A 56499-nucleotide genomic window follows, 5' to 3' on the forward strand; every position below is an offset into this window, starting at 1 on the left:
CATCAAGTGGTTTCGGGGCATTGGCGAATACGTCATCGACTGGGGGCCGGGCTACCGCCTGTATCTGGCCCAGGACGGTGAGGCGCTGATCATCCTGTTTGGCGGCAGCACCAAGCGCGATCAGCAACAAGCGATCGAGCAGGCCGTGGCGCTGCACGACGAGTACAAGGCGAGAAAAAAGGCGCTCGCCCCTACCAGGAAAGGCAAGAAGACATGACGCTGACCCGTGATTTCAAGGACACCGTGGTGGCCCGCGTGGCGCATGACCCGGAATTTGCCAAGGCGCTGCTGGACGAAGCGGCCACGCTGTTCCTGAGTGGCGAGCCGGACACGGCCCGGCTGATCCTGCGCGATCTGGTGAACGCGACGGTCGGGTTCGAGCAACTGGCCGAACTGACGCGCAAGCCGAGCAAGAGCCTGCACCGCATGTTGTCGCCCAAGGGCAACCCCAGCATGGACAACCTCGCCGCCATCTTTGACGCGGTGCGCGTCTGGCTGAAGGTCGGGTTTGACGTGCGTGTGGTGGAGGTGGCATGACGCCGTTGATCCCGCAATTCGACCTGCTGGCCACCGCGCCCGGTGGCGTGGCGCGGCTGCGCGAGCTGATCCTGACGCTGGCGGTGCAGGGCAAGCTGGTGCCGCAGGAGGCGGCGGATGAGCCGGCCACTTCGGTTCTTGCGCGAGTCAGCAATACTGCGGGGGAAAAGCTGCCGATAACAAAATCACGGGTTCTTCCCGACAAGAACGAAAAGCCACCAGCACCGTATGAGCTTCCCGAAAATTGGTCATGGGCGCGCCTCGGTAATTTGGTCGAAAACATGGGATCTGGCTGGAGCCCCGCCTGCGACGAAGGTGAGCGCAGCGATTTGACCCGGTGGGCTGTTCTGAGGACTACTGCGATCCAAGTAATGGAGTACCGGCCACGAGAACACAAGGCAATTCCATTCAAGCTCAGTCCACGCCCTGAAATTGAGGTCAAGAACGGAGACATTTTGATTACGCGAGCCGGGCCGATGAATCGCGTCGGCATTTCTTGCTGCGTCGATCGAACTCCCGCCCGTTTGATGCTGTCGGATAAAATCGTTCGCTTTCACGCGATTGCTGATGAACTATTCCCTCCATTCGTTGTTCTTTCTCTGAATGCCGGGTGGACGAAAAATCAGATCGAGCAGGCCAAAACCGGCATGGCCGCGAGCCAAGTCAATATCTCTCAGTCTGACATCAGAAATCTCTGGATTCCTGTCTGCAGCAAAGCCGAACAAACCCGCATCGTCGCCCGCGTCGAAGAACTGATGCGCCTGTGCGACGCCCTCGAACACCAGCGACAGCTCGAAACCGCGCAGCACGCCCAACTGCTGAACACCCTGCTCGGCACGCTGACCGACTGCACCTCGCCCGACGAACTCGCCGCGAACTGGCAGCGCGTCAGCGACCACTTCGACCTGCTGCTCGACCGCCCCGAAGCCGTGGACGCGCTGGAGCAAACCATCCTGCAACTCGCCGTGCGCGGGCGGCTGGTGCCGCAAGATCCGGCGGACGAGCCGGCGAGTGTGTTGTTGCAGAGAATCAAACGGGATAAGCCTCTGCCAGCTTTGACAGTTGGGGAAATCCCTTTTGATTTGCCTAGCGGCTGGCAATGGGCAAGATTTGACGAATTGATCGATCCACTGAAACCTGTCTCATACGGCGTTCTGGTCCCAGGACCAGAAGTACCGGGCGGCGTTCCATTCGTTAGAATTGCGGATCTTTCAATAACCAACCCTGCCGCACAGCCTGAGAAATCAATCTCACCGGAAATTTCTGCCCAATATCAGCGAACTCGGCTTGAAGGCGGCGAGATATTGATGGGCGTTGTCGGAAGCATCGGAAAACTTGGGGTTGCACCAAAATCATGGGCTGGCGCCAATATTGCACGCGCAGTCTGCAGGATTGTTCCGGTCAGTGAAGTCAGAACAGAATTTGTTCTTCTACTGCTGGAGTCGGAGTTCATGCAGAAGAATTTTTCCGGTGATACCAGAACGCTGGCCCAGCCAACTTTGAACGTCGGGCTTATTCGTAGCGCGCCTACACCGCTGCCGCCCCTCGCCGAGCAAACCCGCATCGTCGCCCGCGTCACCCAACTCCGCGACCTCTGCACCACCCTGCGCCAACGCCTCGCCGCAGGCCAGACCACACAGCGCCACCTGGCCGAAGCGCTGGTCGAGGTCTGAGCGCGCAAGGCTCAGCCGACGCCGCGCCCCGGCAAACTCAAGCGCATCACCACCGGCTCGCTGCGCGCCACCACCCGCCCCGCCCGCAGCACCAGCAGCCGGTGCGCCCTGAGCCGCAGCGCCTCCACCACGTCCCGCGCCTGCAGCAGCACCAGATCCGCCCGGCACCCCACGTCCAGCCCGTAGCCCTCCAGCCCGAGGATGCGCGCCGGCGTCGTCGTCACCGCGTCGAAGCACTGGCGCATCGCCGCCTGCGAGGTCATCTGCGCGACGTGCAGGCCCATGTGCGCGACATCGAGCATGTCGCCGCTGCCCAGCGCGTACCACGGGTCCATCACGCAGTCGTGCCCGAACGCAACCGGCACGCCCGCGGCCAGCAGCTCCGGCACCCGCGTCATGCCCCGGCGCTTCGGGTACGTGTCGTGGCGCCCTTGCAGCGTGATGTTGATGAGCGGGTTGGCGATCGCCGCCACGCCGGCCTCGGCGATCAGCGGCAGCAGCTTGGAGACGTAGTAGTTGTCCATCGAGTGCATGGACGTGAGGTGCGAGCCGGCCACGCGGCCCTGCAGCCCGAGCCGCTGCGCATGGAAGCTCAGCGTCTCGATGTGCCGGCTCAGCGGGTCGTCCGTCTCGTCGCAGTGCATGTCCACCCGCAGCCCGCGCTCGGCCGCCAGCTCGCACAGCAGGCGCACCGACTCGGCGCCGTCGGCCATCGTGCGCTCGAAATGCGGGATGCCGCCGACCACGTCCACGCCCAGGTCGAGCGCGCGGGTCAGCAGCGCCAGCGCGCCGGGCACGCGCAGCACGCCGTCCTGCGGGAACGCGACGAGCTGCAGATCCAGATACGGCTTCACCCGCTCGCGCACCTGGAGCAGCGCCTCCACCGCCAGCAGGCGCGGATCGCACACATCGACGTGGCTGCGGATCGCCAGCAGCCCCTGGCCCACCGCCTGGTCGCAGTAGGCCAGCGCGCGCTCGACGATCGCGTCCTGCGTCAGCGTCGGTTTCAGCTCGCCCCAGAGGGCGATGCCTTCGAGCAGCGTGCCGCTCTGGTTGATGCGCGGCAGGCCGTAGCTGAGCGCCGAGTCCAGGTGGAAATGGGCGTCCACGAACGGCGGTGTGACGAGTTGGCCGGCGGCGTCGAGTTCCTCGGCGGCGGTGGCGGGCAGCGCGGGTTGCACGGCGACGATGCGGCCGTCGCGGATGCCGATGTCGTGGTCGCGCCGGCCGTCCGGCAGGGTGCAGTGGCGCAGGATCAGGTCAAGCATCGCAGCGGGGCTCCTGGGGTGGATCCTCGCATTCGCGAGGATGACGGGCGGTGGGGGCGGTGGGATCGGTGATGCCGCAGCCGCGCAGCACGGTCCGCAGCACATGGTCGGTGGCGCGGCGCAGCTCGTCCGGGCCGAGCCGCGCCACACCGAGCACGGCGCAGACCTGCGCGTCGAAGTCGGCATACGTCTGCGTCGCGGCCCAGACGGTGAAGAACAGGTGCGTCGCGTCTACGTCCGGCGCCATCCAGCCACGCGCCTTCCAGCCGTCGATGACGCGCACCTTGTCCTCGACCAGCGCGCGCAGCTCGGTGCGCAGCAGGTCGCCGATCTCGGGCGCGCCGCGCAGCACCTCGCTGGCGAACAGCCGCGACGCCTCGGGCCGCTCGGCGGTGAGGCGCATCTTCTCGGTGATGTAGTGGCCGAGCGCGTCGTGTGGGTGGCGGTCGGCGGTGAGCGCGTCGGCCGGGGCCAGCCAGTCGTGCAGCAGGTCGGCCAGCACCGCGCGGTACAGCGCCTGCTTGTGGCGGAAGTAGTAGTGCAGGCTCGCCTTGGGCAGGCCGGCGGCGGTGGCGATGTCCTGCATCGTCGCCCCGGCGAACCCTTGCGCGGCAAAGACACCGGCCGCCGCGCGCAGGATGTCGGCCTCGCGCGCCTGCCGGATGCGCCCGCCGCGCGGGGCGGGCGGCCCCTCGGACGTCGCAGTCGTCGCGGTCGCCGCGGTCACTTCGTGCCGAAGATCCGGTCGCCCGCGTCGCCCAGGCCGGGCACGATGTAGCCGTGGTCGTTCAGGTGGTCGTCGATCGCGGCCAGCGTCAGCGGCACGTCCGGGTGCGCCTCGGTCAGCGCCTTCACACCCTCGGGCGAGCCGATCATGCAGACCATCTTCAGGCTGCTCGCACCCGCCTCCTTCAGCCGGTGCAGCGCCGCCACCGCCGAGTTGCCGGTGGCCAGCATCGGGTCGACGACGATGACGGTGCGCTCCTGGATGTCCTCGGGCAGTTTCAGGTAGTACTCGATCGGCTCCAGCGTGGTCGGGTCGCGGTACAGCCCGATGTGGCCGACGCGGGCGCCGGGCAGCAGGTCGATCATGCCGTCGAGCATGCCGTTGCCGGCGCGCAGGATCGACACGAGGCACAGCTTCTTGCCGCTGATGACCGGCGAGCGCGTGGGGGCCACGGGCGTCTGGATGTCGATCAGCTCGGTCGGCAAGTCCCGTGTGACTTCGTAGGCCAGCATCGCGGCAATCTCGCGCACGAGGCGGCGGAAGTTGTCGGTGGTGGTGTCCTGGCTGCGCACATAGGTCAGCTTGTGCTGCATCAGCGGGTGGTCCACGACATGGACCGAAGGCGTGGCGGACATGGTGCTTCTCCTTTAAAACACGGTGCCATCGCTGGCGATGTTGAGCGGCGGCGCGCCACCCGGACGGCGGGCGGCGGCCAGGCGGCGGCCGGTCGCCCAGGTGCCCCCTTCGAGCACGCAGGCCAGCGGGAAGGCCTCGGCCGACAAGCCGAGCGTGGCCCGCACGCCGTCGGCGATCAGGTCCAGCGCCGCCACCGTCACCGCCCGCCACTCGACAATGGCCGGATCATCCACCGACCGCAGCGCCGTCGGCAACGCCCCCGACGCCGGCACGAGCAGGCCCGTGTCCAGCAGCAGCCCGCCATTGCGGTACTCGGGCAGGCCGGTCAGCGCGTCCAGCCCGGTGACGGTCAGCCCCGCGTCGGCCAGCGGCTCCAGCAGCGAGTACGTCAGCCACTGCGTCAGCTTGTGGAACGGCATCCAGCCATCGGCGGTCGCCGGGTGGTGCCAGCAGTCGCCGAGGTTCACGCCCTCCAGCGCCAGCCGCCCCGGCCACACCGGGCCGAGCGCGCGCAGCAGCGTGCCCAGCACGACATCAGCGTCGATCCGGTCGCCTTCGGCTTGCTTCAGCAGGAAATCGAGCAGGTTGCCCAGGCGCGCCAGGGCACCGAACACGGCCGGTGTCGCGGCCATCACCTCGCCGAGCCGCCGCAGCAGCGCGGCGCGGCCGTCCAGTCCGACCAGCGGGTTGTCGGCGCGCACCTGGAAGGCCGCGGCCAGCGCGTCGGGCGTCACCGCGGCGAGCGCGGCGGCGTCGGTGCGCAGCGGCGCAACCGGGTCCGCCGACCAGCCCCCACGCGCAAACCAGTCGAAGCTCGCCACGCCCAGCCCTTCCGAACGCGACAGGCGCTGGCCGTGCGCCACGTCGTCGTAGTGCCAGGCCGCGCCCGCGCCCGCATCGAGCAGCACGCTCGGGATCACGAGGTCGATGCGCACGCGGGCGCGCTCCAGGCGCTGGGCCTCGCCGAGAAGTGTCAGTGGACTGCGCAGGCCCCCCTCCCGGCCTCCCCCCGCTGGGGGGAGGAGACCAGAAGCGGATGCAGGGAATGCTGGTCTTGCTCCCTCCCCCAGCGGGGGAGGGCTGGGGTGGGGGCCAGCGCCCGCCAGCGCCGCCCAGCGATCCACGCCCCCCGCCTCGAAATGGCGCCACCGGCTGTGGACCGGCACGCGCAGATCCGGGTACGCCGCCCGCGTCGTCTCGACCACCGCCGCCACCGTGTCCGCCAGCCGCTCCGGCGCCCAGCGCCAGTGCGTCGAGCGCCCCGCCGCGACATGGTCCAGCACCGCGTGGCTGCGTTCGCGCACCGCCCGCGCACTCAGCAGCGCGGTCGCCGGGTGCGCCGCCGGCACGGGCGTGTGCCAGCCGGGGCCGCCCCAGCGGTCAGCGTCAGATCCGGAAGTCGACGCCGCCATGCTCAGGCCTCCAGCCCGCGGCCCTTGGCCACGGTCAGCTCTTCGGCGTCGGGCGTGTAGGTCGAGAAATAGCCCGCCGCCTTCTTGGCGTCCATCTCGACCTGCGCATCGGCGGGGATCAGCGCGTCGGGGATCGGCACGCGCTCGACCACCTCGATGCCCTGCGCCGTCAGCGCGTCATGTTTCATGTTGCTCATCGACGCCCAGCGGTCGATGCGCGTGATGCCGAGCCAGTGGAAAACGTCGGGCATCAGCTCCTGGAAGCGCATGTCCTGCACGCCGGCCACGCACTCGGTGCGCTCGAAATAGGTCTCGGCGCGGTCACCGCCGACCTGGCGCTTGCGGGCGTTGTAGACGAGGAACTTGGTGACCTCGCCGAGCGCGCGGCCTTCCTTGCGGTTGTAGATCACCACGCCGACGCCGCCCTGCTGCGCCATCTCGATGCAGACCTCGATGCCGTGCGCCAGATACGGCCGGCAGGTGCAGATGTCCGAGCCGAACACGTCCGAGCCGTTGCACTCGTCGTGGACGCGGCAGGCCACCTTGGTTTCGGGCTGGCCGAGCTTGCTCACGTCGCCGAAGAAGTACAGCGTCATCCCGCCGATCGGCGGCAGGAACACCCTCAGGTCCGGCCGCGTCACCAGTTCCGGGAACATGCCGGCGGTCTGCTCGAAGAGGTTGCGGCGCAGCGTGCTTTCCTTGATGCCGAAGCGCTTGGCGATGCCCGGCAGGTACCAGACCGGGTCGATCGCCGCCTTGGTGACGCGCACGTCGCCATTGGCGCTCAGGATCTCGCCATCGGGCACCAGCCGGCCGGACTGGATCGCCGCCAGCAGCTCGGGCATGTTGATGTGCGCCTTGGTGACGGCGATCGTCGGGCGGACGTCGATGCCCTGCGCAATCTGCGCGCCGAAGGCTTGGGCGACGCGGTGGCCCCAGGGGTCGAAGGAGACGATCTTCTCGGGGTCGGCCCACTGCGGGTGCGGGCCGATCGGCTCGGCGGGCGCGGTGTCGGTCAGGTCGGGCTTGTGCAGGCGCTGCAGCTTGCCCGAGGCGATGGCCAGCGCGCGGTAGACGGCGTAGGCGCCCGAGTGCGAGCCGATGGCGTTGCGGTGCGCCGGGTTGGTGAGGCTCGCGATGATGGGGCCGCGGCGCTCGGGGGTGGCAGCGCCCCAATGCACCTCGGTGCTCGACAGGTCGCGCCGCTGGGGATGGGACGTCAGGACGATGTGCTCAGCCATGAAGGGACTCCGGAGACTTCGGAACGCTGAATTGCTGGAACTTGACCAGTTGGTCAACTTTCATCCCATTTGAGCGAGTTCCGTGCCAGTGCTTTCCCGCAGCCCAGGCACCGGATCGGGGCAGGTGTGCCCCGTTTCACGTCCGAACGTCGGGCGCGGTCAGTACGCGATGGTGCGCACGCCGCTGGCCGTGCCCAGCAGGCAGACACGCGCCTTGTGCCGCGCGAAGATGCCGACGGTGACAACGCCCGGCCACTGGTTGACCTCGGTCTCCATCGCCAGCGGGTCGGTGATCTGCAGGCCGCGCACGTCGAGGATGTGGTTGCCGTTGTCGGTGACGACGCCGGCGCGCAGCGTGGCCTCGCCGCCGTAGGCCGCGGCGAAGCGCCGGGCGACCTGCGCCGCGGCCATCGGGATGACCTCCACCGGCAGCGGGAAGCGGCCCATCACGTCCACCAGCTTGCTCTCGTCGGCGATGCAGATGAAGCGCTCGGCCAGGTCGGCGACGATCTTCTCGCGGGTCAGCGCGGCGCCGCCGCCCTTGACCATGTGGCCGGCGGCGTCGATCTCGTCGGCGCCGTCGATGTAAACGGGGATCGACGTGACCTCGGCGGCGTCGAACACGGGGATGCCGTGGGCCTGCAGCCGCGCCGTGCTGGCGACGGACGAGGAGACCGCGCCACGGATCGTGTCCTTGACCGTGGCGAGGGCGTCGATGAACTTGTTGACGGTGGAGCCGGTGCCGACACCGACGACAGTGCCGGGTTGCACATACTGGAGGGCGGCCTGGCCGACGAGGGCCTTGAGTTCGTCTTGGGTCATGGTGGAGTGCGCAGCGCGGTGAATGCAGGGCGTTGAATCGGGGACAATCACACGATTATGGCCCTCGTTCCCTACGCCCTCACCCGCCCCTTCCTGTTCGGACTCGACCCGGAAGCCGCCCACGAACTGACGCTCGACTCGATCGCCCGCTTCCAGAACTCGCCGCTGCAATGCCTCTGGGCGCACAGCCGCGTGAGCGATCCGGTGACGGTCGCCGGGCTGAAGTTCCCGAACCGCATCGGGCTGGCCGCGGGGCTGGACAAGAACGGCCGCTGCATCGACGGCCTCGGCGCGATGGGCTTCGGCTTCATCGAGGTCGGCACCGTGACCCCGAAGGGCCAGCCCGGCAACCCGAAGCCGCGCATGTTCCGCCTGCCGGAAGCCAACGCGCTCATCAACCGCCTCGGCTTCAACAACGAGGGGCTCGACAGCTTCCTCGCCAATGTCAAGCGCGCGACCAGCTTCCGCCGCGCGGGCGGCATCCTCGGGCTGAACATCGGCAAGAACGCCGTGACGCCGATCGAGCACGCGGTGGACGACTACCTGATCGGGCTGGCCGGGGTGTACCCGCACGCCGACTACGTGACGGTCAACATCTCCAGCCCGAACACCAAGAACCTGCGTGCGCTGCAGAGCGACGAGGCGCTGGACGCGCTGCTGTCAGCCTTGCAAGCGCGCAAGCTGCAGCTCGCGAAGGAGCACGGCCGCACGGTGCCGATGTTCGTGAAGATCGCGCCCGACCTCGACGAGGCGCAGGTCAAGGTGATCGCCGCGACGCTGAAGAACAACGGCATCGACGGCGTGATCGCCACCAACACCACCATCGGCCGCGACGCCGTGAAGGGGCTGAAGCACGCGGAGGAAGCGGGCGGCCTGTCCGGCGCGCCGGTGTTCGAGGCGAGCAACACGGTGATCCGGCAGTTGCGCGCCGAGCTGGGCAGCGCGTACCCGATCATCGGCGTCGGCGGCGTGCTCAGCGGCGCAGACGCGAAGGCCAAGCGCCAGGCGGGGGCGGATCTGGTGCAGGTCTACACCGGGCTGATCTACCGGGGGCCGGCGCTGGCCAGCGAGTGCGCGCGCGCGCTGCGGCGCTGAAGCCCCCAGCCCGGCCGGTCACTCCAGTCGCACCACCACCATCGTCTGGTTCAGCAACTGGTAGGCGATCTCGCCGAAGGTGACCGGGCCTTCGACGCCACCGATTGCCTTGCCTTCCAGCTCGCCGAACAGGAAGTTCAGGATGCAGTTGCAGGAGAAGGCGGCACCGCTGGCGTCGTACTCGGCCAGCCGCGCACGGAAGGCTGCTGCGTAGTCCGGCACCGGGCGCGCCAGCCGGTAGTCCACCCCGGGAAACACTGGCGCGTACAGCGACACCTTGCCGCCGGGGCCGTCCAGTGTCTGCACCGACACGTTCACATGCGCACCGGCGAAGTCGCCCACCAGCGGCAGCCGTCCGTCCGCAGCGCCGACCGACTCCAGGTAGTCGAGCAGTCGCATCCGGCGCCCGCCCACCGAGCACTCGCCGACCTCGAAACCCGTTTCGTCGAAATGCAGCACCTCGCCATCGCCCGGCTCGAAGATGTTGACGATCTCGACGCTGGCCAGCTTGTCGTCGGCGATGCGGACATGGGCGACCACAGCGCCGTCCTGGTGCGCCTGACCAGTCTGTCCATCGAACACCAGCGGCTGGACACGGCCCAGGTCACGCAGGTGGACACCGGACACCCAGCCGACGGTCGGCTTGACGAAGGCGTCGGTGTACTCGGCTGCGTCGTGGGCGAAGTGGCGCAGCGCCCGACCCCCAGCGGGGATGATGGTCAGCGAGAACCCGTTGTCGGGGGCTTCGGTGGTGATGCGGGCCAGTTCGTCGGGACCGTAGAACGCAAAGCGCACCTCGACACCCGCCTTGGACAGATCGGTGGCGAACAGGCGGTCGTCCTCGACGACCGTACCCCCTCCCGCGACCATGAAATACGGGATCGTCCCCCCGATCCAGCGACCCGGGGGCAACTGGCGCAAGGCGGTGGCGGGCCCGGCCAGGCTCAGCGGCACACCGCGGCGGATCAGCTCGGCGGCGGCGGCGACGGAAATCAGTTCGTTCATGGCAGTGGTCCTCGGGCTCAAAGGTTGGGGATCTGGGCCAGCTCTGCCACGAGGACACGCTCCCATTTGGCGAAGAACTGGTGGATCTCGGCAGCCTTGGCCGAGGCAGGGGCGGTGCTGCGCTCCATGCGCTTGGCCATCAACTGGGTACCCAGGTGCTGCGTCCGCAGGCGGTTGAGGCTGCCGTTGGCCAGCCGCAGCCAGCAGGGATGGTTCAGTGGGGGGGTGGGAGTCGCCATGAAGGGATCCTCGTCTCGTGGTTCAGGAACTTGGCTGGACGGGATGCCAGCTTCCATGGCTTCGACCGCCGGCCGGAGAACTTGAGCCGGAACCACAGCAAGACACCCAGACGCCCGCTCCCCGCGTTGGCGGACAGGCCGAGATCGGAGAACTCAGATCCGCCGCTCTTCCACCGCGTGACACGCCACGCGCACGCCGTCCACCTCGGCCAGCGCAGGCCGCTCCGCCCGACAGCGCGCATTGGCATGCGGACAGCGCGGGTTGAACGCACACCCCGCCGGCGGGTTCAGCGCATCGGGCACCTCGCCTTGCACCGGCGTGCGCGCCCGGCCGCTCATGCGGATGTCGGGAATCGCGTCCAGCAGCATCCGTGTGTACGGATGGCGCGGCCGGGCGAACAGCGTGCGCTTGTCCGCCACCTCGACCAGCCGCCCGAGGTACATCACGCCGACCATGTCACTCACATGGCGCACCACCGCGAGGTTGTGCGAGATGAAGAGGTAGGTCAGCCCGCGCTCGCGCTGCAGATCCTTCATCAGGTTGAGCACCTGCGCCTGCACCGACACGTCCAGCGCCGACGTCGGCTCGTCGCACACCAGGAACTCGGGGCTGGTCGCCAGTGCCCGCGCGATCGAGACGCGCTGGCGCTGGCCGCCCGAGAACTGGTGCGGAAAGCGGTCCAGGTCGGCCCCAGCCAATCCCACCTGCGTCAGCAGCTCGGCCGCCCGGTCGCGCAGCGCGGCCCGGTCGGTCAGCAGCCCGTGCTCCAGCAGCGGCTCGCCGACGATGTCCGCCACCGTCCAGCGCGGGTTCAGGCTCGCATACGGGTCTTGGAAAATCATCTGCAGCCGACGCCGCAGCGCCTGCCCCTGCGGCGTGGCCAGTGTCGCGTGCAGTGGCTGACCATCGATCCGTACCTCGCCACGGGTCGGCGCGTGCAGCCCGACCAGCAGCCGCGCCACCGTGCTCTTGCCGCAGCCCGACTCGCCCACCAGCGCCAGCGTCTGTCCCTTCGCGATCTCGAAGCCGATGCCATCGACCGCGTGGACCCACTGCCGCGGCCGGCGTTCGATCACCCGGTTCAGCCACGGCGCCGAGACATCGAAGGTCTTCGTCAGGTCACGGACCTGCACCAGCGGCGCCGTCATGCGTCCCCCTCGGCCGACGCCCCGGGCACGACACGCCAGCAGGCGGCGCGGGTCTCGCCGCCGGTCGACATCAGCTCGGGCCGTTCGGTGCGGCAGCGGTCGACTACACGTTCGCAGCGCGGATGGAAGGCACACCCCGTCGGCATCGCGTTCAGCCGCGGCATCGCGCCGTCGATCTGCAGCAAGCGCTCGCGGTCCTCGTCCATCGACGGGATCGCGCCCATCAGGCCGATGCTGTACGGATGCGCCGGCCGGTGGATCAGCGCGCCCACCGGCCCGATCTCGGCGATCCGCCCGGCGTACATCACCGCCACCCGGTCGCAAGTCTCGGCGATCACGCCCATGTCGTGCGTGATGAGCATCACCGCCGCGCCGCGCTCGCGGCAGACGCGCTGGAGCAGCGCAATGATCTGTGCCTGGATCGACACGTCGAGCGCCGTCGTCGGCTCGTCGGCGATGACCAGCCGCGGCTCGGCGGCCAGCGCCAGCGCGATCACGACCCGCTGGCGCATGCCGCCGGAGAACTGGTGCGGGTAGTGCTCCAGCCGCTGCTCGGGCGCCGGAATGCCGGTGTCGGCCAGCAGTTGCACCGCACGCTTTCGGGCCGCCTGGCGGTCAAGGCCGAGATGCGTCTGGATGGTTTCCATGAGCTGCTGGCCGACCGTGAACAGCGGGTTCAGCGAGGTCAGCGGGTCTTGAAAGACCATGCCGATCTGCCGACCGCGCACCTTGCGCATCTCGTCAGGCGGCAGATGGTCGATTCGGCGGCCGTCGAGCCGGATCTCGCCACCCGCGATGCGGCCGGGCGGGTCGAGCAGGCCGATGATGGCCGCGCCAGTCAGCGACTTGCCCGCGCCGGACTCGCCGACCACACCGAGGATCTCGCCCGCGGCGAGGCTGAAGGACACATCATCTAGTGCCCGCAGCGCGCCGTGGCGGTGCGCGAATTCCACCCGCAGGTGGTCCACTTCAAGCAAAGGAGTCGTCATCGCAGGCGGGGATTGAGAACATCGCGCAGCCAGTCGCCCAGCAGGTTCACGCTCAGTGCGATCAGCACCAGCATCGCCCCCGGAAACACCGTGATCCACCACTCGCCGGAGAACAGGAAGTCGTTGCCGGTGCGGATCAGCGTGCCCAGGCTCGGTGAGGTCGGCGGCACGCCGACGCCGAGGAAGGACAGCGTCGCCTCGGTGATGATGGCGGTGGCCACCTGCACCGTGGCCAGCACCAGCACCGGCCCGAGCACGTTCGGCAGCACATGCCGGCGCATGATCCGCAGCGGCGTGACGCCGATGACCCGCGCCGCCTGCACATAGTCCTTCTGCCGCTCGACCATCGTCGAGCCACGCACCGTGCGGGCGTACTGCACCCAGCCGGTCAGCGAGATCGCCAGCACCAGCACCGAGAACGCCAGCAGGTCGTGCGCGTTCGGCCACAGCGCCTTGCCGACACCGTCGATCAGCAACGCCACCAGGATCGACGGAAACGACAGCATCACGTCGCACACACGCATGATGAGCGCGTCCGTGCGCCCGCCGACAAACCCCGCCAGCAGCCCCAGCCCGACGCCGACCACCAGCGACAGCAGCACCGACGCCAACCCCACCAGCAGCGAGATGCGCGCGCCGTACATCACCGCGGAGAGGATGTCGCGGCCCTGGTCGTCGGTACCAAGTGGGTATTGCCGCTGGCCCTCCGGCGACCACGCAGGCGGCAGGCGGGACGACATCAGGTCGAGGCTGGCGAGGTCGAAGGGGTTGTGCGGCGCGATCCACGGCGCACCGAACGCGGCGATCAGGCACACCACGAACACGAGCGCAGCCCCCATCGCCGCCGGCGAACCCGTGAAGCTGTGCCAGACCTCGCTGTCGCGCCAGCCACCGCGCGCCGCCGTCGTCGCCACCGTCATGGCTTCACGGTCACCCATTTGAAGAACATCATGTTGTCGGCCAGCTGTGTCAGCGTCACCGTCTTCTTCATGCCCCAGGCCAGCGCCTGCTGGTGCAGCGGCAGATGGCCGACGTCATCGGCGTGGATCTTGAACGCCTCGGCGATCATCGCGTTGCGCTTGCCCTGGTCCGTCTCGCTCTGGATCTTCAAGGTCAGCTCGTCCACCTTCGGGTTGCTGTAGCTGCCGAGGTTGAACTGGCCCTGGCCCTTGTCGCTGGGCGTGGCCATCAGCGAGGTCAGCGGGTTGTGCGCGTCGTAGGTGCCTGGTGTCCAGCCCAGCAGGTAGAAGCTGGTGTTGCGGCTGAGGATCTTCTGGAAATAGGTGGCCTTGCTCTCGGCCTGCAGGTTGATCTTCACGCCCACCTTGGCCAGCCCCGACGCCACCGCCTGGCAGATCTCGCCGTCGTTGACATAGCGGTCGTTCGGGCAGTTCATCGTCACCTCGAAGCCGGACGGGTAGCCGGCGTCGGCGAGCAGCTTCTTCGACGCTTCGGGGTCGTAGGGCAGACGCTTGTTCATCTCCGGCACGAAGCCCCGGATGCCCGGGCCGACCATCAGCGCCGTCGGAGCCGCCGCACCGCGCATGACACGGCTGCGGATGGCCTCGATGTCGATGGCCTGGTAGAAGGCCTGGCGCACCCGCACATCCTTGAACGGATTCTTGCCCTTCACGCTAGAGAACAGCAGTTCGTCGCGCTTCTGGTCCATGCCGAGGAAGATGGTGCGCAGCTCGGGGCCCTGCATCACCCGGAGTGCCGGGTTGCTGTTCAACCGCGCCACATCCTGCAGCGGCACCGGCTCCACGACGTCGATCTCGCCCGACAGCAGCGCAGCGACCCGGGTGGCGTCGTTGCCGATGGGGGTGAAGACGACCTCGTCGACATTGCTCTCCACCTTGTCCCAGTACGCAAAATGCCGCGTCAGCACGGTGCGCGCGCCCGGCTGGCGCTCCTTCACACGAAACGGGCCCGTGCCGTTGGCCTTGAACGACGCCAGGTTCTCGATGCCCTTGCGGCGGTCGACCGGCGTCACGGCCTTGTTCGTCTCGCACCAGGCGCGGTTCATCATGTAGACCAGCGTCAGCACGTCGGGCAGGATCGGGAACGGGGTCAGCGTCTCGATCTCGACCACCAGGTCGCTGACCTTGCGCACCGCCTTGATGCTGGAGGTGTAGCTCTTCATGTCGGAGCCATCGCCCGCGACCCGCTGGAAGCTGAACACCACATCGTCGGCGGTGAACGGCGCACCGTCATGGAATTTCACCCCCGGGCGCAGGTCGAAGCGCCAGACCGTCGGCGAGGTCTGCTTCCACCCGGTGGCCAGACCGGGCACGAGGCCGAGCTTCTTGTCGCGGGCCACCAGCGGCTCGTAGACATTGCCGGTGAAGGCCAGCTGCAGCGATTCGTTGAGCGAATGAGGGTCCATCGACACCGCATCGCCCTGGTTGGCCACCCTGAGCGTCACGGCCTGGGCCAGCGGCGCCAGGGTGAACAACAGGGCGCAGGTCAGGGAGGCAAGTCTGGGCTTCGTCATGGAAGACTCCTTTGTCGTGCAAGCAGGGAACGCCAGGAACAGGAAACCGGTCACCGCAGCATCGACTCAACGCCCGGTCGGCGTCGTCGCCACCCGCAGCCGCGGATCGACCGTCACATACAAGAGATCCACCACCATGTTGATCAGCACGAAGATCAGCGCGATCAGGCAGAGATAGGCCGCCATCACCGGAATGTCCGCGAACTGCACGGCCTGGATGAACAGCAGGCCCATGCCGGGCCACTGGAACACGGTCTCGGTGATGATCGCGAACGCGATCAGCGAGCCGAGCTGGAGACCGGTGATGGTGATGACCGGCACGAGGGTGTTGCGCAGGGCGTGGCGGAAGTGCACCACCCGGTCGCTCAGGCCCCGGGCACGGGCGAAGCGGATGTAGTCGGTGCGCAACACTTCCAGCATCTCGGCCCGGACGAGCCGCAGGATCAGCGTGAGCTGGAAAATCGACAGCGTGAGCGCGGGCAGCAGCAGGTGGCGCCAGCCGTCCGCGGTCAGCAGGCCGGTCTGCCAGGCGCCGAGCGACACCACATCCCCCCGGCCGAAACTTGGCAGCCAGTTCAGCCAGACCGCGAACACGAGGATGAGCAGGATGCCGATCAGGAAAGTCGGCAGCGACACGCCCAGCAGCGACAGCAACATCAGTGCCTGCGCCGACCAGCGCCCACGGCGCAGCGCAGCAAACACCCCCATCGGAATCCCGATCAGCAAGGCCAGCACGGCAGCGGCCAGCGCCAGCTCCAGCGTGGCGGGCAAGCGCTCCAGGATCAGGGACGAGACCTTGCGGCCCTGGCGCAGGCTCAGGCCGAACTCGCCCTGCACCGCCTGGGCGACAAAACGGGCGAACTGGACGGGCACGGGGCTGTCCAGACCCAGGTCGGCACGGAGCTGGGCGCGCTGCTCGGGTGTCGCGTCCTGCCCCACCATCGAGACGACCGGATCGCCCACATAGCGGAACAGCATGAAGGCGATCAGGGCCACGGACAGCATCACCAGCACACCCTGGGCCAGTCGGCGGAGCAGGAAAACGGTCATCGGCGCAGGGTGCCAGCGCAGTCACCGAATTGCAAGCAATGGAATCCCGCGAAAAACGCGATGGACTTTTTTCAGCGCAAGGTGGCCGGACCGTAGCAGGCTTCGACCTGGGCCTGGGTGTTGTCGGCGTCGGTCATGTAGGCCAGTCCGATGAGGGCACCGGGCGCCTCCCCGAAGGCGGCGAGGAAGTCGGCCTGTGCATCGCGCTCGTAGTGCCGCCAGTGGCGCAGCCGCTCGGGACCGGATTCGACGACGATCTTGCGGATGCGGTCCGAGCGGCCGTTGGTGATGATGGTACCGACCGGGGCTGAAGCATCCCAGACGTACATCAGCGTGGCATAGGGCGGCACTTCGCCCGTGAGGGTGTGGGCCAGCTCGAACAGCATCTGGTTGCGCGGTGACAGGCGCGCGGTGTCGCCATCGAAGGCCAGTACCAGACGGGCGGAGGCGTCGTCGCGGTCGATCTCCGCCACGGTCGCCTCCGGGCTGAGCGAATCGACCCACCAGGAGAACTGCAGGCTGCGCCACGCGGCAGGCTCCAGCCGCATGCCGCGGCGCCACAGGCTGGCGGAGCGGTTGGCACGGGCCTGCGTGCAGCGGTGGCCGGCGCGCACGGCAGGCGTGTATTCGGTGATGCGCTTGCCGGGCAGGCGCTGCACGGACCAGGTTTCACCCGGTGCCGTCACGGGATCTGGCGCGGAGACGGTGGCACAGCCGCACAGCAATGCCACCGCGGCCACCGCAGCGATGGGAAAGATCCGGTTCATGCCGGCCTCCATGAAAAAAGCCACCCGAAGGTGGCTCTTTGACGCGAGATCAAGACACCTGCTTGCGCAGGTGCCGGGATCAGAACGTGTGCAGGACGCCGAAGTCGTAGGCGTTCTTTTCCGTGCCGGTGTTGACGCGGCTGATGTCGGTGTACAGCTGGGTACGCTTCGACAGGTTGTGGCGATAGCCGATCGACGACTTCTTGGTGGTCGCAGCGGTACCCAGCTTTTGCTGAGCGTAGCCGAGCAGCACTCGGCCGGCGCCGACGTTGACCGAAGCACCCAGCAGGGCTTGCTTGATCTTGGCGTTGGCGTTGGTGTCACCGGCGCCAATGGCAGCGGTCAGGCGCGCCGGGCCGAAGGTGTAGCCGACACCAGCGGTCAGCAGGTTGTCGTTGGCACCGGTCGGGTTGTCATAGCCAACCGCAGCCAGCAGCGGGCCGGCAGCGTACTGCACGGCGACCGAGTACGGACGGTCAACACCGCCGGCTTCGAGTTCGGCGATGTCGGCAGCGACCTTCAGACCACCGAAGGTGCCGTCGTAGCGCAGCGAGTTCTGGGTGCGGATGCGGGCAACCGTGCCGGTCAGCGAAGCACCGCGCAGGCCACCGACGGTGTCACCACCGAACGGGTCGAAGGCGTTCTGTGCCAGGATGAAGGCTGCCGTGTACTGGCGACCCAGGTTCACGGTGCCGAACGCGCCGCCCAGACCAACGGTCGAGTAGCCATTCCACATCACGGCGCCAGCTTGGGCGCCAGTGTCAGGGCTGAAGCGGTGTTCGAAACCGAACAGCGCACGCATGCCACCGCCCAGGTCTTCCACGCCACGCACGCCGACACGGCTGCCCGAACCGTCCATGACGGCCTTGTCAGTGGTGCCAGCGGCCTTGCCGACGCCCAGGTCAACCTTGCCGTACAGCGTGACCGACGATTGAGCCGAAGCGGCACCAGCGAATGCGCCCAGAACGGCGAGAGCGAGCAGAGACTTCTTCATGCAAATATCTCCTAGGTTGAACTAGAGGGTCCTGCAGCGCGGGGTGTCGTCTCACGACACTGCCCGGACAGGCCTACCTCCTCAGCGGAAGCTGGCACTATTGCACCAGACGGGTTCGACGCTTGCCAAGCGGGACTTCGTGAATAGGCACATTCGCGTTGTCAGGGTGCAACAAGGCGCGGAATCCGAGGTCCAATATGACACATCGACCGCAATCACCCGACAACAGCGACCACGCAAGGTTGATCTGACGCGGCCAGCGGCCCATGCGCAGAAGCCTAAACTCTCCCCCCATGAGAACGCTCACGCCGATTGACCGCCTGCTGTGCGTGGCAGACCAGAGTCTGCGCACCCTCTGGGGGCACCACCACGCCCAGCGACCCACACCGCGCCCATCTTCCGCTGCCGGGGATCCGCCGCCTGCGCTGGATGAGGCCGAGCAGCGCCTGTCAGGCGCCTTGATTCGCGTGGACCATGTCGGCGAGGTGTGCGCCCAGGCGCTCTACACCGCACAGGCCCTGTCCACCCGCGACCACCAGCTGCGCGCGCATCTGATCGCCGCCTCGGAAGAGGAAACCGACCATCTGGCGTGGACGGAACAACGGCTGCGCGAACTGGGCGCCCGGCCTTCGCTGCTCAATCCGCTCTGGTATGCAGGCGCTTTTGCCATCGGCACCGTGGCTGCGCGGATGGGGGACCGGACCAGCCTCGGTTTTGTCATCGAGACCGAGCGCCAGGTGGAAGAGCACCTCGACAGCCACCTCGCTCGCCTGCCAGCCAACGACACCACCTCCAGGGCCATCGTCACCCAGATGCGGGATGACGAGATCCGGCATGCCGAAGCAGCGCAGCAGGCCGGTGGCGTGCGTCCGCCGCTGCCGGTGCGCTGGCTGATGCGCTCGGCGGCCAAGGTCATGACGACCACGGCCCACCGGATCTGAAACTCGGTTCCCGGCCAGGGTGACCGGCCCGGACCAGGCTCAGACGGTCGTGTCGACCACCTCGACCTGCAGCTCGATCTCGGCCGTCTTGGCCAGCATCGCCGTGGCGGAGCAGTATTTGTCGTACGACATCTGCACCGCGCGGCGCACCGCCGGCTCGGGCAGCTTCGCACCGCTCACGACGAACTGCATCACGATGCGGGTGAACACCTTGGGCTCGGTCTCCGCCCGATCGGCATGGACCTTGACCTGGCAGCCCTGCACCTTGTGGCGGCCACGCTGCAGGATCAGCACCACGTCGTAGGCCGTGCAGGCCCCCGCTCCGGCGAGCAAGGTCTCCATCGGCCGGGGAGCCAGGTTGCGGCCACCACCTTCGGGTGCGCCATCCATCATCAGCAGGTGGCCGCTGCCGGTTTCGGCCGAAAACGCCATGCCGGAAGCCGGCATCCAGTTGATCGTGCAGTCCATGACGTGTCGAAATCAGAAGAACAAGCCGGGATTGTGACTTGCTGACACTGCATTGAGCCCTGCACCTTCGTTGCAACGCAGCAATCGCTTTGGTACACTTTCCAACAAGCAATTGGGAGTGCCCCCTAGAACTTTTCCAAGAAAAGGCACTCTCAAGCAACGGTTGTCTCCTCCACCCTCCTCCAAAGGTGGATTGAGCCCGAGGTGAAAACCTCGGGCTTTTTTTCGTCACCGAGTTCCGTGACTGCGAGTTCCATGATGCCCTCCGAGCGCCAGACCCTGCTGACCAGCTACCTCCAACGCATCCTCACGGCCAAGGTCTATGACGTGGCACGCGAGACCGAACTGGATCCCGCACGCAGTCTCTCGGCGCGCCTGGGCAATCAGATCCTGCTGAAGCGCGAGGACAACCAGCCCGTGTTCAGCTTCAAGCTGCGTGGCGCCTACAACAAGATGGCGCACCTGACGGCCGAGCAGCTCGCCCGCGGCGTGATCTGCGCCTCTGCCGGCAACCACGCACAGGGCGTCGCGCTGAGCAGCAAGCGCCTGGGCTGCCGCGCCGTCATCGTGATGCCCGAGACGACGCCGCAGGTGAAGGTCGACGCAGTGCGGGCACTCGGCGGCGAGGTGGCGCTGATCGGCGAGAGCTACAACGACGCCCATGACCACGCCATGCAGCTGGCGGAAATCGAAGGCCTCACCTTCGTCCACCCCTTCGACGACCCCCACGTCATCGCCGGCCAGGGCACCATCGGCATGGAGATCCTGCGCCAGCACCAGGGACCGATCGATGCCGTGTTCGTCGCCATCGGCGGCGGCGGGCTGATCTCGGGTGTGGCGGCCTACCTGAAAGCCGTGCGGCCGGAGATCAAGGTCATCGGGGTGCAGACGGTCGATTCCGACGCGATGCTGCAGTCGGTGCGCGCCGGCCACCGGGTTCGGCTCCACGATGTCGGCCTCTTCGCCGACGGCACTGCAGTGAAGTACGTCGGCGAGGAAACCTTCCGCGTCGCCCGCGAACTGGTGGACGAGTTCATCGTGGTGGACACCGACGCGGTCTGTGCAGCGATGAAGGACGTGTTCCAGGACACCCGCTCGGTGCTGGAGCCCTCGGGCGCGCTGTCGGTCGCGGCAGCCAAGCAGTACGTTGCCCGGGAAGGCTGCACCGGCAAGACCTTCGTCGCCATCACCTGCGGCGCCAACATCAACTTCGACCGCCTGCGCTTCGTCGCCGAGCGGGCCGATGTGGGCGAGGAGCGCGAGGCGCTGTTCGCGGTGACGATCCCCGAGGAGCGTGGCTCGTTCAAGCGTTTCTGCGAGCTGATCGGCCCGCGCAGCGTCACCGAGTTCAACTACCGCATCAGCGACGAGCGCAAGGCCCACATCTTTGTCGGACTGAGCACGACCACCCGCGGCGAGTCGGCGCAGATCGGCGCGCTGTTCGCCACGCAGGGCTTTGCCGCCCTGGACCTGACCCATGACGAACTGGCCAAGGCCCACCTGCGCCACCTCGTCGGCGGACGCTCGGATCTGGCGGTGAACGAGCGCCTGTTCCGCTTCGAATTCCCGGAGCGGCCGGGCGCACTGATGCGTTTCCTGTCGAGCATGCACCCGGACTGGAACATCAGCCTGTTCCACTACCGCAACCAGGGCGCCGACTACGGCCGCATCCTCGTCGGCATCCAGGTTCCGGGCGCAGACGAAGCAGCGTTCCAGCGCTTCCTCGACACGCTGGCCTACCCCTGTGTCGAGGAGACGGACAACCCGGTCTACCGGCTGTTCCTGCGCTGAAGGCCATCTCCACCGAACTGCGCCGGATTTCACTGAATCCGCGCGGGACGGCATCGGCCGCCGCCAGCCGCACGCGCACAATCTGCGGCCATGCGCCCTGACTCCACGCCCCTGATCCCGTCGACGGCCCACCCTGCCCTGCAGGAGGCGCTGCAATTCAAGCTGCGGCGCCGGGTCAGCGCGGCAGGCCACCTGGGCGAGCTGCTGCCGCTGGCGATGCGGATCGGGCTGCTGCAGCAGCAACTGCGTCCGCGCCTGCGACAGCCGCAGCTGCTGCTCTTCGTCGGGGACCACGGCATCGCCGTCGACCTGAACCCGCCCCAGCACACCAGCACCACCTCGCAGGTCCAGGCCGTGCTGGACAACCGCGTGCCGCTGCCACTCTTCGCACACCAGCAAGGCCTGAGTGTCAGCGTGGTCGATTGCGGCCTGGCCACGCCGCTGCCGATCGGGCCGGGCGTGCTGTCGCGCAAGATCGCCCACGGCACGCGCAACTGCAGGCTGACCGCGGCGATGTCGCTCGATCAGGTGAATTCCGCCATCCGCGCCGGCATGGAGATCGCGCAGGCACTGCCGGGCAATGTGCTGGGCTGCGCAGGGCTGGGCGTCGGGTCACGCGAGTCGGCGGCACTCGTCATCGCGCGGGTCACCGGGCGTCCACTGCTCGACCTGGTCCACGCTGGGCCGCAGATGGACCGCGAGGAGCTGGAGCACACGATGTCGGTGCTGCAGACCGCGCTGAACCGGCACGGCCCGATCGAGGATCCGGTCCAGGCGCTGGCCACCTTCGGCGGATTCGAGATGGCGATGATGGTCGGTGCGATGCTCAAGGCGGCCGAGCAGCGCAGCCTGATCCTGGTCGACGGCCTGCCCGCCTGCGCGGCGCTGCTCATCGCCACCCACATCGCGGGCCCGGTGATCGACTACTGCCTGTTCTGCCGCAGCACCGACCACCACGGCCTCGACACCGCACTGGCCGGCTTCGAGAGCACGGCGCTGCTGGCGCTCGGTCTGGAAAGCCTGGACGGCACTGGCATCGCCCTGAGCTGGCCCCTGGTGCGGGCCGCGGCCGCCTTGCTGACGGATGTCGTCGATCCGGTGGAGCCTCTGCCCCCCAGCACCGAGCCGGAGCAGACCACCCCGGGTGAGGACCTCGGCCACGAATACATCCGGATGCCGTGAGGCCTGGCGTGGTGCAGATGGGGAGGGCGAGGGCGGTGTTTCAGCGGGCCTGGTTCGGGTCGCCCATGCCGCCGGTGACGGTGCCAGCCTGGTCAGCGGACGGATCCTGCTGGAGCGGCGGCATCTGGGGCGGTTGCATCGGCGGTTGCATCGGGGACGGCATCTGCCCCTGCATGGGCGGCGAGACCCCCGGCATGGCAACCCCGGGCAAGATGCCCGTGGCCGGCGGCGGCAATTGGGGGAGGTCCAGCGTGAGCTGGCTCGCCGCGCCGGCCGGGCCGAGGCTGACGCCCTTGGCCGTCACACCCTGCAGCACCCACTGGCCATCGACCGGCGCCCCCAGCCGCACGACACGCGGCGGCTGGTCATCCACCGACAGCACCGCCCAGCTCGCGCCAGCCCCGGTCGAGGCCACGGCGCCGACCAGCTTGAAGCGTGCGGCGGCAGCCGGCGGCGGCGCCACCTCGCCGACCGGGGCCACGGCACCCAGCAGGCGCAGCACATCCCCCCGGACCGCCTGGTCGATCGCCACCGTCTGCACCTGGGGCGGTACTGCGCCGGGGCGCGCGAACAGGCGCAAGCCCCAGAACACGAGACTTCCCGCCAGAGCGGCCCACACCAACCATGCTGTCCATCGTGCTGCCATGGGGGCGGATTATGATCGACGGCCCCGCTGCTCTCAGTGCACTTCGGACCCCACATTCATGAAATCCTTGCGACACGCCGCACAGCGCGGCTTCACCCTGATCGAGCTGATGGTGGTGCTGGTGATCATCGGCGTGCTGGCGTCCCTGGTCGTGCCCAGTGTGCTCGACCGCGTCGACGAGGCCAAGGTCACCGCCGCGCGCACCGATGTCAACAGCCTGATGGAGGCCCTCAAGCGGTACCGCCTCGACAACCAGCGCTATCCGACCAGCGAGCAGGGCCTGCAGGCGCTGGTCGCCAAGCCGGCCACCGGCCCGATCCCGCCCAACTGGAAACCCACGCTCGACAAGCTGCCCAACGACCCCTGGGGCCGCCCCTACCAGTTCGCCAACCCCGGTGTGAAGGGCCCGATCGACGTGTTCAGCTACGGTGCGGATGGCCAGGCCGGTGGCGAAGGCAAGGACGCGGACATCGGCTCCTGGCAATGACCCGGTGACACAAGCACAAGCGGTGCGGCGCACCCGCGGATTCACCCTGCTGGAGCTGATGGTGGTCGTGGCCATCATCGCGCTGGCGAGTGCCGCTGTCACGCTGGCCCTGCCCGACACCGCCAGCACGCGACTCGAACGCGAGGCCACCCGGCTGATCGCCATCCTCGAAACCGCACGTGTCCAGGCCCGCGCGCTGGGCACGCCGGTGCGCTGGGTGCCGGGACGTCCGCGCCAGACCGCCAACGACAGCCCCGACCAGCCGGTCCCGGATTTCCATTTCACCGGGCTGCCGGACAACCACGGCCTGCCTGACCGCTGGTCCGACGCCGATCTCGCCGGCAAGATCGGCGTGCTGCTGCCCCCGGGCCAGAACGGCATCCTGCTCGGCCCGGAGCCTGTCATCCCGCCCCAGACCTTGACCCTGCAGCTCGACGACAAGCGCCTGCGCCTGTCCACCGATGGCCTGAGCGCCTTTGCGGAAAGCCCCGATGCCCCGACGCCGCAGTGAGTCGGGCCAGCGCGGCCTCACGCTGATCGAGGTGCTGGTCGCGCTGGCGATCGTCGCCATCACGCTGGCCGCCGGCATCAAGGCGGCCGGCACCCTGACCAGCAACACCCAGCGCCTGGCCGACACGCTGGCCGGGCAGTGGTGTGCCGACAACTACCTCACCCGGCTGCGGCTGGAGCGGCAACTGCCGCCCATCGGCGACAGCGAGTTCAGCTGCGAACAGGTCGGCCAGACCTTCCAGGGCCGCGTCGCCGTCCGCCCGACCCCCAACCCGCTCTTCCGCCGCATCGACGTCCGCATGCTCGACCCCGAAGGCCAGCATCTGCTGCTCTACACCACCGTGATGTCCCGACTCTGAGGCCCGCGGGTCCGATACCGATACCGATGCCGATGCGCCCCTCCCCTTCCCGACGCCCCGCGGGCTTCACCCTGATCGAGGTGCTGGTGTCGCTGTTCATCCTGGCGCTGATGTCGGCGATGGCCTGGCAGGGGGTCGACGCGATCGCCCGCAGCCGCGAATCGACGCAGGCCCGCATGGACCGGCTGCTGCGGCTGCAGACCGTGCTGGCGCAGTGGGAAGCGGATGTGCAGGCGGTGATCGACACCCAGGTCGTGCCGGGACTGAATTTCGACGGCGCCACGCTGCGCATGACACGCCGCCAGCCCGATGGCGTGCAGGTGGTGGCCTGGACGCTGCGCAGCGGCACCCTCTACCGCTGGACCGCCCCACCCTCGAACGCGCTCGACACGCTCCAGGAGGGCTGGATGCGCAGCTACCAGCTGCTCGGCAACGAGGCCGGCACGCTGACCATGCTGGACAAGGTCGCGCAGTGGCAGCTCTTCGTCTTCCTGACCAGCAGCAACGGCTGGAGCAACGCCCAGTCCAGCGGCGACCTGGCCCAGGTGCCACCTGCACCGGTCGACCCGCCCCCGGCGGAGCCCGGAGCCTCCGGCCCGGGCAACGGCGTGGTCAGTGCCGCGCCGCCGATCGTGGTCAACCAGGATGCGCTGCCGGACGGGCTGCGCCTGGTCATCGGCTTCGCCCCCGGCGGCGCGGCAGACGGCGCACTCACCCGCGAGGTCCGGCTTGTCCATCCGTGAAACACTGACCCCATGACGCAGCCGCCCGCGATTCCCCGACCCCAGCGCGGCGCCGCCCTGCTCACGGCGATGATCATCGTCACGCTCGTGGCCACGCTGGCCTCCGGCATGGTCTGGCAGCAATGGCGCGCGCTGCAGGTCGAGGCGGCCGAGCGGGCGCAGACGCAGTCGCAATGGGTGCTGCAGGGCGCGCTCGACTGGACCCGCATGATCCTGCGCGAAGACGCCCGCGAAGGTGGCGCCGACCACCTGGGCGAGCCGTGGGCCGCGCCGCTGGCCGAGGCCCGGCTGTCCACCTTCCTCGCCGCCGACCGGGCGATGGCCGAGGATGCGCCGGACGCCTTCCTGTCCGGTCGCATCGAGGACGCCCAGGCGCGCTACAACCTGCGCAACCTCGTCCAGCAAGGCAAGGTCAGCCGGGCCGAGCTGCAGACGCTGGAGCGCCTGTGCGGTTTCCTCGGTCTGAGCGGCGATGTCGCGCCGCGACTGGCCGAGGCCATGCGCCGCGCGACCCCGGGCAGCAGCGCCGAACCGCCTGCGGACAGCGTCGGCAGCAGCAGCGATGGCAGCGGCACCAGCGTGCCCCTGCCGCTCATGCCCGCTTCGGTCGACGACCTCGGCTGGCTGGGGCTGGACGCCGCCACCGTCCAGCGCCTGAAGCCCTATGTCGTGCTGCTGCCGCGCGAGACGCCGGTCAACCTGAACACTGCACCGAAGGAGGTCATCGCCGCGGTGCTGCCCGGTGTCGATCTGGCCAGCGCGGAGCGGCTGGTGCAGTCGCGGCTGCGCGACCACCTGAAGACACCGGCCGATGCCAAGGCCGTGCTGGGTGAGCGGGCCTTGACCGACGCGCGGCGGGTGGGTGTCAACACCAGCTATTTCATCGTCCACGGCGCGCTGCGGCTGGACCAGGTGGTCGTCGCCCAGCGCTCGCTGCTGGAGCGCAACGGGCGCGAAGTGCGCGCCCTGTCCACACAGCGCGTGCGCGACCTCGCGGAACTGGAAAGTACCTTGCAGCGATGAGCACAGACCGCAGGATCGGCCGTCTCTCACAGGCTGGCAGCAGGCCGGCACCTACAATCGGCCCGACTTCCTACCCCCATCCATGAGCCTGCTCGCCATCCAGTTGCCCACCCGCACCCGCCTGCGTCCGCAGGTCCGTGCGTCTGCGCAGGGCTCCGGTGCCCGGGCCGAGCTGGGCTTCGTGCTCAGCCCGGACGGGCAATCGGTCCAGTCCGAAGGGCAATGCGCTCCCTCGCTGCTGCCCAAGGCCACCACCGTGGTCGCCGTGCTGGCACCGGCCGACGTCGCATTCCACCGCCTGACCTGCCCGAAAGCCCCGGCGGCGCGCCTGCGCGCCGCCCTCGCCGGGATACTGGAAGAGCAGGTGCTCGACGAGGTCGACCAGCTCCACCTGGGCCTGGCCCCGGACGCGCGTCCCGGCGAGGACACCTGGGTCGCCGCCATCGACCGGGCTTGGCTGAGTGCCGAGCTGGCGGCGCTGGAGAGCGTCGGCGTGGTCGTGGACCGGGTCGTGCCCGGACTGTGGCCGGATGCGCAGGCCCACGGACATTTCCATGTGCCCCTGGACGAAGACAAGCCCCGCACGCTGCTCACCTGGGCGGACCTGCAGGGCGTGAGCACCTGGCCGCTGCAGGGCAGCCTCTCGCGCGGCCTGCTGCCCGAGCCGCTGGCCGAGGACACGCTGTGGACCGCAGACCCGGCCGCGGCCGCACCGGCCGAGCGCTGGCTGGGCCAGCCGGTGCAGGTCCTGGGCATGGGGGCCCGGCTGCTGGCCTCGGCGCAGAGTGGCTGGAACCTGCGCCAGTTCGACTTGGCCGCACGCCACCGCGGGCTGGCCCTGCTGCGCGACGCGGGCAAGCAGTTCCTCACGCCGGGGTGGCGGCCGGTGCGCCTGGGACTGGTCGGGCTGGTGCTGGCGCATCTGGTCGGGCTGAACGCCTGGGCCTGGATGCAGCGCACCGAGCTGCAGACCCGCCGCACCGCGGTGACCAGCCTGCTGCGCACCACGCATCCGCAGGTGCGCGCCGTGCTGGACGCGCCCTTGCAGATGGCACGCGAGAACGAACTGCTGCGCGCCAGCGCCGGTCGCCCTGGCGAGAACGATCTGGAGCCGCTGCTGCAGGCCGCCGCCAGTGTCTGGCCGGACGGCCGCCCGCCCCAGCTGCTGCGCTATGAAAACGGCCGCCTCTCGCTGGGCGCCCCCGGCGTGGGCGCCGCGGAACTGGCCCAGATGCGCGCCACGCTGGAGCCAGCGGGCTGGAGCGTCGACCAGGACGACAACCAGATCACCCTGAGCCGCCCGACCGCCGGGAGTGCTGCCCGATGAAGCCCCTCCTCTCCCTTTCGCGGTCCGCCGCACTGCAGGCACAGCTCGCCCCGCTGCAGCAGCGCTGGCAGGCCCTGGCGCCCCGCGAGCGCCTCGGCGCCACGCTCGGTCTGGGACTGCTGCTGGTGTTTCTGGTCTGGAGTCTCGCGGTGCAGCCCGCCCTCAAGACCCTGCGCACCGCCCCCGCCCAGCAGGCCACGCTGGATGCCCAGCTCGCCCAGATGCAACGCCTGGCGGCGGAAGCCTCCGAGCTGCGGGCGCTGCCCCCGGTCGATCCGTTGCAGGCGGATGCCGCGCTGCAGTCGGCCACCGAACGCCTGGGGGCCGCCGCCCGCCTGCAGCGCAGCGGCGAGCGCGTCAACATCACCTTCACCGGCGTCGAGCCGGCGGCGATGATGGCCTGGCTGGCCGAAGTGCGGGCCGCTGCCAGGGTGCGCGTGGTCGAGGCCCAGCTCAGCCGTGTCGGTGCGGGCTACAGCGGCAGTCTCGTGCTGACGCTGCCCTCCCCGCCCACCCAGCGCTGACAAGGAAAGAGCCGACCCCATGGCCCGACCCGGCATTCCCTGGCGCCCGACCTACCAGCCTTCGGCGCAACCCTCGATCTTCGGCAACCCGAGCCGCAAGGCCACTGGCCATGGCTGGGTGGCGCAGGCCCGTGCCAGCCGGCGCTGGGCGGTGGTCGGCGCGGCCGCAGGGACGCTGATCGCCCTCGTCGCCTTCGCGCCGGCGCACTGGCTGGCCCAGGCCGTCGCCAGTGCGACACAGCAGCGCGTGCTGCTCGCCAACGCTCAAGGCACCGTGTGGTCCGGCGATGCCGTGCTGATCCTCGGCGCCGGCGTCGGCAGCCGGGATGCGCGCGCACTGCCCGGCCGCATCCGCTGGAGCCTGCGTCCCGCCAGCAGCGCCATCCGCCTCGCGCTGCGGCACGATTGCTGCCTCAACGGCGAACAGGTGCTGCTCGTGCGCCCCGGCATCGGACAGGCGCAGGTGTCGGTCCAGCCCGGTGCGGCAGGCCCGGGCGACTGGGTCGGTCAGTGGCCGGCCGCCTGGCTGGTCGGCCTGGGCACGCCGTGGAACACCCTGCGCCCTGGCGGCGCCCTGCGCCTGACCACGCAGGACCTGTCGCTGCGCTGGGCCCAGGGCCGCTTCGCGATGACGGGCAGCGCGGGGCTGGAGCTGCGCGACTTTTCTTCCCGCCTGTCGACGCTGCCGCGGCTGGGCAGCTACCGCGTCACGCTCAGCGGCGACCCGGCACAGGCCGGCACCGCGATGGTGACGCTGGACACCCTCGACGGCGCCCTGCGGCTCAGTGGCTCGGGCAGCTGGAGCATGAGCGGCCTGCGCCTGCGCGGCGAAGCCACCGCCACCGACGCCGACCGCCCGGCCCTGAACAACCTGCTCAACATCATCGGACGGCGCCAAGGCGCGCGCTCCCTGCTCACGATCGGATGACCATGACGCTGTGCCCACGTCCCTCCGCCCCGCGCCGCGTGCTCGCCGCGGCGCTGGCCGGCACCCTGGCCCTCGGCCACCTCGCCCCGCTGCAGGCGCAGTCCTCGCGCCGCAATGCACCCGCCACGGCCAAGGTCACGGTGAACTTCGTCAACGCCGACATCGAGGCGGTCTCGCGCGCGATGGCCGCCATCGTCAAGCGCCAGATCCTGGTCGACCCGCGGGTGCGCGGCCAGATGACGCTCTACAGCGAGCAGCCGCTGAGCGAGCGCGAGGCGTTCCTGAACTACCTGTCGGTGCTGCGCGGGCTGGGCTTCACGGTGGTGGATGTCGCCGGGCTGCTCAAGGTCGTGCCCGAGGCCGAGGCCAAGCTGCAGACCGGCACCGTCTCGGTCGGCAACGTCATGCGCACCGGCGACCAGATCCTCACGCAGGTCTTCCCGCTCAAGCACGAGAACGTCAACAACCTCGTGACCGTGCTGCGCCCGCTGATCACGCCCAACAACACCATCAACGCCAATCCCGGCAACAACACGCTGGTCATCACCGACTACGCCGACAACCTGCAGCGCCTGGCCCGCATCATCGCCGCGCTGGACACGCCCGCCGCCACCGACGTCGAGGTCATCCCCATCCGGAACGGCTCGGCGTCGGACCTGGCACCCATGGTGCAGCGCTTCGCCGACTCGTCCGCCGGTGGCGCACCCGGCGCCCCGGCTGCGATGGCGGGAGGTGTGGCGATCATGGCCGACCCGCGCACCAACTCGCTGCTGGTGCGGGCGCCGAATGCGGCGCGGCTGGCCGTCATCCGCGGCGTGATCGACAAGCTCGACCGGCCCGCTCCGACCGGCAGTCCCGCCGGCAACATCTATGTCGTCTACCTGAAGAACGCCGACGCCACCCGGCTCGCGGCCGTGCTGCGCGCCGCCTACGGTGCCGGCGGCAGCGGGGCCACGGGTGGCGGAACGGGGGCTGGCAGCACTGGCCTGGGCACCGGCTCGGCCAACAACGCGGGCAGCGTCTCCACTGCCCTCGGCGGCCAGGGGAACACCGGCGCTTCGGCGCAATCGACCTCGCCCGTCACCGCCTCGGCCAGTCCGTCGACCGGCGGCTTCGTGCAGGCCGACCCCGCCACCAACGCCCTGATCATCACCGCGCCGGAGCCGGTCTACCGCCAGCTGCGCGCCGTCATCGACCAGCTCGACGCCCGCCGCGCGCAGGTCTACGTCGAGTCGATGATCGTCAAGATGGACGCCAACCAGGCGGCCGAGTTCGGCTTCCAGTGGCAGGGCCTGCTGGGCAAGAACGGCGACAAGTACGGCGTGGTCGCCGGCACTAACTACAGCGCCAACAGCGGTGCTGGCTCAAACCTCGTCACGCTGTCCACCTCGAATGCCACCACCGGCATCAGCCTGGGCGCCGGCCTGAACGTCGGGCTGATCCAAGCCATCAACGGCGTCTACACGCTGGGTGCGCTGGCCCGCTTTCTGGAGAGCAGCACCGGCGCCAACATCCTGTCCACCCCGAACCTGGTTGCCCTCGACAATGAGGAAGCCAAGATCGTCATCGGCCAGAACGTGCCCTTCATCACCGGCAGCTTCACCAACACCGGCTCCAACAACGGCTCGGCCAACCCCTTCCAGACCATCGAGCGCAAGGACGTCGGCCTGACGCTGCGCATCAAGCCGCAGATCGGCGAGAACGGCACGGTGCGGATGCAGATCTACCAGGAGAACTCCAGCGTCATCGCCGGCACGACGTCCTCCAGCGCCGGCCCGTCGACAGAGAAGAGTTCGATCGAGACCTCGGTGGTGGTCGATGACGGCCAGATCATGGTGCTCGGCGGGCTGCTCAAGGACGAATACACCGACGGCGAGGACCGCGTGCCCGGTCTGGCCAGCATCCCGGTGTTCGGCAACCTGTTCAAGGCGCAGAACCGCAAGCGCATCAAGACCAACCTGCTGGTCTTCCTGCGTCCGGTCGTGATGCGCACCCAGGAAGACGCCAATGCGCTGACCCTGGACCGCTACGACATGATCCGCGCCCGCCAGCAGGAGGGCCAGCCCAAGCCCTCGTCGGTGCTCGGCATCAACGAGGCCCCGGTGCTGCCCGAACAGCGGCGCGGCGAGCGGGCCTCGCCGATGTCGCCGACCGCACCCGCAACGCCGGCCACCACCACACCGGGCCGCTGACCGTGCGCCATCCCCTGCCCTACGCCTGGGCGAAAGCCCAGCGCCTGCTGCTCGAAGACGACGGTGACCGCCTGGTGCTGTGGGCCGACGCCGACGCCCCACGCTCGGCACTGGCCGAAGTGCTGCGCCTGCACGCCATCGACGCGATCGAGCGCGAAGCCCCCGAGCGCCTCGCCCAGCGCATCGCGCAAGCCTATGCCGGCGGTGAATCCAGCGCCGCGGCGGTGGTCGGCGAAGTGGAGAGCGCGGTCGACCTGAGCCGGATGATGCAGGACCTGCCCGCCGTGGAAGACCTGCTCGAAGCCGCCAACGACGCGCCGATCATCCGCATGCTCAACGCCCTGCTGACGCAGGCGGCCAAGGACGGCGCGAGCGACATCCACATCGAGCCGTATGAGCGTTCATCGGCCGTGCGCTTCCGCGTCGACGGCACGCTGCGCGAGGTGGTGCAGCCGAACAAGGCGCTGCACGCCGCGCTCATCAGCCGCCTGAAGATCATGGCTGAGCTGGACATCGCCGAAAAGCGCCTGCCGCAGGACGGCCGGATCTCGCTGCGCATCGGCGGTCGCGCGATCGACGTGCGCGTCTCGACGCTGCCGGGCGTGCATGGCGAACGCGCCGTGCTGCGCCTGCTCGACAAGGGCGAGGCCAAGTTCTCGCTGCAGGGTCTGGGCATGCAGGGCGACACCTACACGCGCTTTTCCGGCCGCATCCAGCAGCCGCACGGCATCGTCCTTGTCACCGGCCCGACCGGTTCCGGCAAGACGACCACGCTCTACGCCGCGCTCGGCCAGGTCGACACCACCACCACCAACGTGCTGACCGTCGAGGATCCGGTGGAATACGAACTGGGCGGCATCGGCCAGACGCAGGTCAACGCCAAGATCGACCTGACCTTCGCCAAGGCGCTGCGGGCGATCCTGCGGCAAGACCCGGACGTCATCATGATCGGCGAGATCCGCGACCACGAGACGGCGCAGATCGCCGTGCAGGCCTCGCTGACCGGCCACCTCGTGCTCGCCACGCTGCACACCAACGACGCGCCGAGCGCCGTGACGCGGCTGACGGACATGGGCATCGAGCCCTTCTTGCTGAGTTCGTCGCTGCTGGGCGTGCTGGCGCAGCGGCTGGTGCGCAAGCTGTGTCCGGCGTGCAAGCGCGAAGGCGACGACGGCCGCTGGCACCCGGTGGGCTGCGACGCCTGCGGACACAGCGGCTACAAGGGCCGCACCGGTGTGTACGAGCTGATGGTGGTCGATGACGCGGTGCGCGCGCTGGTCCACAGCCGCGCCAGCGAGTCGGAGCTGATCGCCGCGGCCCGTGCGGGCGGGCTGCGCTCGATGCGCGAGGACGGCGAGCGGCTGGTCGCCACCGGCGTCACGTCGCTGGAAGAGCTGCTGCGCGTGACGCGCGACTGAACCGGACCCCGCGCCCATGCCCGCCTACCGATACGAAGCCCTCGATGCCGCCGGCAAGACCCAGACCGGGCTGCTCGAAGGCGACAACGCCAAGGCGGTGCGCTCGCAGTTGAGGGCGCGGGCGCTGGTGCCGCTGGATGTGCAGCCGGTCGCCTCGGAAGCGGCGGCCACGGCGGCGGCGGGCGGCTCGATGATGCGCCGCCGGGTGTTCTCGGCGACGACGCTGGCGATCTGGACGCGGCAGCTCGCCGGGCTGGTCGGCGCCGGGTTGCCGCTGGAGCGCGCCCTGACCGCGCTGGCCGACGAGGCCGAAGACCCGCGCCAGCGCGACCTGCTCGCCCACCTGCGCGCCGAGGTGAACGGCGGCTCGCCCTTCGCCAGTGCGCTGGGCGGGGCGCCGCGCGAGTTCGATGACGTGTACCGCGCCGTGGTCGCCGCGGGCGAGCAGAGCGGCCAGCTCGGGCGCGTGCTGGAAAAGCTCGCCGACGACCTGGAGGAGCGGCAGGCACTGAAGTCGAAGCTGGTCGGCGCGACGCTGTACCCGGCCATCGTCTCGGTGGTGGCGGTGGTGATCGTCGTCTTCCTCGTCACCTACGTGGTGCCGCAGGTGGCGCAGGTGTTCGCCGGCAGCAAGAAGGCGCTGCCCTTTCTCACCAGCGCGATGCTGGCCCTGAGCGCCTTCCTGCGCACCTGGGGCTGGGCATTGCTGCTGGGGCTGATCGGCGCGGGCGGGCTGCTGGTGCTGGCGCGGCGCAACGAGGCCACGCGGGAGCGGCTGGACGCAGCGGTGCTGACGGTGCCGATCGTCGGCCGGCTGGCGCGCAGCTACAACGCGGCGCGTTTCGCGGGCACGCTGGCGATGCTGGCCGGCTCGGGCGTGCCGATCCTGAAAGCCCTGCAGGCGGCGGCCGAGACGCTGTCGAACCGCGCGATGCGGGCCGACGCGCTGGCCGCGCTGGTGCAGGTGCGGGAAGGCGCACCGCTGGCCTCGGCGCTGTCGTCGAAGAAGCGGTTTCCGGGGCTGCTGTCGATGTTCGCGCGCCTGGGCGAGCAGACCGGCGAGCTGCCCGTGATGCTGCAGCGCGCCGCCACCCAGCTCAGCGCCGAGGTCCAGCGCCGCGCGATGCAGATGGCCACCATCCTGGAGCCGATGCTGATCGTGGTGATGGGCGCGATGGTGATGGTGATCGTGCTGGCGGTGCTGCTGCCGATCATTCAGCTCAATACGTTCGTGAAGTGACCGTACTGCGTCGCTTGAACAGCAGTGCGGACTGCGGCCTCACCCGCCGCTCAGCGCCAGCACGAAGTTCACCTGCTCGGTCGGCGGCAGCGGAGCGTTCAGATCGAACAGCGGTCGCCCGTTGACGAAGACCCGCAGATGCGGGCGGATGCGCTCCTGTTCATCGACGATGCGGAAACGCAGCCCGGGATACCGCGCCTCCAACCCGTCCAGCACGGCGCCCAGCGTGTCGCCAGCCCCGTCGATGAGCGGCGCGCCGGTATAGGACTGCAGCGCCGACGGAATGAGCACCCTCACCGCAGATCCACCACATCAAGCGCGTAGATCTCCGGCAGGTGCTGCACCAGCGGCGCCCACGCGGCCCCTTCATCCCGGCTGATCCACAGCTCCCCGCTGGTCGTGCCGAGGTACAGCCCCACCGGGTCGCCCGCGTCGGCGCACATCGCCTGGCGCTTCAGCGTCCACCACGCCTGGCTGCGCGGAAACCCGACGTCCTGGCGTTTCCAGGTGCGGCCGGCGTTGTGCGTGACGTAGGCGGCCGGCTTGCCTTGCGGGCTGGTGCGTGGCCAGACATCCGAGCCGTCCATCGGGAACACCCAGGCGGTGTCGGCATCCCGCGGGTGCACCACCATCGGGAAGCCGATCGCCCCCACCTTGGCCGGCATGGCGTCACCAATGGACACCCAGTCGGCGTCCGGCCGGTCCTGGCGGAAGATGCCGCAGTGGTTCTGCTGGTAGAGCCGGTCGGGCTGGCTCGGGCAGCGCCGCACGCAATGCGGGTCGTGGAAGGTGACCACCGCCGGATCGAAGCCCTCGACCACCTTCAGACCCGCCACGCGCGGTGCCCAGGTCTGGCCGGCATCGACCGACTCGTGCACACCACCGCCGGACATCGCGATGTGCAGGTGCCGGGCGTCGCGCGGATCGACCAGGATGGAATGCAGCTTGGGGCCGTCGGGCGTGCCGTCCTGCACCGTGCCCATCCACTCGCGGAACTGCGGGTCATCGTTGAGCGTGGAAAACGGCGCCCAGGTCACGCCGCCGTCCTCGGAGCGGAACAGCCCCTGCGGCGAGGTGCCGGCGTACCAGACACCCGGCTCGCGGGCACTGCTGGGGGTCAGCCAGAAGGTGTGGTCCACCACGCGGCCGGTTTCGCCAGGGGCGGCCTTGGCGAAGGCGGGGGGCCGGGCGGCTTCGGTCCAGGTGCGACCGAAATCGGTCGAGCGGAACACGGTCGGGCCGAGGTGGCCGGTGCGTGCGGCGGCGAGCAGCGTCTGCCCGTCACGCGGATCCAGCACCAGGTGGCTGATCACATGGCCCAGGAAGTGCGGACCGTCGACGCGCCAGGTCTCGCGCCGGGTGTCACCGTGCAGGATCCAGGCCCCTTTGCGGGTCGCCACCAGCAGCACCACCGCACCCAGCCGGCGGGACCGGCTGGACATCGTCGTCTTGGGCATGGGCAGGTCGGGCATGGAGTCTCCTTTGAACCATGGCCGACGAGGATGTCACGCCGAAACGCGGTCGTCCACCGGGTATCCCTCAAGCGCTGCCGCAGTGCCGGGCCCGCTGCGCTCACTCGCCCTGCGCGAGGCGCCGCACTTGGCGCTTGCCTGCCTGCTTGCCGAGGTACATCGCCCGGTCGGCCCGGCGCAGCAGCCCGGCCATGTCCAGCCCGTCCATCGGCGCCAGCGCATAGCCGATGGTCGCCCCAACCCGGCAGACGTGCGTGCCCAGCACCATCGGCGCCTCCAGCGCCTGCATCAGGTCTTCGCCGATGCGCTCGGCCGCCGCATCGTCCGGCAGATCGCCCACCAGCAGCACGAACTCGTCGCCCCCGGTGCGGGACACCAGGTCGACGTCCCGCACCTGAGCGCACAACCGCAGCCCGACCTCGACCAGCACCCGATCGCCGACCTCGTGGCCACGCAGGTCGTTGATCTGCTTGAAACCATCCAGGTCGACCAGGTAGACCGCCAGCAGCCGACCCGGGCGCAGCCGGTCCAGCAGGGGCGTGACCGCCGCCTGCAGCCCGCGCCGGTTGAGCAGCCCGGTGAGGGCATCGGTCTCGGCCAGGTGGCGCAGGTGATCGCCGTCACGGGTGGCCTGTTCGGCCGCCCACCGCAACTGCTCGACGCGCATGCCCATCACGACCAGCCACATCACCATTTCCACCAGCGAGGCAGCCTGCAACGCGTTCAGCGTCACCGGGGTCGCTGCCACATGACCGGCCAGCAGCAAGGCGGTGGTCAGGCCCCCGACGGCATAGACCGCCCAGCCGATGAACATGTAAGCGGCGGCCCGATCGCCCTGCCGCCAGCGCCGCCACGCGAAAGGCAGCGCCAGGAACATCGGGAGCTGCCCCAGCACCTTGGACGCCTGCTGCCCCTCGCGGTAGCCGAAGACATCCACCAGCAGCAACGCGACCGACACCACGGCCGCCACCGCACCCACCTGCATCACCCGCGACATGCGCCGCGACAGCGCGCGGATGTCCAGCACGCGGTCGATGAACAGGAAGGCACCCGCCCCGCTCAACAGCACACACGCCGGCGACAGCACCGCCGACACCCGCACGTGCTCACCCCAGAGGTGCTGCAGGCCCAGGCCGTTGAACGAGAACAGGAACAGCCCGAGCCCGGAAATGCTGAGGCTGTAGAACGCGAACATCCCGTCGCGCAGACTCGCCCACTGCGCCAGGCTGTAGAACAGCAGGCACAGCACGATCCCGGACGACAGCCCCTGCACGAGTTGCACCCGGTACTCGCGCTGGCTGTACTGCTCGGGCGTGAGCAGTTGCATTGGCGTGATCAGCCCCCCGGTGGTGGCCACGCGCAACAGCAGCGTGTAGCGCCCCGGCGCCAGGTCCAGCGGCAGCACATGGGTGCGGGCCGGCATCGCGCGCCAGGACATCGGGCGGCCGTCACCCGCCCGCTGGTGCGCCTCGCGCAACGGCTGGCCATCGCGCAGCACATGCAGGTCCACCTCGTCGAGCGCCGAGTACGCCACGTCCAGCAGCCACAGCCCCCGCCCGGACGGTTTCAGGTCGACATCCCAGACCAACCAGACCGCGTCCCGTCGCTCGCCAAAATTCGAATGCGGGACCTGGGGCACCCGGCGCTCGGGCAGGTGCAGGCGGGCCTCGTCCAGCGTCCACCGGGCACCAGGATCGACCATCACCGTCACGGCCGGCCAGACCTCGGCCACACGGGCCCGATCGCTCAACCCGATCGGCGGGGTCTCCGCGCGGACTGCCGCCGGCCACGCCGCAGCGAGCAGGGCCCACAAGACACCCCACCAGACCTGAATCGACAACAACCGCCAAGCGCGGCACCCGACTTTCACCTTCAAGCCACCCGATGAGACCGCGGCACCGAACACCCGGAACCTGCCCATCGGCTTTCGGCACCCCCGCGTCAAGCTGTAGCAGCCACCCCGGATCGGTCACGCGAACTGCCCCGGGTTGGGGGTGCTTCCCCGCTGTGCGACCGACCTGGCTTGCGTCATGCTAGTCACCAGACAGTCACCCGGAGGTTTGCATGCACCCACCCTGCACCGATCTTGTCTGCGCCATCCCCATCGCCCGGATGCGCCACCTCTACCGCCTCGACGAGGTCGAGCGCCGGCTCACCCGGCTCGCCCCGAAGGACCACGAACAACTGCGCGCCACCTATGAGCGCATGCTCGAAAAAGGCCCGGAGCGCTTCCAGGTCAAGCCGTCCGGTCTGCCGCTGATGGACCACCTGTACGACGAGCTGCCCAACTTCCACCCGGTGCTCGACGACGTGCGCCGCCAGCTGGCCCTGTGCGAGGACAGTGGCGACGCGCTGGAGATCACGCCGATGCTGCTGCTCGGCCCGCCAGGGGTGGGCAAGACGCACTTCGCGCGCGAGCTGTCGCACCTGCTGGGCACCGGTATGGGCTTCGTGTCGATGAGTTCGCTGACCGCCGGCTGGGTGCTGTCGGGCGCGTCCAGCCAGTGGAAGGGGGCGCGGCCGGGCAAGGTGTTCGAGACGCTGGTGGACGGCGCCTACGCCAACCCGCTGATCGTCGTGGACGAGATCGACAAGGCTGGCGGCGAACATGCCTATGACCCGCTCGGCTCGCTCTACAGCCTGCTGGAGCACGACACCGCACACAGCTTCACCGACGAGTTCGCCGAAGTCGCGATCGACGCCAGCCAGGTGATCTGGGTCGCCACCGCCAACGACGAGCGCGCCATTCCCGAGCCGATCCTCAACCGGATGAACGTCTACGAGGTGCCGATGCCAGATGCGGACGCCGCCCGGCGCATCGCGCTGCGGCTGTACACCAGCATCCGCGCGGCGCACGAGTGGGGCCGCCGCTTCGACGAGACGCCGTCGGAGGCCGTGCTGGAGCGTTTCGCGGAGATGGCCCCGCGCGAGATGCGCCGCGCCTGGATGACCGCCTTCGGCAACGCCAAGCTGGCGCGGCGCACCACGGTGGTGCTGGCGGACCTGCCCGACAGCGGTGCGGGCAAGCGCACGCCGATCGGCTTCGTGCACTGACGGACCGGACCGCCCCCCCGGGGGCCGCAGCAGCGTCAGCAGGATTGCGCGCAATCCGGTCGGCTTCGGGGCGCAGGCGCGGGCCCGGTCTCCAGTGGCGCCCAGGCCCGGCGCACCTGCCGCCGCCCCGCCTGCTTGCCCGCGTACATCGCCTGGTCGGCCAGCCCCAGCAAGGCGCCGAGGTCGCGGCTGTCGGTTGGCGCCAGCGCATAGCCGATCGTCGCCCCGACGGTGCAGTCCGATCCCTGCAGGGTGATGGGCTTGTGCATCGACACCAGCAGCTTGTCTCCGACCTGCCGCGCCATCTCCTCGTCGCGCAGCCCGGTGACCACCACCACGAACTCGTCACCGCCGATCCGCGCCACCAGGTCACCCGGGCGGAGCTGCGTGCCCAGGCGTGTGGCGATCTCGATCAGCACCGCATCGCCCGCATGGTGTCCGAGGCGGTCGTTCACGGGCTTGAAGCCATCAAGGTCAAGCAGGTAGAGCGCGGCCAGCCGGTCGGCTTGCGCCTGCTGCAGCAGCGACTCGGCCGCGGCCTGGAGTCCGCGGCGGTTGAGCACGCCCGTCAGCGCGTCCGTGTCCGCCAGATGGCGCAAGCGCTCGCCGTCGAGCCGGTCGCGCTCGGCGCTGCGACGCAGGGTGTCCACGCGGATCCCCATCACCACGACCCACATCACCATCTCGATCAGCGAAGCCACCTGGAACAGGTGCAGCGTGACGGGTGTGGCCGGGATGCGCCCGCTGATGAGCAGCGCCAGCACCACCACCCCCGCGGTGTAGATGCCCCAGCCGACCAGGATGTAGCCCGCGGCCCGGTCGCCCTGGCGCCAGCGCCGCCAGGCCACCGGCAAGGCCAGGATCGTCGGAAACTGGCCCAGCACCTTGGCCACCTGCTGGCCATCGCGGTAGGTGATCACGCCACTCACCAGCAGCAGCAGGCTCACCACACACAGCAGCGCGCCGACACGCATCGCCAGGGACAGCCGGGGCGAGATCTGCCGGATCTCGAGCGCCCGGTCGATGAAGAGAAACGCCCCGAGCACGCCCACGAGGATGCAGACAGGCGGCAACAGCTCGGACACCGCCAGCGCCTCGCCCCAGAGGTGCTGCAGGCCGATGCCCATGAAGGTCACCTGGAACAGCCCGACCCCGCCCACCCCGACGGCGTAATAGGCGAACATCCGGTCGCGCAGGCTGTAGCCCTGCGCCAGGCTGTAGATCAGCAGCGACAGCATCACGCCATTGGCCAGCCCCTGCAGCACCTGCGTGCGCTCCTCGCCGAACTGGCGCAGCTGGGGCGTCATCAGCCGCACCGGCACGATCATGCTGCCCGAGGTCTCGACCCGCAGCACCATCAGGTAGCGGCCGGCCGACAAGGCCAGCGGCATCACGTGGGTGCGGGTGGGCATGGGCCGCTCGGACAGCCGCAGCCGGTCACCATTGCGCACCAGCTGCACCGGCTGGCCCTCACGCAGCAGGTACAGATCGACATGGTCCAGCGCCGGATAGCCCACGTCGAGCAGCCAGTCGCCGACGGCTTCAGGCTCGACCAGCACATCCCAGACCAGCCAGACCACCCCGGCGAACTCGCCAAAATTCGAGACTGGCACCGCAGGCGATCGCCGCTCGGACAGGCGGGCCAGCACATCCGGCAACTGCCAGCGGGCCGCCGGCTCCGTGAGCACGGACAGCACGGGCCAGACATCGACCGCGCTGCGGCGGCTTTCCAGCACGGCGATGCCCGGCGCGCGGATGCGGGCGGGGTCGGGCGCTGCGGCCGCTGGCGCAGGTGCGGCCGGCGCCAGCGGCAGGAGCCCCACTCCCCAGCACGCCACCAGCAGCGCGACCAGCCACCCCGTCAGGATGACCGCCCCCCGCCAGGAAAACCCACGCACACGCAACATGCAGTCTCGCACTGGACGGGCATCGAACGCCCTCCCGCCCTTTCGGCAAACCCGCGACACACGGGTTCAGCGTCGTTGTCGACGCCTGCGGGCAGAACTTGACCGGTCTCGCCGGTCTCGAATGGCGCTCAGCCCTTCGGGCCCTTCTCGGCTGCGCGTGCCGAGTCCAGCGGCCCGTAGGCGCGCAGGCCCGCCAGGTCCAGCACCCGCAGGCCGCCATACTCGATGCGGATCAGCCGCCGCGCCTGCAGCACCCGCAGCGCCTCGTTGACCCGCTGGCGCGACAGCCCGACCAGGTAGCCAAGCTCCTGCTGCGTGATGCGCAGCACCTCACCCACCCCCGGGTACAGCACCGGGTGGAACAGCGCCGAGAGGTTGCGCGCGACCCGTGAGTCGGGGTCGTTGATGCGGTCGATCTCGCGGGCGGCGATGAACTGGCCGAGCCGCTCGTTGAGCTGGCTGAGCACGAAGCGGTTGAACGGCAGGCTGTGCTCCAGCAGCTCGTGGAACACCTCCACCGGCACGCCCGCCACCACCGTGCGGCGCAGCGCCTCGATGTTGTAGCGGTAGGACTCCCGCTTGAGCAGCGTGCCTTCGCCGAACCAGGCGCCGGGCGGCACGCCGGTGAAGGTGATCGGGGTGCCCATGACGTTGTCGCTGCTCATCTTGAGCAGTCCGTCGATCACACCGAACCAGTAGGTGGCCGGCCGGCCGATGCGGCAGATGAACTCGCCGGCGTCGGCCTGGACCGAACGCAGCGAAGACAGCGCCAGCGCCCGGTGCGCAGGCGCGAGCCCGGCCAGCCAGGGAATCTCGTCGATCTCGCGCCCGGTGGGCAGACGAGAGCGGTCGCGCAAGGCAGGCAGGTTCATGCAGGGCACCTCCAGGATCCAGGAGATTGGCGGGCAGTGGCAGCCGGTGGCCGGCGGCCGGGGCGGGAAACTCCGCTTGGGAGTGTCCCTAGGATTGTCGTCAGGTTGACATCCTGACGTCAAACCCAGGCCTACGATGGCTCTACAACGAATCGGCCCCGAAAGCCCGCGACGCCAAGTCGCAGCAGCATTGCTCGCACGGCCCGCACTGCACACACTGTTCCGCACCCATCCCTTCCCTACACACCAAGGAGACGCGTGGTGACCACGACATTTCCGCAGCTGCTGCTGGACCACGCCCGCCAGCGTCCTGACGCACCGGCTCTGAGAGAAAAAGAATACGGGATCTGGCAGACCCTCAGCTGGAAGGCGCTGGCCGAGCAGGTCCGCCGCATGGCTGGCGGTCTGGCCGCGGCCGGGTTGCAGCATGGCCAGCACCTCGTGGTGATCGGCGACAACCGCCCGCGCCTGACGATGACGATGCTGGCGGCACAGAGCCTGGGGGCGATCCCGATCCCGCTGTACCAGGATGCCACCGGCCCGGAATGTGTCTTCCCGCTCAACAACGCCGAAGTCGCCTTCGCCGTGGTCGAGGACCAGGAGCAGGTGGACAAGCTGCTGGAGATCCGCCCGCAGTGCCCGCAGCTCGCGCACATCTGGTTCGACGACCCGCGCGGCCTGCGCAAGTACAGCGAGCCAGGTCTCGGATCGGTCGACGAGCTGCTGGCCACGGGCGACGCCTACGAGCGCCAGCATCCCGGCTTCTTCGAGAAGTCCGTCGAGAGGGTCCGCCCACAGGACGTGGCCTCGATGTTCTTCACCTCGGGCACGACCGGCAACCCGAAGGGTGTCGTCCACACCCACGGCTCGCTGACCGACCGCGCGCAGGCGGGGGCCTCCTTCGACAAGCTGACCTCGTCGGAAGAGGTGCTGGCCTACCTGCCGCCGGCCTGGATCGGCCAGAACATCTTCAGCTACGCGCAGTGGCTGGTCTGCGGCTATGTGGTGAACTGCCCCGAGTCGGCAGCGACCACCACGATCGACCTGAAGGAGATCGGCCCGACCTACTACTTCGCCCCGCCCCGGGTGTTCGAAGGGCTGCTGACCAGCGTCACGATCCGCATGGAGGACGCCGGCGGCCTCAAGAAGAGCCTGTTCAAGTCCTTCATGGCGCACGCCAAGCAGGTTGGTCCGGCGCTGATGGACGGCAAACCGGTCGGCCTGCTCGACAAGCTGAAGTACGCGCTTGGCGACCTGTGCATCTACGGCCCGCTGCGCAACTCGCTGGGCTTCAGCCGCGTGCGCGTGGCCTACACCGCCGGCGAGGCGATCGGCCCGGACCTGTTCACGTTCTACCGCTCGATCGGCGTCAACCTGAAGCAGCTCTACGGCTCGACCGAGACCGCCGTGTTCGTCTGCCTGCAGCCCGACCATGAAGCGCGCGCCGACACGGTGGGCGTGCCCTGTGACGGCGTGGAGATCCGGTTGGCCGACTCGGGCGAGATCATGATCAAGTCGCCGGGGCTGCTGAAGGAGTACTACAAGAACCCCAAGGCGACCGAGGAAGTGCTGACCAAGGACGGCTGGTACCACAGCGGCGACGCCGGCTTCATCGACGCCCACGGCCACCTGAAGATCATCGACCGCGCCAAGGATGTCGGTCGCCTCAAGGGCGGTGCGCACGACGGCGCGATGTTTGCCCCGAAGTACGTCGAGAACAAGCTGAAGTTCTTCCCGTTCATCAAGGAGGCAGTGGCCTTCGGCGACCAGCGTGACCGGGTCTGCGCCTTCATCAACATCGACATGGAAGCGGTCGGCAACTGGGCCGAGCGGCGCAACCTGCCCTACGCCGGCTATGCCGACCTCGCCGGCAAGCCCGAGGTGCTGGAGATGATGCGCGAGTGCGTCGAGAAGACCAACGCCGATCTGGCGCAGGACGAGATGCTCGCCGGTAGCCAGATCCACCGCTTCCTCGTGCTGCACAAGGAACTCGACGCCGACGACGGCGAGATGACCCGCACCCGCAAGGTCAAGCGTGGCGCCATCGCCGACAAGTACAAGGTGCTGATCGACGCGATGTACGGCGGCAAGCCTGAGCAGTTCATCGAGATCGCCGTGAAGTTCGAGGACGGCCGCACCGGCAGCGTCTCGGCCACGCTGAAGATCCTCGACACCAAGACCTTTCCCGCCGTCCGGAGGGCTGCATGAGCGACAAGAAGATCGGTGACGTCATCCTCGACGTCGCCAACATTTCCCTGCGCTTCGGCGGCGTCAAGGCGCTGACCGACATCAGCTTCAATGTGCGCGAGCACGAGGTGCGCGCCATCATCGGCCCGAACGGTGCCGGCAAGAGTTCGATGCTGAACTGCATCAACGGCGTCTACGTGCCCCAGGAAGGCAAGATCAGCTTCCGCGGCCAGACCTTCAGCCACATGAACCGCCGCCAGGTCGCCGAGATGGGCGTGGCCCGCACCTTCCAGAACCTGGCGCTGTTCAAGGGCATGAGCGTGATCGACAACCTCATGACCGGCCGCAACATGAAGATGAAGACCAACCTCTTCCAGCAGGCGATCCGCTGGGGCGCCGCCGCCCGCGAAGAGGAAGCGCACCGCGAGTTCGTCGAGCACATCATCGACTTCCTCGAGATCCAGGCCTACCGCAAGACCCCCGTCGGCCGGCTGCCCTACGGCCTGCAGAAGCGCGTCGACCTCGGCCGTGCGCTGGCGATGGAGCCGCAGGTGCTGCTGCTGGACGAGCCGATGGCCGGCATGAACGTCGAGGAGAAGCAGGACATGTGCCGCTTCGTGCTCGACATCAACGAGGAGTTCGGCACCACGATCGTGCTGATCGAACACGACATGGGCGTGGTGATGGACATCTCCGACCGGGTGGTCGTGCTCGACTACGGCAAGAAGATCGGCGATGGCACGCCGGAAGAAGTGCGTGCCAACGAGGACGTGATCAGCGCCTATCTGGGCACCAGCCACTGAAGCCCCAGGGAGAACTGCGATGGGATTTTTCCTCGAAACACTGATCGGCGGCCTGATGACAGGCATGCTGTACGCGCTGATCGCCCTCGGCTTCGTGCTGATCTTCAAGGCGTCGGGCGTCTTCAACTTCGCGCAAGGGGCGATGGTGCTGTTCGCAGCGCTGGCGATGGCGCGCTTCTCGGAGTGGATTCCTGCGCTGCTGAACCTCGACAGCAAGGTGCTGGGCAATGTGCTGGCCTTCCTCGCGGCGATGGCGGTGATGATCGTGGTGGCGTGGGTGATCGAGCGATTCGTGCTCGGCAAGCTCGTCAACCAGGAAGGCATCACGCTGCTGATGGCCACGCTGGGCATCACCTACTTCCTCGACGGTGCCGGCCAGACCCTGTTCGGCTCGGACATCTACAAGATCGACGTCGGCCTGCCCAAGGATCCGCTGTTCCTGCTCGAAAGCGTGTTCCCGGGCGGCATCCTGGTCGGCCAGGAAGACCTGTACGCCGCCCTGATCGCCGCGACGCTGGTGGTGGTGCTGGCCGCGTTCTTCCAGTACACCGCGACCGGCCGTGCCCTGCGCGCGGTGGCCGACGACCACCAGGCCGCCCAGTCGATCGGCATCCCGCTGAACCGCATCTGGGTCATCGTCTGGTCGGTGGCCGGCTTCGTGGCGCTGGTCGCCGGGATCATCTGGGGCTCCAAGCTCGGCGTGCAGTTCTCGCTGTCGCTGATTGCCCTCAAGGCCCTGCCGGTGGTGATCCTGGGTGGTCTGACCTCGGTGCCGGGCGCCATCCTCGGCGGGCTGATCATCGGCGTGGGCGAGAAGCTCTCCGAGGTCTACATCGGCCCGATGGTGGGCGGCGGCATCGAGATCTGGTTCGCCTATGCACTGGCGCTGATCTTCCTGCTGGTGCGTCCGCAAGGCCTGTTCGGCGAAAAGATCATCGACCGTGTCTGAGCCACTGACCCCCCACAACGACATCCACGGAGACACTCCCCATGCTTTACCGTGAGAACGGCCAGTTCAAGACCAGCTACCGCTCGGACCAGCAGATCTTCCCGATCACGCAGGACAGGCTGGGCGTCCTGGCGCTGGTCGCCTTTGCTGCGGTCGTGGTGCCGATGCTGGCGTCGGAATACATGTTCCGCGCCATCCTCATCCCCTTCCTGATCCTGTCGCTGGCAGCGCTCGGGCTGAACATCCTGGTCGGCTACTGCGGCCAGATCTCGCTGGGCACCGGCGGCTTCATGGCGGTCGGCGCCTACGCGGCCTACAACTTCTTCATCCGCATCGACGGCATGCCGCTGATCCCGGCGCTGCTGCTGGGCGGGCTGTGCTCGACGGTGATCGGCGTGCTGTTCGGCATTCCGTCGCTGCGCATCAAGGGGCTGTATCTGGCCGTGGCGACCCTGGCGGCGCAGTTCTTCATCGACTGGAGCTTCCTGCGCATCACCTGGTTCACCAACAACTCGGCCTCCGGGTCGGTGAGTGTCTCCGGCCTGCAGGTACTCGGCATGCCCATCGAGACGCCGACGCAGAAGTACCTGTTCTGCCTGCTCTTCCTGTGCGTGTTCGGCCTGATGGCCAAGAACCTGGTGCGCGGCAACATCGGGCGCGAATGGATGGCGATGCGCGACATGGACGTCGCAGCCTCCGTCATCGGCATCCGTCCGATCCAGGCCAAGCTGAGCGCCTTCGCGGTGTCGAGCTTCATCGTCGGTGTCGCCGGCGGGCTGTGGGGCTTCGTGCACCTGGGTTCGTGGGAGCCGGCGGCGTTCTCGATCGACCGCTCGTTCCAGCTGCTGTTCATGGTGATCATCGGCGGTCTGGGCTCGATCATGGGCAGCTTCTTCGGCGCGGCCTTCATCGTGATCCTGCCGATCCTGCTGAACCAGATCCCTGCCCTGCTGGGCATCCCGATCTCGACCTCGACCGTGGCCCACCTCGAAGCCATGATCTTCGGCGCGCTGATCGTCTTCTTCCTGATCGTCGAACCGCACGGGCTGGCCCGTCTGTGGTCGATCGGCAAGGAAAAGCTGCGCCTGTGGCCTTTCCCGCACTGAGCCGCGTTGCGTCCTTTCCCGTTCGTGTTCTCGTTCCAGTCCCCGTACCACCCACCCCGTTGACCCAAGAGGCAGACATGAAACTCAAGTCACTCGCCATCGCTGCATCCCTGACCGCGGCCGTCGCCGGCTCGCTGGTCGCCCCGGCTGCGTTCGCGCAAGCCAAGGAGCAGTTCTTCCCGGTGCTGGTGTACCGCACCGGTGCCTACGCACCCAACGGCGTTCCCTTCGCCAACGGCTATGTCGATTACCTGAAGCTCGTCAATGCCAAGGGCGGCATCAACGGCGTGAAGGTCAGCTTCGAGGAATGCGAGACCGGCTACGCCACCGACCGCGGCGTCGAATGCTACGAGCGCCTGAAGGGCAAGGGCGCGACCGTGTTCCAGCCGCTGTCCACCGGCATCACCTTCGCCCTGACCGAGAAGGCCCCCGCCGACAAGATCCCGCTCATCACCTCCGGCTACGGCCGCAGCGAGTCGGCGGACGGCGGCGTCTTCAAGTGGAACTTCCCGCTGGTGGGCACCTACTGGGTCGCGGCCGACACGCTGATCCAGCACATCGGCAAGAAGGAAGGCGGCCTCGACAAGCTCAAGGGCAAGAAGATCGCCCTCGTCTACCACGACAGCCCCTACGGCAAGGAGCCGATCCCGCTGCTGCAGGAGCGCGCCAAGATGCACGGCTTCGAGCTGACCACGATGCCCGTGACCCACCCCGGCGTCGAGCAGAAGTCGACCTGGCTGCAGATCCGCCAGAACCGTCCCGACTACATCCTGCTGTGGGGCTGGGGCGTTATGAACTCGGCTGCGCTGAAGGAAGCGGTCGCCACCGGCTATCCGCGCGAGAAGATGTACGGCGTGTGGTGGGCGGGGGCCGAACCGGACGTCAAGGACGTCGGTGCGGCCGCCAAGGGCTACAGCGCCCTGACCCTGCAGCACGGTGTCGAGATGAACGCCAAGGTGACGCAGGACGTGCTGAACATGGTCCACGCCAAGGGCCAGGGCACCGGGCCGAAGGAAGAAGTCGGCCAGGTGCTCTACATGCGCGGCCTGTCGGCGGCGATGCTGGCGGTCGAAGGCGTGCGCCGTGCGCAGGAGCGTTTCGGCAAGGGCAAGGTCGTGACCGGCGAGCAGGCACGCTGGGGCTACGAGAACCTGGCCCTCGACCAGAAGAAGCTCGACGGTCTGGGCTTCGCCGGCGTGATGCGCCCGGTCTCGACCTCGTGCAACGACCACATGGGCTCGGCCTGGGTGCGTGTGCACACCTGGGACGGCGCCAAGTGGGGCTTCTCGTCCGACTGGCTGCAAGCGGACGAGATGATCCTCAAGCCGATGGTGCGTGCTGCGGCCGACAAGTACGCCGCCGAAAAGAAGATCGAGCGCCGCAAGCCGGAAGACTGCCAGTCCTGATCTGAGCTGAACCCACTCTCGCGACCCAGGTGACACGCCCCATGAGCACTCCGAACATTCTCCTGAACGTCAACGGCATCGAGGTGATCTACAACCACGTGATCCTCGTGCTCAAGGGCGTGTCCCTGCAGGTGCCCGAAGGCAAGGTCGTGGCCTTGCTGGGCGGTAACGGCGCGGGCAAGACGACCACGCTGCGCGCCATCAGCAACCTGCTGGCCGGAGAGCGGGGTGATGTCACCAAGGGCTCGATCGAGTTGCGCGGCGAGCGCATCGACAAGCTCTCCACCTCCGACATGGTCAACCGCGGGGTGGTGCAGGTCATGGAAGGCCGGCACTGCTTCGCGCACCTGAGCATCGAGGACAACCTGATGACCGGCGCCTACACCCGCCGGGACGGCAAGGCGGCGGTCGCGCAGACGCTGGAGAAGGTCTACAACTACTTTCCCCGGCTGAAGACCCGCCGCACCAGCCAGGCCGCCTACACCTCCGGCGGCGAGCAGCAGATGTGCGCCATCGGGCGTGCGCTGATGGCCAACCCGAAGATGGTGCTGCTCGACGAGCCGTCGATGGGTCTGGCGCCGCAGATCGTGGAAGAGGTGTTCGAGATCGTGAAGGATCTGAACACCAAGGAAGGGGTCACCTTCCTGCTCGCCGAGCAGAACACCAACATCGCGCTGCGCTATTCGGACTACGGGTACATCCTGGAGAACGGCCGCATCGTGATGGACGGTGAAGCCAAGGCCCTGCGCGAGAACGAGGACGTCAAGGAGTTCTACCTCGGCATGGGTGGCGGCGACCGCAAGAGCTTCAAGGACAACAAGAGCTACAAGCGCCGCAAGCGCTGGCTGGCCTGAGCTGTTCGGTACCCATCCGCCCATCCCCCTCTAGAAAGGTTCGCGCCGTGAGCGAGTTCTACGACGCCCTGGAAACCCGCACCCACGCCCAGCGCGAAGCCGCGCAGCTCGCGGCCCTGCCCGGTCAGGTGGCACACGCGGCCAGCCGCACCCCTGCGTTTGCAGAGATCCTGGCCGGCGTTGACGCCTCCAGCATCACGAGCCGCGACGCCCTCGCCCGCCTGCCCGTGACCCGCAAGAGCGAGCTGCTCGAACGGCAGAAGGCGCTGCGCGTGCGCGACGCCTTCGGCGGTTTCTCGGCCATCGGCTGGACCGGACAGCCCGCCACCCGTGGTGCGAAGCGGGTCTTCCAGTCGCCCGGCCCGATCTACGAACCCGAGGGCACCGGGCACGACTACTGGCGCATGGCCCGCGCCATCTTCGCCGCCGGATTCCGCGCAAGCGACCTGATCCACAACAGCTTCAGCTACCACCTCACCCCCGCTGGGTCGATGATGGAGACGGGGGCCCACGCGCTGGGTTGCAGCGTCTTCGCGGGGGGCGTCGGCAACACCGAGCTGCAACTGCAGGCGGTGTCCGAGTTGCGTCCGCAGGGCTACATCGGCACACCCAGCTTCCTGAAGATCCTGGTCGAGAAAGCCGCCGAGACCGGCGCCGACATCACCTCGGTCACCAAGGCCCTGGTCAGCGGCGAGGCGTTCCCGCCGTCCTTGCGCGACTGGCTGGGCGAGCGCGGCATCGCCGGCTACCAGTGCTACGCCACCGCAGACCTCGGCCTGATCGCCTACGAGACCTCGGCGCGCCAGGGCCTGGTGATCGACGAAGGCGTGATCGTCGAGATCGTGCGTCCGGGAACGGGCGACCCAGTGCCGGACGGCGAAGTCGGCGAGCTGGTCGTGACCACGCTGAACCCCGACTACCCGCTGATCCGCTTCGGCACGGGCGACCTCTCGGCGGTGCTGGCCGGCGACTGCCCGACCGGCCGCACCGCGCGGCGCATCAAGGGCTGGATGGGCCGGGCCGACCAGACCACCAAGGTGCGTGGCATGTTCGTCCATCCATCGCAAGTGGCCGATGTCGTGCGCCGGCATCCCGAGATCGTGCGCGCCCGACTCGTGGTCGAAGGCGAGATGGCCAACGACCGCATGGCGCTGCACATCGAATGCGACGCCGCACCCGAGGGCCTGGCCGCGCGCGTGGCCGAGTCGGTGCGCGACGTGACCAAGCTGCGGGCCAACATCGTCACCGTCGCGGGCGGCACGCTGCCCAACGATGGCAAGGTGATCGAGGACCGCCGCAGCTACCAGTGACGGCAAATGACGACACCGGGTCCGTCGCCGGGCCCGCTCGGTCAGCCTGCACGCGGGTGCCCACGTGACGTCGTTACGTAGTTTCCGAGGTGCGCAGCAGACCAAGTGTCGCTACGATGCACGCCACCCACCGGGAACCCCTCTTTACCGAGCCACTGGAGACTCCATGAAGCATCTGATCACCGCCGTCGCACTGGCCACTGCCGCGCTGGGCGCCTCGGCGCAGACCTATCCTGGCGACAAGCCGATCACGCTCGTCGTGCCGTTCGCCGCCGGTGGCCCGACCGACAAGGTCGCCCGTGATCTGGCCGAGGCGCTGCGCAAGCCGCTGGGCGGTCAGGTCATCATCGAGAACGTCGCCGGCGCGGGCGGCACGCTCGGCCACACCAAGGTCGCCAAGGCCAGCCCGGACGGCTACACGCTGCTGCTGGCCCACGTCGCCATGGCCACGGCACCGGCGCTGTACCGCAAGATGCAGTACGACGCCCTGAACGACTTCGAGTACCTCGGCCTGGTGAACGAAGTGCCGATGACGCTGATCGCGCGCCCGAGCCTGCCGGCAGCCAACTACGGCGAGCTGACCAAATGGCTCGATGCCAACAAGGGCAAGATCAACTTGGCCAACGCCGGCCTGGGATCGGCTTCGCACCTGTGCGGCCTGCTGTTCCAGCAGAGCATCAAGATCGACATGACCACCGTGCCGTACAAGGGCACCGGCCCGGCCATGACCGACCTGATGGGCGGACAGGTCGACATCATGTGTGACCAGACCACCAACACGACCGGCCAGATCGCCGCCGGCAAGGTCAAGGCCTATGCCGTCACCAGCAGCAAGCGCCAGACCACCGAGGCGCTGAAGGCCCTGCCGACGCTCAACGAAGCGGGCCTGAAGGGCTTCAACGTCACGATCTGGCACGGCCTGTATGCGCCGAAGAACACGCCCAAGGCCGTGCTCGACAAGGTCAACGCCGCGATGAAGACCGCGCTGAAGGATGCCGACTTCGTCAAGCGCCAGGAAGCCCTGGGCGCCGACATCGTCGACGACGCCCGCGTCAACCCGGCCGAGCACAAGAAGTTCGTCGAAGCAGAAATCGCCAAGTGGGGCCCGGTCATCAAGGCCGCCGGCCAGTACGCCGACTGAGCCTGCGTCAATCCGACGCTGCCTCGCCTGTCAAAGGCCGCCCGCTCGGGCGGCCTTTTTTGCATGCCGACCTGACATGCGCCATCATCGCTGCCATGCAAGTGCTGCTGCTCGAAGACGACATCGACCTGGGTCAGGCGGTCACCGACCACCTGGAGATGACTGGCCACCGGGTGCACTGGTGCAAGCTGATCGCGCAGGCCCGCGACCCCGGCACGGCGGATTTCGCGATGCTGGATCTGCAGCTGCCGGACGGTGACGCGCTGACGCTGCTGCGGCAGTGGCGCGCGGCCGGACTGCGGCTGCCCGTGCTGGTGCTGACCGCGCGCGACCAGGTCAGCGACCGCATCCGGGGCCTCGAAGCCGGCGCGGACGACTACCTCGTCAAGCCCTTCGATCTCGACGAGATGCTGGCCCGCACCACCGCCATCCAGCGCCGCTCGGCCCCCAGTCCGCACATCAAGGTCCAGGACTGCGAGTTCGATCTGGTCAACCTGCGCGCCTGGCGGGGTGGCCGAGGCGTCGATCTGACGGCCATGGAATGGACGGTGCTGCGCGTCCTGTCCGGCCACATCGGGCGCATCTACAGCCGGGCCGACATCGAGTCGACGCTGGTGTCCGGCGGGCTGCTGGCGGGGGAAAGCAACACGCTGGAGGTCATCATCAGCCGCTTGCGCAAGAAGCTCGGGTCCGGGCTCATCACCACCCACCGCGGCCTCGGCTACCGGCTGGAAGCCTGAGGAACCGCCTCGCCATGCCCCGCTCCCGGCGCGACAGCCTGTCCTACCAGCTGCATGTGCGGCTGCTCATCCTGCTGGGCACGCTCTGGCTGGCGGCCTCCCTGGCCGCGATCATCGGCGTGCGCAAGGAGACGGATGAAGTCCAGGACCTTGCCCTGGCCGAGAATGCCGAGCGGCTGCTGATGCTGCTGCCCGATCCCTTGCCGAAGGAAGGTGATCCCGCTGACCGGCCGCGCATCGACAGCATCGGCCTGCGCCGTGACAGCCGAGAGCCGGTGGTGATCTACCAGGTGATGGACCTCGACCGGCGCGTCCTGCTGCGTTCGGCCCACGCACCGACCCATGCACTGGCCCCAGACGCCCGTGAAGGCATGAGCATCCACAACGGCTGGCGCATCGCCACCGTCACCCACCAAAGACGCCGCGCCCAGTTCGCCGAAGCCGTCTGGCACCGCCAATCCACCTTGCGCCGTGCGACCTTCACGCTGCTGGTGCCGCTGCTGCTGCTGCTGCCCCTGACGGCGCTCGCCCTGCACCTGGTCCTGCGCAAGACCTTCCGCCAACTGCAACCCATCCAGGACGAACTGGCCCACCGTTCCGCCCATGACCTGCAACCCCTGTCGATGCAGGACACCCCCACCGAGCTGCATCCGCTGCTGGAGACGGTCAACGGGCTCATGGTCCGCGTGCAGGCCTTGCTGGCCGCCGAACGCAGTTTTTCCGCCAAGATGGCCCATGAGCTGCGCACCCCGCTTGCAGCGGCCCGCGCACAGGCACAGCGGCTGGCCCAGGAAACCGGCGACGACCGGGCCCGCGACCGCGCCCAGACCCTGGTGCGCCAGCTCGACCGGCTCACCCACCTGTCCACCCGGCTGCTGCAGATCGCCCGCGTCGACTCCGGTGTCGCGCTGCAGCGCCAGCCCATCGACTTGCGGCAGCTCGCGCAGATGGTCATCGACGAGTTCCCGCAGTCGCGCGACCAGCGGCACCAGTTGCGGCTGATCACCGACACGGCCCCTGCCCCGGTGCTGGGGGACATCGATGCGCTGGGCATCGCGCTGCGCAACCTGATCGACAACGCGCTCAAGCATGCCGGCCCCGAAGCCAGCGTCGTCGTCCAGGTCAAGCCGGACGAGATTTCCGTCACCGACGACGGCCCCGGCGCGCAGGGCACGGATCTGGCCGCACTGACCCGCCCGTTCGAGCGCGGCAGCACGCTGGCCCGTGGGTCAGGACTCGGGCTGTCGCTGGTGCAGACCATCGCACGGCAGTCCGGGGCGGAGCTGTTGCTCACCTCCCCCGTATCGGACAGCCGAGGCTGGCGCGCCAGCCTGTGGTTCAAGCCAGCAGCGTGACGCGCGCAAACTTGCGCTTGCCGACTTGCACGACGTAGGTGCCGGCCTCGACGCGCAGCGCCTTGTCGCTGATGGTCACGCCGTCGATGCGCACGCCGTTCTGCTCGATCAGGCGCTGCCCCTCCCCGCCGGATGCCACCAGCCCGGCCTGCCGCAGCAAGGCTGCGATGCCCAGCGGCGCGCCCGACAGCGTCACCTCGGGCAGGACATCGGGCACACCGCCGCGGGCACGGTTCTGGAAGTCCTGTTCCGCCGCCTCGGCCGCCGCTGCACCATGGAAACGCGCGGTGATCTCCTTGGCCAGCAGCACCTTGGCGTCCTTCGGATTGCGTCCGGCGATGACCTCGGCCTTCAGCGCTGCGATGTCGGCCTCGCTGCGGAAGCTCAGCAGCGTGTAGTAGGTCCACATCAGCTCGTCACTGATCGACAGCAGCTTGGCGTACATCGCGTTCGCCGGCTCGCTGATGCCGATGTAGTTGCCCTTGGACTTGGACATCTTCTCGACGCCATCCAGTCCGACCAGCAGCGGCATGGTCAGGATGCACTGCGGCTCCTGGCCATATTCCTGCTGCAGGTGGCGCCCCATCAGCAGATTGAACTTCTGGTCCGTGCCACCAAGCTCCAGATCCGACTGGAGCGCCACCGAGTCATACCCCTGCATGAGGGGGTAGAGAAACTCGTGGACCGAGATCGGCGTGCCAGCTTTGAAACGGTTGGTGAAATCGTCGCGCTCCATCATCCGGGCCACGGTGTAGCGGGACGCCAGCGCGATCAGGCCCCGCGCACCCAGTGGGTCCGACCATTCAGAGTTGTAACGAATCTCGGTACGGGCCGGATCCAGCACCAGGCTGGCCTGGCGGTAGTAGGTCTCCGCGTTAGCCTTGATCTGCTCGGCCGTCAAGGGTGGGCGGGTCGTGTTTCTGCCAGAAGGGTCACCGATCATCGAGGTGAAGTCCCCGATCAGGAAGATCACGGTGTGACCCAGGTCCTGCAACTGGCGCAGCTTGTTGAGCACCACCGTGTGACCCAGGTGGATGTCCGGCGCGGTCGGATCCAGGCCCAGCTTGATGCGCAGGGGCTGGCCGGTGCGGTGCGCACGCTGCAGCTTGATCACCCATTCCGCACGCGGTAGCAGCTCTTCGCAACCCCGCAACGTGACATCCAGTGCGAATTGCACGGATTCTTCTATTTCACTTAAATCATGGGGCATGACGAAACGGGGGGTTATTAGTTCGTAACTTTGGCACGTCTCGGTATACTGCGCCGACTTCGAGTGGCCCGGATTCTAGAGTGTCTGGTGCCTGTTCCAGAGCAGAGCAGGCCGGATGCGTCCAGAAGGAGGACGGTGCCAAGTGATCCATCCGGACTGGCGTGTCCCGCGCCCGTCACGCAGAAAGTACCGACTCGTGAACAATCTGGGCGAAAAAGCGCGCCTGCATCTGGCGCACGCAGACCTCACCGTTCGTCGTCATCCGAAGACGTTCAGCGCCATCGTCACGGCCGTGCTGACCCTGAGCGGCGTCACGGCCTTCGGTGTCGCGCCATTGAGCATGGTCGACTCGACGCCGAAGAACGTCCAGATGGTCACCGAGTCCGTTTCGCCGGAAGGGCTGGCCGAGCAGGCCGAGGCGCTGGCCGAATACGAAATGCTGCTGCACCGCAGCGACCTGACCCGCTCCACCGACACCGCCGACACGCTGCTGCGCCGTCTGGGTGTTTCCGATCCCGAAGCATCTGCATTCTTGCGCAAGGATGCCGTGGCCCGCACCATCCTTTCGGGCAGGCCCGGCAAGATGCTGCGTGCAGTGACCGAGTCGACCCCCGGCGGCGGCGAGCTGCAGGAGCTGGTGGCACGCGGCCCGGCCGCGGACAAGGACAAGCTCCGCACCCATTTCACCCGCATCACCGTGCGCCGCAACGAGCAGGGCCTGACCGCATCGAGCGAGCAGGTGCCCCTGAAGATCGAGACCCGCAGCGGCGCCGCCACCGTGACATCTACCCTCTTCGCCGCCACCGACGAAGCCCGCATGCCCGACAACATCACGAGCCAGATGGCCGAGATGTTCGACAACGACGTCAACTTCCGCAAGGACATCAAGCGCGGCGACAGCTTCGCGGTCGTCTACGAGACCATGACCGCCGATGGCGAGCCGGTCACCTGGGCGGGCACGCCCGGGCGCGTGCTGGCTGGGCGGTTCATCCATGGCGGAGAGACGTACGAGGCCGTCTGGTTCCAGGAGCCGGGACAGAAAGGCCAGTACTACAGCATGAAGGGCCAAGGCAAGCAGAAGGCCTTCATGTCGTCGCCCTTGGCGTTCTCGCGCGTGACCTCCGGATTCGCCATGCGCTTCCACCCGATCCTGCAGACGTGGCGCGCCCACCTTGGCGTGGACATGGGCGCACCCACCGGCACCCCGGTACGCACCGTGGGCAACGGTGTGGTGAACTTTGCTGGCGTGCAGAACGGCTACGGCAACGTGGTCATCGTCGGGCACAGCGCTGGACGCGAAACCGTCTATGCCCACCTCAGCCGCATCGACGTGCGCAAGGGCGAGAAGGTGTCCCAGGGTGCCGTGATCGGTGCCGTCGGGGCCACTGGCTGGGCCACCGGCCCGCACCTGCACTTCGAGTTCAAGGTCAAGGGCGCACAGGTCAACCCGGCGGAAATCGCCCGCGCCTCCGAGACCAACGAGCTGTCGCCGGCCGCACGCGCCCGCTTCGACCAACACGCCAAGCAGATGCACGCCCAGCTGGTGGAGTCGATCTCCCGCCCGGTCGGCAAGCTCGCCCGCGTGGAATGAGCGACCGCCGTCCCGACGCGCTCTTCATCGGCCTGATGTCGGGCACGTCGCTGGACGGTGTGGACGGCGTGCTCTGTCGCATCGGCGAAGACGGCCAGTGGTCGGGTGTGCTCGGCCACGCCCACCGCCCCTTTGCCGAGTCACTGCGGCAACCCCTGATGGAGCTGCAGCGCAGCGGCCCGGACGAACTGCACCGCGCCGCCCTGGCCGGCAACGCGCTCGCGGAACGCTACGCCGATGTCGTCCACGCCCTGCTCGCCGCCACGAACACCCCCGCCAGCGCCGTGCGGGCCATCGGCGCCCACGGTCAGACCGTGCGCCACCAGCCCGGCCTGCACGACGGCACCGGCTACACGCTGCAGATCGGCAATGCCGCCCTGCTGGCCGAGCGCACGGGCATCGACGTCATCGCCGACTTCCGCAGCCGTGATGTCGCTGCCGACGGTCAAGGCGCCCCGCTGGTACCCGCCTTTCACCAGCACCTCTTCGGCCGTCCGGACGCGACCCGCGCGGTGGTCAACATCGGCGGCATCAGCAACCTGACCATCCTGCGGCCGGGCGAGCCGGCACGCGGGTTCGACTGCGGCCCAGGTAACGCGCTGATGGACCACTGGATCGACCGCCACCAGGGGAAGCCCTACGACGACCGCGGCGCCTGGGCGGCC

At 68.6% G+C, this 56499-nt stretch carries 54 protein-coding genes (2 of these 54 running past the window's edge); 31 read left to right on the top strand and 23 right to left on the bottom strand.

The window, feature by feature from the left end; genetic code table 11:
- The 3 genes in view from U5O44_RS10520 to U5O44_RS10530 are tightly spaced (each overlapping or abutting the next) and all read left to right on the top strand, a layout consistent with a single transcriptional unit that may run on beyond the window.
- Positions 1 to 217 carry the 3' portion of a type II toxin-antitoxin system RelE/ParE family toxin gene (locus U5O44_RS10520; RefSeq protein ID WP_322588371.1) on the top strand. 137 nt of this gene lie to the left of the window's left edge, so the window shows 217 of its 354 coding nt (coding positions 138–354); its start codon lies beyond the left edge, outside the window; it ends in the stop codon at positions 215 to 217.
- On the top strand, positions 214 to 537 hold the full coding sequence (locus U5O44_RS10525; protein ID WP_322588372.1) for a helix-turn-helix domain-containing transcriptional regulator: 324 nt from the start codon (positions 214 to 216) through the stop codon (positions 535 to 537). The genes U5O44_RS10520 and U5O44_RS10525 overlap by 4 nt, the downstream gene beginning before the upstream one ends.
- Positions 534 to 2210: a restriction endonuclease subunit S gene (locus U5O44_RS10530; protein ID WP_322588373.1), complete on the top strand. Its 1677-nt coding sequence runs from the start codon at positions 534 to 536 to the stop codon at positions 2208 to 2210. Before U5O44_RS10525 ends, U5O44_RS10530 begins: the two co-directional genes overlap by 4 nt.
- An 11-nt stretch (positions 2211 to 2221) precedes the next feature.
- Here the strand turns inward: U5O44_RS10530 and U5O44_RS10535 are convergent, their stop codons facing one another.
- The 6 genes from U5O44_RS10535 to rpiA form a co-directional block, all read right to left on the bottom strand.
- On the bottom strand, positions 2222 to 3478 hold the full coding sequence (locus tag U5O44_RS10535; RefSeq protein WP_322588374.1) for an amidohydrolase family protein: 1257 nt from the start codon (positions 3476 to 3478) through the stop codon (positions 2222 to 2224).
- Positions 3471 to 4205: a TetR/AcrR family transcriptional regulator gene (locus U5O44_RS10540; protein ID WP_322588375.1), complete on the bottom strand. Its 735-nt coding sequence runs from the start codon at positions 4203 to 4205 to the stop codon at positions 3471 to 3473. Before U5O44_RS10540 ends, U5O44_RS10535 begins: the two co-directional genes overlap by 8 nt.
- Positions 4202 to 4840, bottom strand: coding sequence for a uracil phosphoribosyltransferase (gene upp / locus U5O44_RS10545; RefSeq protein ID WP_322588376.1), 639 nt, complete (start codon positions 4838 to 4840; stop codon positions 4202 to 4204). Before upp ends, U5O44_RS10540 begins: the two co-directional genes overlap by 4 nt.
- Before the next feature lie 12 nt (positions 4841 to 4852).
- Positions 4853 to 6253, bottom strand: coding sequence for a DUF1688 family protein (locus tag U5O44_RS10550; protein ID WP_322588377.1), 1401 nt, complete (start codon positions 6251 to 6253; stop codon positions 4853 to 4855).
- Positions 6254 to 6255: 2 nt separating this feature from the next.
- Positions 6256 to 7494: a GTP cyclohydrolase II gene (locus U5O44_RS10555; protein ID WP_322588378.1), complete on the bottom strand. Its 1239-nt coding sequence runs from the start codon at positions 7492 to 7494 to the stop codon at positions 6256 to 6258.
- Between the two features lie 159 nt (positions 7495 to 7653).
- Positions 7654 to 8316: a ribose-5-phosphate isomerase RpiA gene (gene rpiA / locus U5O44_RS10560; protein ID WP_322588379.1), complete on the bottom strand. Its 663-nt coding sequence runs from the start codon at positions 8314 to 8316 to the stop codon at positions 7654 to 7656.
- Between the two features lie 57 nt (positions 8317 to 8373).
- On the opposite strand from rpiA, the gene U5O44_RS10565 reads away from it, so the two are divergent.
- Positions 8374 to 9411: a quinone-dependent dihydroorotate dehydrogenase gene (locus tag U5O44_RS10565; RefSeq protein ID WP_322588380.1), complete on the top strand. Its 1038-nt coding sequence runs from the start codon at positions 8374 to 8376 to the stop codon at positions 9409 to 9411.
- Positions 9412 to 9429: 18 nt separating this feature from the next.
- Here U5O44_RS10565 and U5O44_RS10570 read toward each other — a convergent pair whose 3' ends face one another.
- The 9 genes from U5O44_RS10570 to U5O44_RS10610 all read right to left on the bottom strand — a co-directional run bounded on the left by U5O44_RS10570 (position 9430) and on the right by U5O44_RS10610 (position 18098).
- The gene (locus U5O44_RS10570) at positions 9430 to 10416 is read right to left on the bottom strand and encodes a DUF6976 family protein (RefSeq protein WP_322588381.1); all 987 of its coding nucleotides are present in this window, start codon (positions 10414 to 10416) and stop codon (positions 9430 to 9432) included.
- 17 nt (positions 10417 to 10433) lie between these two features.
- On the bottom strand, positions 10434 to 10655 hold the full coding sequence (locus tag U5O44_RS10575) for a hypothetical protein (protein WP_322588382.1): 222 nt from the start codon (positions 10653 to 10655) through the stop codon (positions 10434 to 10436).
- A 153-nt stretch (positions 10656 to 10808) separates the two neighbouring features.
- The gene (locus U5O44_RS10580; protein ID WP_322588383.1) at positions 10809 to 11804 is read right to left on the bottom strand and encodes an ABC transporter ATP-binding protein; all 996 of its coding nucleotides are present in this window, start codon (positions 11802 to 11804) and stop codon (positions 10809 to 10811) included.
- Positions 11801 to 12793: an ABC transporter ATP-binding protein gene (locus tag U5O44_RS10585; protein ID WP_322588384.1), complete on the bottom strand. Its 993-nt coding sequence runs from the start codon at positions 12791 to 12793 to the stop codon at positions 11801 to 11803. Before U5O44_RS10585 ends, U5O44_RS10580 begins: the two co-directional genes overlap by 4 nt.
- A complete protein-coding gene (locus U5O44_RS10590; protein ID WP_322588511.1) occupies positions 12790 to 13707 on the bottom strand; it encodes an ABC transporter permease in 918 nt (305 codons plus the stop codon). Before U5O44_RS10590 ends, U5O44_RS10585 begins: the two co-directional genes overlap by 4 nt.
- A 2-nt stretch (positions 13708 to 13709) precedes the next feature.
- On the bottom strand, positions 13710 to 15287 hold the full coding sequence (locus tag U5O44_RS10595) for an ABC transporter substrate-binding protein (RefSeq protein ID WP_322588385.1): 1578 nt from the start codon (positions 15285 to 15287) through the stop codon (positions 13710 to 13712).
- Positions 15288 to 15353: 66 nt separating this feature from the next.
- A complete protein-coding gene (locus U5O44_RS10600; protein ID WP_322588386.1) occupies positions 15354 to 16337 on the bottom strand; it encodes an ABC transporter permease in 984 nt (327 codons plus the stop codon).
- Between the two features lie 71 nt (positions 16338 to 16408).
- The gene (locus tag U5O44_RS10605) at positions 16409 to 17104 is read right to left on the bottom strand and encodes a DUF3047 domain-containing protein (protein WP_322588387.1); all 696 of its coding nucleotides are present in this window, start codon (positions 17102 to 17104) and stop codon (positions 16409 to 16411) included.
- A 79-nt stretch (positions 17105 to 17183) separates the two neighbouring features.
- A complete protein-coding gene (locus U5O44_RS10610; protein WP_322588388.1) occupies positions 17184 to 18098 on the bottom strand; it encodes a porin in 915 nt (304 codons plus the stop codon).
- 293 nt (positions 18099 to 18391) lie between these two features.
- On the opposite strand from U5O44_RS10610, the gene coq7 reads away from it, so the two are divergent.
- Positions 18392 to 19039, top strand: coding sequence for a 2-polyprenyl-3-methyl-6-methoxy-1,4-benzoquinone monooxygenase (gene coq7 / locus U5O44_RS10615; protein WP_322588389.1), 648 nt, complete (start codon positions 18392 to 18394; stop codon positions 19037 to 19039).
- A gap of 39 nt (positions 19040 to 19078) precedes the next feature.
- On the opposite strand, the gene U5O44_RS10620 is transcribed toward coq7, so the two are convergent.
- The gene (locus U5O44_RS10620; RefSeq protein WP_322588390.1) at positions 19079 to 19507 is read right to left on the bottom strand and encodes an OsmC family protein; all 429 of its coding nucleotides are present in this window, start codon (positions 19505 to 19507) and stop codon (positions 19079 to 19081) included.
- Between the two features lie 258 nt (positions 19508 to 19765).
- Here U5O44_RS10620 and ilvA point away from each other — a divergent pair, with 258 nt between their 5' ends.
- Together ilvA and U5O44_RS10630 are read left to right on the top strand one after the other, a co-directional pair.
- A complete protein-coding gene (gene ilvA / locus U5O44_RS10625) occupies positions 19766 to 21298 on the top strand; it encodes a threonine ammonia-lyase, biosynthetic (protein ID WP_322588391.1) in 1533 nt (510 codons plus the stop codon).
- A gap of 90 nt (positions 21299 to 21388) precedes the next feature.
- On the top strand, positions 21389 to 22480 hold the full coding sequence (locus U5O44_RS10630; RefSeq protein ID WP_322588392.1) for a nicotinate-nucleotide--dimethylbenzimidazole phosphoribosyltransferase: 1092 nt from the start codon (positions 21389 to 21391) through the stop codon (positions 22478 to 22480).
- 40 nt (positions 22481 to 22520) lie between these two features.
- On the opposite strand, the gene U5O44_RS10635 is transcribed toward U5O44_RS10630, so the two are convergent.
- Positions 22521 to 23072, bottom strand: coding sequence for a hypothetical protein (locus U5O44_RS10635; RefSeq protein ID WP_322588393.1), 552 nt, complete (start codon positions 23070 to 23072; stop codon positions 22521 to 22523).
- A 112-nt stretch (positions 23073 to 23184) separates the two neighbouring features.
- Between U5O44_RS10635 and gspG the strand changes: the two genes are divergently transcribed.
- The 11 genes from gspG (at position 23185) to gspF (ending at position 33877) form a co-directional block, all read left to right on the top strand.
- Complete coding sequence (gene gspG, locus U5O44_RS10640; protein WP_322588394.1) at positions 23185 to 23613, top strand: type II secretion system major pseudopilin GspG; 429 nt, start codon at positions 23185 to 23187, stop codon at positions 23611 to 23613.
- Positions 23614 to 23617: 4 nt separating this feature from the next.
- A complete protein-coding gene (locus tag U5O44_RS10645; protein WP_322588395.1) occupies positions 23618 to 24124 on the top strand; it encodes a pilus assembly FimT family protein in 507 nt (168 codons plus the stop codon).
- The gene (gene gspI, locus U5O44_RS10650; protein ID WP_322588396.1) at positions 24105 to 24482 is read left to right on the top strand and encodes a type II secretion system minor pseudopilin GspI; all 378 of its coding nucleotides are present in this window, start codon (positions 24105 to 24107) and stop codon (positions 24480 to 24482) included. Before U5O44_RS10645 ends, gspI begins: the two co-directional genes overlap by 20 nt.
- Positions 24483 to 24514: 32 nt before the next feature.
- On the top strand, positions 24515 to 25225 hold the full coding sequence (locus U5O44_RS10655) for a PulJ/GspJ family protein (RefSeq protein WP_322588397.1): 711 nt from the start codon (positions 24515 to 24517) through the stop codon (positions 25223 to 25225).
- A 12-nt stretch (positions 25226 to 25237) separates the two neighbouring features.
- Positions 25238 to 26248: a type II secretion system minor pseudopilin GspK gene (gene gspK, locus U5O44_RS10660; RefSeq protein ID WP_322588398.1), complete on the top strand. Its 1011-nt coding sequence runs from the start codon at positions 25238 to 25240 to the stop codon at positions 26246 to 26248.
- Positions 26249 to 26330: 82 nt separating this feature from the next.
- Positions 26331 to 27575, top strand: coding sequence for a type II secretion system protein GspL (gspL, locus tag U5O44_RS10665; protein WP_322588399.1), 1245 nt, complete (start codon positions 26331 to 26333; stop codon positions 27573 to 27575).
- Positions 27572 to 28099 carry a type II secretion system protein GspM gene (gene gspM / locus U5O44_RS10670; RefSeq protein WP_322588400.1) on the top strand — a complete coding sequence of 176 codons (528 nt, stop codon included), beginning with the start codon at positions 27572 to 27574 and terminating at the stop codon, positions 28097 to 28099. Before gspL ends, gspM begins: the two co-directional genes overlap by 4 nt.
- Positions 28100 to 28118: 19 nt before the next feature.
- On the top strand, positions 28119 to 29027 hold the full coding sequence (gspN, locus tag U5O44_RS10675; RefSeq protein ID WP_322588401.1) for a type II secretion system protein N: 909 nt from the start codon (positions 28119 to 28121) through the stop codon (positions 29025 to 29027).
- Between the two features lie 2 nt (positions 29028 to 29029).
- Positions 29030 to 31219 carry a type II secretion system secretin GspD gene (gspD, locus tag U5O44_RS10680; protein WP_322588402.1) on the top strand — a complete coding sequence of 730 codons (2190 nt, stop codon included), beginning with the start codon at positions 29030 to 29032 and terminating at the stop codon, positions 31217 to 31219.
- A gap of 2 nt (positions 31220 to 31221) precedes the next feature.
- On the top strand, positions 31222 to 32637 hold the full coding sequence (gene gspE / locus U5O44_RS10685) for a type II secretion system ATPase GspE (RefSeq protein ID WP_322588403.1): 1416 nt from the start codon (positions 31222 to 31224) through the stop codon (positions 32635 to 32637).
- Positions 32638 to 32653: 16 nt separating this feature from the next.
- Positions 32654 to 33877, top strand: a complete 1224-nt coding sequence (gspF, locus tag U5O44_RS10690; RefSeq protein WP_322588404.1) for a type II secretion system inner membrane protein GspF — start codon at positions 32654 to 32656, stop codon at positions 33875 to 33877.
- A 39-nt stretch (positions 33878 to 33916) separates the two neighbouring features.
- Here gspF and U5O44_RS10695 read toward each other — a convergent pair whose 3' ends face one another.
- From U5O44_RS10695 to U5O44_RS10705, 3 genes are all read right to left on the bottom strand, one after another.
- Complete coding sequence (locus U5O44_RS10695) at positions 33917 to 34174, bottom strand: MoaD/ThiS family protein (RefSeq protein WP_322588405.1); 258 nt, start codon at positions 34172 to 34174, stop codon at positions 33917 to 33919.
- Positions 34171 to 35349, bottom strand: coding sequence for a WD40/YVTN/BNR-like repeat-containing protein (locus U5O44_RS10700; RefSeq protein ID WP_322588406.1), 1179 nt, complete (start codon positions 35347 to 35349; stop codon positions 34171 to 34173). Before U5O44_RS10700 ends, U5O44_RS10695 begins: the two co-directional genes overlap by 4 nt.
- A 100-nt stretch (positions 35350 to 35449) precedes the next feature.
- Positions 35450 to 37099, bottom strand: a complete 1650-nt coding sequence (locus U5O44_RS10705) for a diguanylate cyclase (RefSeq protein WP_322588407.1) — start codon at positions 37097 to 37099, stop codon at positions 35450 to 35452.
- A 314-nt stretch (positions 37100 to 37413) separates the two neighbouring features.
- Between U5O44_RS10705 and U5O44_RS10710 the strand changes: the two genes are divergently transcribed.
- Positions 37414 to 38403, top strand: a complete 990-nt coding sequence (locus U5O44_RS10710) for an AAA family ATPase (RefSeq protein ID WP_322588408.1) — start codon at positions 37414 to 37416, stop codon at positions 38401 to 38403.
- A 35-nt stretch (positions 38404 to 38438) separates the two neighbouring features.
- Here U5O44_RS10710 and U5O44_RS10715 read toward each other — a convergent pair whose 3' ends face one another.
- On the bottom strand, positions 38439 to 40310 hold the full coding sequence (locus U5O44_RS10715) for a diguanylate cyclase (RefSeq protein ID WP_322588409.1): 1872 nt from the start codon (positions 40308 to 40310) through the stop codon (positions 38439 to 38441).
- 128 nt (positions 40311 to 40438) lie between these two features.
- Positions 40439 to 41182 carry a Crp/Fnr family transcriptional regulator gene (locus U5O44_RS10720; protein ID WP_322588410.1) on the bottom strand — a complete coding sequence of 248 codons (744 nt, stop codon included), beginning with the start codon at positions 41180 to 41182 and terminating at the stop codon, positions 40439 to 40441.
- 261 nt (positions 41183 to 41443) lie between these two features.
- Here U5O44_RS10720 and U5O44_RS10725 point away from each other — a divergent pair, with 261 nt between their 5' ends.
- The 10 genes from U5O44_RS10725 to U5O44_RS10770 all read left to right on the top strand — a co-directional run bounded on the left by U5O44_RS10725 (position 41444) and on the right by U5O44_RS10770 (position 53033).
- Positions 41444 to 43390: an AMP-dependent synthetase/ligase gene (locus tag U5O44_RS10725; protein WP_322588411.1), complete on the top strand. Its 1947-nt coding sequence runs from the start codon at positions 41444 to 41446 to the stop codon at positions 43388 to 43390.
- Positions 43387 to 44172: an ABC transporter ATP-binding protein gene (locus tag U5O44_RS10730; protein WP_322588412.1), complete on the top strand. Its 786-nt coding sequence runs from the start codon at positions 43387 to 43389 to the stop codon at positions 44170 to 44172. The genes U5O44_RS10725 and U5O44_RS10730 overlap by 4 nt, the downstream gene beginning before the upstream one ends.
- 19 nt (positions 44173 to 44191) lie before the next feature.
- Positions 44192 to 45121, top strand: coding sequence for a branched-chain amino acid ABC transporter permease (locus tag U5O44_RS10735; protein ID WP_322588413.1), 930 nt, complete (start codon positions 44192 to 44194; stop codon positions 45119 to 45121).
- 41 nt (positions 45122 to 45162) lie between these two features.
- Positions 45163 to 46227, top strand: a complete 1065-nt coding sequence (locus U5O44_RS10740) for a branched-chain amino acid ABC transporter permease (protein ID WP_322588414.1) — start codon at positions 45163 to 45165, stop codon at positions 46225 to 46227.
- A 77-nt stretch (positions 46228 to 46304) separates the two neighbouring features.
- A complete protein-coding gene (locus U5O44_RS10745) occupies positions 46305 to 47633 on the top strand; it encodes an ABC transporter substrate-binding protein (protein ID WP_322588415.1) in 1329 nt (442 codons plus the stop codon).
- Positions 47634 to 47674: 41 nt separating this feature from the next.
- Entirely contained in the window at positions 47675 to 48487 is an 813-nt protein-coding gene (locus tag U5O44_RS10750) for an ABC transporter ATP-binding protein (RefSeq protein ID WP_322588416.1), read from the top strand.
- A gap of 47 nt (positions 48488 to 48534) precedes the next feature.
- Positions 48535 to 49797, top strand: coding sequence for a phenylacetate--CoA ligase family protein (locus U5O44_RS10755; RefSeq protein WP_322588417.1), 1263 nt, complete (start codon positions 48535 to 48537; stop codon positions 49795 to 49797).
- Between the two features lie 166 nt (positions 49798 to 49963).
- Positions 49964 to 50938 carry a tripartite tricarboxylate transporter substrate-binding protein gene (locus U5O44_RS10760; protein WP_322588418.1) on the top strand — a complete coding sequence of 325 codons (975 nt, stop codon included), beginning with the start codon at positions 49964 to 49966 and terminating at the stop codon, positions 50936 to 50938.
- 95 nt (positions 50939 to 51033) lie between these two features.
- Entirely contained in the window at positions 51034 to 51678 is a 645-nt protein-coding gene (locus U5O44_RS10765) for a response regulator transcription factor (RefSeq protein WP_322588419.1), read from the top strand.
- 14 nt (positions 51679 to 51692) lie between these two features.
- A complete protein-coding gene (locus U5O44_RS10770; protein WP_322588420.1) occupies positions 51693 to 53033 on the top strand; it encodes a sensor histidine kinase in 1341 nt (446 codons plus the stop codon).
- Here U5O44_RS10770 and tyrS read toward each other — a convergent pair.
- Positions 53017 to 54243 carry a tyrosine--tRNA ligase gene (tyrS, locus tag U5O44_RS10775; protein WP_322588421.1) on the bottom strand — a complete coding sequence of 409 codons (1227 nt, stop codon included), beginning with the start codon at positions 54241 to 54243 and terminating at the stop codon, positions 53017 to 53019. The two genes, U5O44_RS10770 and tyrS, sit on opposite strands and share 17 nt — an antisense overlap.
- A 196-nt stretch (positions 54244 to 54439) precedes the next feature.
- Here tyrS and U5O44_RS10780 point away from each other — a divergent pair, with 196 nt between their 5' ends.
- Positions 54440 to 55834 carry a peptidoglycan DD-metalloendopeptidase family protein gene (locus U5O44_RS10780; protein WP_322588422.1) on the top strand — a complete coding sequence of 465 codons (1395 nt, stop codon included), beginning with the start codon at positions 54440 to 54442 and terminating at the stop codon, positions 55832 to 55834.
- A protein-coding gene (locus U5O44_RS10785; protein ID WP_322588423.1) for an anhydro-N-acetylmuramic acid kinase crosses the window boundary here: on the top strand, positions 55831 to 56499 show its 5' portion. 477 nt of this gene lie beyond the right edge of the window; 669 of the gene's 1146 nt are visible here — the first part of the coding sequence; it begins with the start codon at positions 55831 to 55833; its stop codon lies off the right edge, out of view. The genes U5O44_RS10780 and U5O44_RS10785 overlap by 4 nt, the downstream gene beginning before the upstream one ends.

This window comes from Sphaerotilus sp. (assembly GCF_034519685.1).
Classification (GTDB): domain Bacteria; phylum Pseudomonadota; class Gammaproteobacteria; order Burkholderiales; family Burkholderiaceae_C; genus Sphaerotilus.

What these genes read in the sequence shown, in the direction of transcription:
- gspG (WP_322588394.1), top strand. Translation starts at nt 23,185, where the DNA reads ATGAAATCCTTGCGACACGCCGCACAGCGCGGCTTCACCCTGATCGAG.
- U5O44_RS10610 (WP_322588388.1), bottom strand. Translation starts at nt 18,098, where the DNA reads ATGAAGAAGTCTCTGCTCGCTCTCGCCGTTCTGGGCGCATTCGCTGGT.
- U5O44_RS10550 (WP_322588377.1), bottom strand. Translation starts at nt 6,253, where the DNA reads ATGGCGGCGTCGACTTCCGGATCTGACGCTGACCGCTGGGGCGGCCCC.
- U5O44_RS10555 (WP_322588378.1), bottom strand. Translation starts at nt 7,494, where the DNA reads ATGGCTGAGCACATCGTCCTGACGTCCCATCCCCAGCGGCGCGACCTG.
- U5O44_RS10765 (WP_322588419.1), top strand. Translation starts at nt 51,034, where the DNA reads ATGCAAGTGCTGCTGCTCGAAGACGACATCGACCTGGGTCAGGCGGTC.
- U5O44_RS10630 (WP_322588392.1), top strand. Translation starts at nt 21,389, where the DNA reads ATGCGCCCTGACTCCACGCCCCTGATCCCGTCGACGGCCCACCCTGCC.
- U5O44_RS10600 (WP_322588386.1), bottom strand. Translation starts at nt 16,337, where the DNA reads ATGACCGTTTTCCTGCTCCGCCGACTGGCCCAGGGTGTGCTGGTGATG.
- U5O44_RS10575 (WP_322588382.1), bottom strand. Translation starts at nt 10,655, where the DNA reads ATGGCGACTCCCACCCCCCCACTGAACCATCCCTGCTGGCTGCGGCTG.
- U5O44_RS10730 (WP_322588412.1), top strand. Translation starts at nt 43,387, where the DNA reads ATGAGCGACAAGAAGATCGGTGACGTCATCCTCGACGTCGCCAACATT.
- U5O44_RS10595 (WP_322588385.1), bottom strand. Translation starts at nt 15,287, where the DNA reads ATGACGAAGCCCAGACTTGCCTCCCTGACCTGCGCCCTGTTGTTCACC.
- gspF (WP_322588404.1), top strand. Translation starts at nt 32,654, where the DNA reads ATGCCCGCCTACCGATACGAAGCCCTCGATGCCGCCGGCAAGACCCAG.
- U5O44_RS10770 (WP_322588420.1), top strand. Translation starts at nt 51,693, where the DNA reads ATGCCCCGCTCCCGGCGCGACAGCCTGTCCTACCAGCTGCATGTGCGG.
- U5O44_RS10570 (WP_322588381.1), bottom strand. Translation starts at nt 10,416, where the DNA reads ATGAACGAACTGATTTCCGTCGCCGCCGCCGCCGAGCTGATCCGCCGC.
- U5O44_RS10720 (WP_322588410.1), bottom strand. Translation starts at nt 41,182, where the DNA reads ATGAACCTGCCTGCCTTGCGCGACCGCTCTCGTCTGCCCACCGGGCGC.
- U5O44_RS10715 (WP_322588409.1), bottom strand. Translation starts at nt 40,310, where the DNA reads ATGTTGCGTGTGCGTGGGTTTTCCTGGCGGGGGGCGGTCATCCTGACG.
- gspN (WP_322588401.1), top strand. Translation starts at nt 28,119, where the DNA reads ATGGCCCGACCCGGCATTCCCTGGCGCCCGACCTACCAGCCTTCGGCG.
- U5O44_RS10530 (WP_322588373.1), top strand. Translation starts at nt 534, where the DNA reads ATGACGCCGTTGATCCCGCAATTCGACCTGCTGGCCACCGCGCCCGGT.
- upp (WP_322588376.1), bottom strand. Translation starts at nt 4,840, where the DNA reads ATGTCCGCCACGCCTTCGGTCCATGTCGTGGACCACCCGCTGATGCAG.
- U5O44_RS10735 (WP_322588413.1), top strand. Translation starts at nt 44,192, where the DNA reads ATGGGATTTTTCCTCGAAACACTGATCGGCGGCCTGATGACAGGCATG.
- U5O44_RS10605 (WP_322588387.1), bottom strand. Translation starts at nt 17,104, where the DNA reads ATGAACCGGATCTTTCCCATCGCTGCGGTGGCCGCGGTGGCATTGCTG.
- U5O44_RS10620 (WP_322588390.1), bottom strand. Translation starts at nt 19,507, where the DNA reads ATGGACTGCACGATCAACTGGATGCCGGCTTCCGGCATGGCGTTTTCG.
- gspD (WP_322588402.1), top strand. Translation starts at nt 29,030, where the DNA reads ATGACGCTGTGCCCACGTCCCTCCGCCCCGCGCCGCGTGCTCGCCGCG.
- U5O44_RS10535 (WP_322588374.1), bottom strand. Translation starts at nt 3,478, where the DNA reads ATGCTTGACCTGATCCTGCGCCACTGCACCCTGCCGGACGGCCGGCGC.
- U5O44_RS10700 (WP_322588406.1), bottom strand. Translation starts at nt 35,349, where the DNA reads ATGCCCGACCTGCCCATGCCCAAGACGACGATGTCCAGCCGGTCCCGC.
- U5O44_RS10525 (WP_322588372.1), top strand. Translation starts at nt 214, where the DNA reads ATGACGCTGACCCGTGATTTCAAGGACACCGTGGTGGCCCGCGTGGCG.
- gspL (WP_322588399.1), top strand. Translation starts at nt 26,331, where the DNA reads ATGAGCCTGCTCGCCATCCAGTTGCCCACCCGCACCCGCCTGCGTCCG.
- U5O44_RS10585 (WP_322588384.1), bottom strand. Translation starts at nt 12,793, where the DNA reads ATGACGACTCCTTTGCTTGAAGTGGACCACCTGCGGGTGGAATTCGCG.
- U5O44_RS10580 (WP_322588383.1), bottom strand. Translation starts at nt 11,804, where the DNA reads ATGACGGCGCCGCTGGTGCAGGTCCGTGACCTGACGAAGACCTTCGAT.
- U5O44_RS10750 (WP_322588416.1), top strand. Translation starts at nt 47,675, where the DNA reads ATGAGCACTCCGAACATTCTCCTGAACGTCAACGGCATCGAGGTGATC.
- tyrS (WP_322588421.1), bottom strand. Translation starts at nt 54,243, where the DNA reads ATGCCCCATGATTTAAGTGAAATAGAAGAATCCGTGCAATTCGCACTG.
- gspM (WP_322588400.1), top strand. Translation starts at nt 27,572, where the DNA reads ATGAAGCCCCTCCTCTCCCTTTCGCGGTCCGCCGCACTGCAGGCACAG.
- U5O44_RS10710 (WP_322588408.1), top strand. Translation starts at nt 37,414, where the DNA reads ATGCACCCACCCTGCACCGATCTTGTCTGCGCCATCCCCATCGCCCGG.
- gspK (WP_322588398.1), top strand. Translation starts at nt 25,238, where the DNA reads ATGACGCAGCCGCCCGCGATTCCCCGACCCCAGCGCGGCGCCGCCCTG.
- U5O44_RS10760 (WP_322588418.1), top strand. Translation starts at nt 49,964, where the DNA reads ATGAAGCATCTGATCACCGCCGTCGCACTGGCCACTGCCGCGCTGGGC.
- U5O44_RS10655 (WP_322588397.1), top strand. Translation starts at nt 24,515, where the DNA reads ATGCGCCCCTCCCCTTCCCGACGCCCCGCGGGCTTCACCCTGATCGAG.
- gspI (WP_322588396.1), top strand. Translation starts at nt 24,105, where the DNA reads ATGCCCCGACGCCGCAGTGAGTCGGGCCAGCGCGGCCTCACGCTGATC.
- U5O44_RS10745 (WP_322588415.1), top strand. Translation starts at nt 46,305, where the DNA reads ATGAAACTCAAGTCACTCGCCATCGCTGCATCCCTGACCGCGGCCGTC.
- U5O44_RS10740 (WP_322588414.1), top strand. Translation starts at nt 45,163, where the DNA reads ATGCTTTACCGTGAGAACGGCCAGTTCAAGACCAGCTACCGCTCGGAC.
- ilvA (WP_322588391.1), top strand. Translation starts at nt 19,766, where the DNA reads ATGCCCTCCGAGCGCCAGACCCTGCTGACCAGCTACCTCCAACGCATC.
- rpiA (WP_322588379.1), bottom strand. Translation starts at nt 8,316, where the DNA reads ATGACCCAAGACGAACTCAAGGCCCTCGTCGGCCAGGCCGCCCTCCAG.
- U5O44_RS10565 (WP_322588380.1), top strand. Translation starts at nt 8,374, where the DNA reads ATGGCCCTCGTTCCCTACGCCCTCACCCGCCCCTTCCTGTTCGGACTC.
- coq7 (WP_322588389.1), top strand. Translation starts at nt 18,392, where the DNA reads ATGAGAACGCTCACGCCGATTGACCGCCTGCTGTGCGTGGCAGACCAG.